70 protein-coding genes (2 of these 70 only partly in view) are annotated in these 53560 nt (G+C 59.9%); 24 read left to right on the top strand and 46 right to left on the bottom strand.

Going from position 1 to position 53560, the window contains the following annotated elements; translation table 11 throughout:
* From OZ428_RS16250 to OZ428_RS16240, 3 genes are all read left to right on the top strand, one after another.
* A protein-coding gene (locus tag OZ428_RS16250; protein WP_269134111.1) for a hypothetical protein crosses the window boundary here: on the top strand, positions 1–463 show its 3' portion. 356 nt of this gene lie to the left of the window's left edge; 463 of the gene's 819 nt are visible here — the last part of the coding sequence; its start codon lies off the left edge, out of view; it ends in the stop codon at positions 461–463.
* A 139-nt stretch (positions 464–602) separates the two neighbouring features.
* Positions 603–836: a hypothetical protein gene (locus OZ428_RS16245; RefSeq protein ID WP_269134109.1), complete on the top strand. Its 234-nt coding sequence runs from the start codon at positions 603–605 to the stop codon at positions 834–836.
* Positions 837–861: 25 nt separating this feature from the next.
* Positions 862–1542 (top strand): SOS response-associated peptidase family protein, encoded by a 681-nt coding sequence (locus tag OZ428_RS16240; RefSeq protein ID WP_269134108.1) that lies wholly within the window; start codon positions 862–864, stop codon positions 1540–1542.
* On the opposite strand, the gene OZ428_RS16235 is transcribed toward OZ428_RS16240, so the two are convergent.
* The 3 genes from OZ428_RS16235 to OZ428_RS16225 form a co-directional block, all read right to left on the bottom strand.
* A complete protein-coding gene (locus OZ428_RS16235; RefSeq protein ID WP_269134106.1) occupies positions 1539–2333 on the bottom strand; it encodes a DNA adenine methylase in 795 nt (264 codons plus the stop codon). The genes OZ428_RS16240 and OZ428_RS16235 overlap by 4 nt on opposite strands.
* A gap of 145 nt (positions 2334–2478) precedes the next feature.
* Complete coding sequence (locus OZ428_RS16230; RefSeq protein ID WP_269134186.1) at positions 2479–2952, bottom strand: lysis system i-spanin subunit Rz; 474 nt, start codon at positions 2950–2952, stop codon at positions 2479–2481.
* 38 nt (positions 2953–2990) lie between these two features.
* Positions 2991–3416: a structural protein gene (locus OZ428_RS16225; protein ID WP_269134105.1), complete on the bottom strand. Its 426-nt coding sequence runs from the start codon at positions 3414–3416 to the stop codon at positions 2991–2993.
* A gap of 128 nt (positions 3417–3544) precedes the next feature.
* On the opposite strand from OZ428_RS16225, the gene OZ428_RS16220 reads away from it, so the two are divergent.
* The gene (locus OZ428_RS16220; protein WP_269134104.1) at positions 3545–4228 is read left to right on the top strand and encodes a hypothetical protein; all 684 of its coding nucleotides are present in this window, start codon (positions 3545–3547) and stop codon (positions 4226–4228) included.
* A 6-nt stretch (positions 4229–4234) separates the two neighbouring features.
* Here the strand turns inward: OZ428_RS16220 and OZ428_RS16215 are convergent, their stop codons facing one another.
* Genes OZ428_RS16215 through OZ428_RS16090 form a run of 26 tightly spaced genes read right to left on the bottom strand, consistent with a single transcriptional unit; the run spans position 4235 to position 23383 of the window.
* Positions 4235–5302, bottom strand: a complete 1068-nt coding sequence (locus OZ428_RS16215) for a phage tail protein (protein ID WP_269134103.1) — start codon at positions 5300–5302, stop codon at positions 4235–4237.
* Between the two features lie 23 nt (positions 5303–5325).
* Entirely contained in the window at positions 5326–6033 is a 708-nt protein-coding gene (locus OZ428_RS16210) for a DUF2612 domain-containing protein (protein WP_269134102.1), read from the bottom strand.
* Positions 6030–7262 (bottom strand): baseplate J/gp47 family protein, encoded by a 1233-nt coding sequence (locus tag OZ428_RS16205; protein WP_269134101.1) that lies wholly within the window; start codon positions 7260–7262, stop codon positions 6030–6032. The genes OZ428_RS16210 and OZ428_RS16205 overlap by 4 nt, the downstream gene beginning before the upstream one ends.
* Positions 7255–7617, bottom strand: coding sequence for a hypothetical protein (locus OZ428_RS16200; RefSeq protein WP_269134099.1), 363 nt, complete (start codon positions 7615–7617; stop codon positions 7255–7257). Before OZ428_RS16200 ends, OZ428_RS16205 begins: the two co-directional genes overlap by 8 nt.
* Positions 7614–8315 carry a Gp138 family membrane-puncturing spike protein gene (locus OZ428_RS16195; RefSeq protein ID WP_269134098.1) on the bottom strand — a complete coding sequence of 234 codons (702 nt, stop codon included), beginning with the start codon at positions 8313–8315 and terminating at the stop codon, positions 7614–7616. Before OZ428_RS16195 ends, OZ428_RS16200 begins: the two co-directional genes overlap by 4 nt.
* Entirely contained in the window at positions 8312–9184 is an 873-nt protein-coding gene (locus OZ428_RS16190) for a hypothetical protein (RefSeq protein WP_269134097.1), read from the bottom strand. The genes OZ428_RS16195 and OZ428_RS16190 overlap by 4 nt, the downstream gene beginning before the upstream one ends.
* A gap of 7 nt (positions 9185–9191) precedes the next feature.
* Positions 9192–9578 carry a phage baseplate plug family protein gene (locus OZ428_RS16185; protein ID WP_269134096.1) on the bottom strand — a complete coding sequence of 129 codons (387 nt, stop codon included), beginning with the start codon at positions 9576–9578 and terminating at the stop codon, positions 9192–9194.
* On the bottom strand, positions 9575–10114 hold the full coding sequence (locus tag OZ428_RS16180) for a phage baseplate protein (protein WP_269134094.1): 540 nt from the start codon (positions 10112–10114) through the stop codon (positions 9575–9577). Before OZ428_RS16180 ends, OZ428_RS16185 begins: the two co-directional genes overlap by 4 nt.
* 4 nt (positions 10115–10118) lie before the next feature.
* Positions 10119–11789 (bottom strand): phage tail tape measure protein, encoded by a 1671-nt coding sequence (locus OZ428_RS16175; protein ID WP_269134093.1) that lies wholly within the window; start codon positions 11787–11789, stop codon positions 10119–10121.
* Positions 11776–11949 (bottom strand): DUF6889 family protein, encoded by a 174-nt coding sequence (locus tag OZ428_RS16170; RefSeq protein WP_269134092.1) that lies wholly within the window; start codon positions 11947–11949, stop codon positions 11776–11778. The genes OZ428_RS16175 and OZ428_RS16170 overlap by 14 nt, the downstream gene beginning before the upstream one ends.
* Complete coding sequence (locus OZ428_RS16165) at positions 11946–12428, bottom strand: phage tail assembly chaperone (RefSeq protein ID WP_269134091.1); 483 nt, start codon at positions 12426–12428, stop codon at positions 11946–11948. The genes OZ428_RS16170 and OZ428_RS16165 overlap by 4 nt, the downstream gene beginning before the upstream one ends.
* Before the next feature lie 8 nt (positions 12429–12436).
* Positions 12437–12853, bottom strand: coding sequence for a hypothetical protein (locus OZ428_RS16160; protein WP_269134090.1), 417 nt, complete (start codon positions 12851–12853; stop codon positions 12437–12439).
* Between the two features lie 7 nt (positions 12854–12860).
* Positions 12861–14369, bottom strand: coding sequence for a DUF3383 family protein (locus OZ428_RS16155; protein ID WP_269134089.1), 1509 nt, complete (start codon positions 14367–14369; stop codon positions 12861–12863).
* A 17-nt stretch (positions 14370–14386) separates the two neighbouring features.
* Positions 14387–14893 (bottom strand): phage neck terminator protein, encoded by a 507-nt coding sequence (locus OZ428_RS16150; RefSeq protein ID WP_269134088.1) that lies wholly within the window; start codon positions 14891–14893, stop codon positions 14387–14389.
* A complete protein-coding gene (locus OZ428_RS16145) occupies positions 14874–15257 on the bottom strand; it encodes a hypothetical protein (protein ID WP_269134087.1) in 384 nt (127 codons plus the stop codon). Before OZ428_RS16145 ends, OZ428_RS16150 begins: the two co-directional genes overlap by 20 nt.
* On the bottom strand, positions 15254–15733 hold the full coding sequence (locus OZ428_RS16140; protein ID WP_269134086.1) for a hypothetical protein: 480 nt from the start codon (positions 15731–15733) through the stop codon (positions 15254–15256). The genes OZ428_RS16145 and OZ428_RS16140 overlap by 4 nt, the downstream gene beginning before the upstream one ends.
* A gap of 4 nt (positions 15734–15737) precedes the next feature.
* Positions 15738–16133 (bottom strand): DUF4054 domain-containing protein, encoded by a 396-nt coding sequence (locus OZ428_RS16135; protein WP_269134085.1) that lies wholly within the window; start codon positions 16131–16133, stop codon positions 15738–15740.
* Positions 16134–16142: 9 nt separating this feature from the next.
* A complete protein-coding gene (locus OZ428_RS16130; protein WP_269134084.1) occupies positions 16143–16526 on the bottom strand; it encodes a hypothetical protein in 384 nt (127 codons plus the stop codon).
* Between the two features lie 12 nt (positions 16527–16538).
* Positions 16539–17507: a major capsid family protein gene (locus tag OZ428_RS16125; protein WP_269134083.1), complete on the bottom strand. Its 969-nt coding sequence runs from the start codon at positions 17505–17507 to the stop codon at positions 16539–16541.
* 23 nt (positions 17508–17530) lie between these two features.
* Complete coding sequence (locus OZ428_RS16120; protein ID WP_269134082.1) at positions 17531–18073, bottom strand: structural cement protein Gp24; 543 nt, start codon at positions 18071–18073, stop codon at positions 17531–17533.
* Complete coding sequence (locus OZ428_RS16115; protein ID WP_269134081.1) at positions 18070–19248, bottom strand: DUF2213 domain-containing protein; 1179 nt, start codon at positions 19246–19248, stop codon at positions 18070–18072. Before OZ428_RS16115 ends, OZ428_RS16120 begins: the two co-directional genes overlap by 4 nt.
* Positions 19232–20074, bottom strand: coding sequence for a hypothetical protein (locus OZ428_RS16110; RefSeq protein ID WP_269134080.1), 843 nt, complete (start codon positions 20072–20074; stop codon positions 19232–19234). Before OZ428_RS16110 ends, OZ428_RS16115 begins: the two co-directional genes overlap by 17 nt.
* On the bottom strand, positions 20052–21371 hold the full coding sequence (locus OZ428_RS16105) for a phage portal protein (RefSeq protein WP_269134078.1): 1320 nt from the start codon (positions 21369–21371) through the stop codon (positions 20052–20054). Before OZ428_RS16105 ends, OZ428_RS16110 begins: the two co-directional genes overlap by 23 nt.
* A gap of 8 nt (positions 21372–21379) precedes the next feature.
* Positions 21380–22639 carry a PBSX family phage terminase large subunit gene (locus OZ428_RS16100; RefSeq protein WP_269134077.1) on the bottom strand — a complete coding sequence of 420 codons (1260 nt, stop codon included), beginning with the start codon at positions 22637–22639 and terminating at the stop codon, positions 21380–21382.
* On the bottom strand, positions 22605–23051 hold the full coding sequence (locus tag OZ428_RS16095; protein ID WP_269134076.1) for a hypothetical protein: 447 nt from the start codon (positions 23049–23051) through the stop codon (positions 22605–22607). The genes OZ428_RS16100 and OZ428_RS16095 overlap by 35 nt, the downstream gene beginning before the upstream one ends.
* 2 nt (positions 23052–23053) lie before the next feature.
* Positions 23054–23383 (bottom strand): phage holin, lambda family, encoded by a 330-nt coding sequence (locus tag OZ428_RS16090; RefSeq protein WP_269134185.1) that lies wholly within the window; start codon positions 23381–23383, stop codon positions 23054–23056.
* Positions 23384–23526: 143 nt separating this feature from the next.
* On the opposite strand from OZ428_RS16090, the gene OZ428_RS16085 reads away from it, so the two are divergent.
* Entirely contained in the window at positions 23527–23781 is a 255-nt protein-coding gene (locus tag OZ428_RS16085; RefSeq protein WP_269134075.1) for a type II toxin-antitoxin system RelE family toxin, read from the top strand.
* Complete coding sequence (locus tag OZ428_RS16080) at positions 23765–24088, top strand: helix-turn-helix domain-containing protein (RefSeq protein ID WP_269134074.1); 324 nt, start codon at positions 23765–23767, stop codon at positions 24086–24088. Before OZ428_RS16085 ends, OZ428_RS16080 begins: the two co-directional genes overlap by 17 nt.
* 110 nt (positions 24089–24198) lie before the next feature.
* On the opposite strand, the gene OZ428_RS16075 is transcribed toward OZ428_RS16080, so the two are convergent.
* From OZ428_RS16075 to OZ428_RS16050, 6 genes are read right to left on the bottom strand one after another with little or no spacing between them, the layout of a single operon-like run.
* Complete coding sequence (locus OZ428_RS16075) at positions 24199–24582, bottom strand: antiterminator Q family protein (RefSeq protein ID WP_269134073.1); 384 nt, start codon at positions 24580–24582, stop codon at positions 24199–24201.
* Positions 24579–25034 (bottom strand): RusA family crossover junction endodeoxyribonuclease, encoded by a 456-nt coding sequence (locus OZ428_RS16070; protein WP_269134072.1) that lies wholly within the window; start codon positions 25032–25034, stop codon positions 24579–24581. The genes OZ428_RS16075 and OZ428_RS16070 overlap by 4 nt, the downstream gene beginning before the upstream one ends.
* The gene (locus OZ428_RS16065) at positions 25027–25746 is read right to left on the bottom strand and encodes a replication protein P (RefSeq protein WP_269134070.1); all 720 of its coding nucleotides are present in this window, start codon (positions 25744–25746) and stop codon (positions 25027–25029) included. The genes OZ428_RS16070 and OZ428_RS16065 overlap by 8 nt, the downstream gene beginning before the upstream one ends.
* Positions 25743–26468, bottom strand: a complete 726-nt coding sequence (locus OZ428_RS16060) for a hypothetical protein (protein ID WP_269134069.1) — start codon at positions 26466–26468, stop codon at positions 25743–25745. Before OZ428_RS16060 ends, OZ428_RS16065 begins: the two co-directional genes overlap by 4 nt.
* 36 nt (positions 26469–26504) lie before the next feature.
* Complete coding sequence (locus OZ428_RS16055; RefSeq protein WP_269134068.1) at positions 26505–26816, bottom strand: CII family transcriptional regulator; 312 nt, start codon at positions 26814–26816, stop codon at positions 26505–26507.
* Between the two features lie 2 nt (positions 26817–26818).
* Entirely contained in the window at positions 26819–27100 is a 282-nt protein-coding gene (locus OZ428_RS16050; protein ID WP_269134067.1) for a helix-turn-helix domain-containing protein, read from the bottom strand.
* A gap of 73 nt (positions 27101–27173) precedes the next feature.
* Here OZ428_RS16050 and OZ428_RS16045 point away from each other — a divergent pair, with 73 nt between their 5' ends.
* The 8 genes from OZ428_RS16045 (at position 27174) to recT (ending at position 31324) form a co-directional block, all read left to right on the top strand.
* A complete protein-coding gene (locus OZ428_RS16045) occupies positions 27174–27806 on the top strand; it encodes a helix-turn-helix domain-containing protein (RefSeq protein WP_269134066.1) in 633 nt (210 codons plus the stop codon).
* Between the two features lie 376 nt (positions 27807–28182).
* Positions 28183–28464 (top strand): hypothetical protein, encoded by a 282-nt coding sequence (locus tag OZ428_RS16040; RefSeq protein WP_269134065.1) that lies wholly within the window; start codon positions 28183–28185, stop codon positions 28462–28464.
* Positions 28465–28520: 56 nt separating this feature from the next.
* On the top strand, positions 28521–28742 hold the full coding sequence (gene csrA, locus OZ428_RS16035; protein WP_269134064.1) for a carbon storage regulator CsrA: 222 nt from the start codon (positions 28521–28523) through the stop codon (positions 28740–28742).
* The gene (locus tag OZ428_RS16030) at positions 28739–29053 is read left to right on the top strand and encodes a hypothetical protein (protein ID WP_269134063.1); all 315 of its coding nucleotides are present in this window, start codon (positions 28739–28741) and stop codon (positions 29051–29053) included. Before csrA ends, OZ428_RS16030 begins: the two co-directional genes overlap by 4 nt.
* 39 nt (positions 29054–29092) lie before the next feature.
* Positions 29093–29530, top strand: a complete 438-nt coding sequence (locus OZ428_RS16025) for a hypothetical protein (RefSeq protein ID WP_269134062.1) — start codon at positions 29093–29095, stop codon at positions 29528–29530.
* Positions 29527–29694 (top strand): hypothetical protein, encoded by a 168-nt coding sequence (locus tag OZ428_RS16020; protein ID WP_269134061.1) that lies wholly within the window; start codon positions 29527–29529, stop codon positions 29692–29694. The genes OZ428_RS16025 and OZ428_RS16020 overlap by 4 nt, the downstream gene beginning before the upstream one ends.
* A gap of 26 nt (positions 29695–29720) precedes the next feature.
* Positions 29721–30533, top strand: a complete 813-nt coding sequence (locus OZ428_RS16015) for a PD-(D/E)XK nuclease-like domain-containing protein (RefSeq protein ID WP_269134060.1) — start codon at positions 29721–29723, stop codon at positions 30531–30533.
* Positions 30530–31324 (top strand): recombination protein RecT, encoded by a 795-nt coding sequence (gene recT, locus OZ428_RS16010; protein ID WP_269134059.1) that lies wholly within the window; start codon positions 30530–30532, stop codon positions 31322–31324. Before OZ428_RS16015 ends, recT begins: the two co-directional genes overlap by 4 nt.
* Positions 31325–31590: 266 nt before the next feature.
* Here recT and OZ428_RS16005 read toward each other — a convergent pair whose 3' ends face one another.
* The 4 genes from OZ428_RS16005 to OZ428_RS15990 form a co-directional block, all read right to left on the bottom strand.
* The gene (locus OZ428_RS16005) at positions 31591–32397 is read right to left on the bottom strand and encodes a hypothetical protein (RefSeq protein ID WP_269134058.1); all 807 of its coding nucleotides are present in this window, start codon (positions 32395–32397) and stop codon (positions 31591–31593) included.
* A 107-nt stretch (positions 32398–32504) separates the two neighbouring features.
* Positions 32505–33062, bottom strand: coding sequence for a hypothetical protein (locus tag OZ428_RS16000; RefSeq protein WP_269134057.1), 558 nt, complete (start codon positions 33060–33062; stop codon positions 32505–32507).
* Between the two features lie 135 nt (positions 33063–33197).
* The gene (locus tag OZ428_RS15995; RefSeq protein ID WP_269134056.1) at positions 33198–33845 is read right to left on the bottom strand and encodes a hypothetical protein; all 648 of its coding nucleotides are present in this window, start codon (positions 33843–33845) and stop codon (positions 33198–33200) included.
* Between the two features lie 221 nt (positions 33846–34066).
* The gene (locus tag OZ428_RS15990) at positions 34067–34657 is read right to left on the bottom strand and encodes a hypothetical protein (RefSeq protein ID WP_269134055.1); all 591 of its coding nucleotides are present in this window, start codon (positions 34655–34657) and stop codon (positions 34067–34069) included.
* Between the two features lie 428 nt (positions 34658–35085).
* On the opposite strand from OZ428_RS15990, the gene OZ428_RS15985 reads away from it, so the two are divergent.
* The 3 genes from OZ428_RS15985 to OZ428_RS15975 all read left to right on the top strand — a co-directional run bounded on the left by OZ428_RS15985 (position 35086) and on the right by OZ428_RS15975 (position 39328).
* The gene (locus tag OZ428_RS15985) at positions 35086–36279 is read left to right on the top strand and encodes a tyrosine-type recombinase/integrase (RefSeq protein WP_026000031.1); all 1194 of its coding nucleotides are present in this window, start codon (positions 35086–35088) and stop codon (positions 36277–36279) included.
* A gap of 20 nt (positions 36280–36299) precedes the next feature.
* Complete coding sequence (locus OZ428_RS15980) at positions 36300–37886, top strand: ABC-F family ATPase (protein ID WP_269134053.1); 1587 nt, start codon at positions 36300–36302, stop codon at positions 37884–37886.
* 266 nt (positions 37887–38152) lie between these two features.
* Positions 38153–39328, top strand: coding sequence for an MFS transporter (locus OZ428_RS15975; protein WP_033901175.1), 1176 nt, complete (start codon positions 38153–38155; stop codon positions 39326–39328).
* On the opposite strand, the gene OZ428_RS15970 is transcribed toward OZ428_RS15975, so the two are convergent.
* From OZ428_RS15970 to OZ428_RS15960, 3 genes are all read right to left on the bottom strand, one after another.
* On the bottom strand, positions 39322–40359 hold the full coding sequence (locus OZ428_RS15970) for an alpha/beta hydrolase family protein (protein WP_028616041.1): 1038 nt from the start codon (positions 40357–40359) through the stop codon (positions 39322–39324). The genes OZ428_RS15975 and OZ428_RS15970 overlap by 7 nt on opposite strands.
* Positions 40360–40587: 228 nt before the next feature.
* Positions 40588–41199 (bottom strand): FMN-dependent NADH-azoreductase, encoded by a 612-nt coding sequence (locus OZ428_RS15965; RefSeq protein WP_269134052.1) that lies wholly within the window; start codon positions 41197–41199, stop codon positions 40588–40590.
* Between the two features lie 119 nt (positions 41200–41318).
* The gene (locus OZ428_RS15960) at positions 41319–42245 is read right to left on the bottom strand and encodes an AraC family transcriptional regulator (RefSeq protein ID WP_269134050.1); all 927 of its coding nucleotides are present in this window, start codon (positions 42243–42245) and stop codon (positions 41319–41321) included.
* A gap of 158 nt (positions 42246–42403) precedes the next feature.
* On the opposite strand from OZ428_RS15960, the gene OZ428_RS15955 reads away from it, so the two are divergent.
* Genes OZ428_RS15955 through OZ428_RS15945 form a run of 3 tightly spaced genes read left to right on the top strand, consistent with a single transcriptional unit; the run spans position 42404 to position 45104 of the window.
* Entirely contained in the window at positions 42404–43783 is a 1380-nt protein-coding gene (locus OZ428_RS15955; protein ID WP_269134049.1) for an NAD-dependent succinate-semialdehyde dehydrogenase, read from the top strand.
* A 59-nt stretch (positions 43784–43842) separates the two neighbouring features.
* Positions 43843–44751 (top strand): LysR substrate-binding domain-containing protein, encoded by a 909-nt coding sequence (locus tag OZ428_RS15950; protein ID WP_269134048.1) that lies wholly within the window; start codon positions 43843–43845, stop codon positions 44749–44751.
* A complete protein-coding gene (locus OZ428_RS15945; RefSeq protein ID WP_269134047.1) occupies positions 44748–45104 on the top strand; it encodes an MmcQ/YjbR family DNA-binding protein in 357 nt (118 codons plus the stop codon). Before OZ428_RS15950 ends, OZ428_RS15945 begins: the two co-directional genes overlap by 4 nt.
* A 64-nt stretch (positions 45105–45168) precedes the next feature.
* Here the strand turns inward: OZ428_RS15945 and OZ428_RS15940 are convergent, their stop codons facing one another.
* Positions 45169–45552, bottom strand: a complete 384-nt coding sequence (locus OZ428_RS15940; protein WP_038850426.1) for a DUF1294 domain-containing protein — start codon at positions 45550–45552, stop codon at positions 45169–45171.
* The gene (locus OZ428_RS15935; protein WP_269134046.1) at positions 45549–46379 is read right to left on the bottom strand and encodes an undecaprenyl-diphosphate phosphatase; all 831 of its coding nucleotides are present in this window, start codon (positions 46377–46379) and stop codon (positions 45549–45551) included. The genes OZ428_RS15940 and OZ428_RS15935 overlap by 4 nt, the downstream gene beginning before the upstream one ends.
* Before the next feature lie 219 nt (positions 46380–46598).
* On the opposite strand from OZ428_RS15935, the gene OZ428_RS15930 reads away from it, so the two are divergent.
* Genes OZ428_RS15930 through OZ428_RS15920 form a run of 3 tightly spaced genes read left to right on the top strand, consistent with a single transcriptional unit; the run spans position 46599 to position 49372 of the window.
* Positions 46599–48233 carry a methyl-accepting chemotaxis protein gene (locus tag OZ428_RS15930; protein WP_016977989.1) on the top strand — a complete coding sequence of 545 codons (1635 nt, stop codon included), beginning with the start codon at positions 46599–46601 and terminating at the stop codon, positions 48231–48233.
* Positions 48234–48293: 60 nt separating this feature from the next.
* Entirely contained in the window at positions 48294–48857 is a 564-nt protein-coding gene (gene pnuC / locus OZ428_RS15925; RefSeq protein WP_010210641.1) for a nicotinamide riboside transporter PnuC, read from the top strand.
* A complete protein-coding gene (locus OZ428_RS15920) occupies positions 48854–49372 on the top strand; it encodes an AAA family ATPase (RefSeq protein WP_269134184.1) in 519 nt (172 codons plus the stop codon). Before pnuC ends, OZ428_RS15920 begins: the two co-directional genes overlap by 4 nt.
* A 170-nt stretch (positions 49373–49542) precedes the next feature.
* Here the strand turns inward: OZ428_RS15920 and ggt are convergent, their stop codons facing one another.
* Positions 49543–51267, bottom strand: coding sequence for a gamma-glutamyltransferase (gene ggt / locus OZ428_RS15915; RefSeq protein ID WP_269134045.1), 1725 nt, complete (start codon positions 51265–51267; stop codon positions 49543–49545).
* 160 nt (positions 51268–51427) lie between these two features.
* On the opposite strand from ggt, the gene OZ428_RS15910 reads away from it, so the two are divergent.
* A complete protein-coding gene (locus OZ428_RS15910; RefSeq protein ID WP_269134044.1) occupies positions 51428–52066 on the top strand; it encodes a TetR/AcrR family transcriptional regulator in 639 nt (212 codons plus the stop codon).
* Here the strand turns inward: OZ428_RS15910 and OZ428_RS15905 are convergent.
* On the bottom strand, positions 52063–53560 hold the final stretch of the coding sequence (locus OZ428_RS15905) for a molybdopterin cofactor-binding domain-containing protein (RefSeq protein WP_269134043.1). The gene runs 2030 nt beyond the window's last position; only the last 1498 of its 3528 coding nucleotides appear in the window; its start codon lies beyond the right edge, outside the window; its stop codon occupies positions 52063–52065. The two genes, OZ428_RS15910 and OZ428_RS15905, sit on opposite strands and share 4 nt — an antisense overlap.

Genomic DNA, 53560 nt, shown 5'->3' with positions numbered 1-53560 from the left:
GCCGTCGTGCGCAAGCTGTAACAGCCAAAGAAACTCTTTAAACTCCCATGGAGCGGAAATAAAACTTTTGCACCCTTTTTTTGATAAGGTAATTCTCAAAAAACTAGATGCCTATACACACATTAGCTTTGCATCTGGAGTAATTGGTTTCAATCTAGTTTACGACCGAGCCCCTTTTGACGATGAACAACAGGAAAGAATCGACCATCACCTCAACACGTCTTTAGATGAAACATCCTACATAAACAGATCCTTATCATCACTTGAGACCTTAACGATCACAGCCGAACTATATAAAGACGTGCCCACTTTCATGAAGCACGTAATAGAAGAAGAAATTTATACATGCGTACGTAAAAAGGACTTTAATTCTTGGCATCATGCTTTATGTAAAGGAGTAACTCGACTTCCAGTTGCTCAGATCCTCGCAATTTTCTCTCCGCATTTTGGTCGTCGGTGTTGATGCAACGTTGCATCCTCACGGATCGCGTTAGGGCCACGCGAAAAATGAAGAACCGCTCGTCTGGCTTGGGCTCCCTACCCCATTGCAAATGTACTGGCAGCACTGCCGCCTCTTGGAGAACGAGATCCAAGACCTGAACGTGCAACTGCGCAAAGCGCGGCAAGATGATTTCGGAGTCAGTCAGATGCTGCTGGCTACCCAGGCGAAGAACACTGAGTTCGCCGGATACCTCCGTCAGAGAGGCGGCGAAGCGGCTGAGATGCGAAAGCAGATCGACACGCTGACGACGTCACTGGGTTCAAGTCAGCGTGAGGTCGAGGGCCTGAAGCGAATCGTCAACGAGATGAGACCTCGACCGACCACGATTGTCTAAGATCAAACGGAAGGAGGGTTTGGCTATGTGTGGAAGGCTGTCGCAGTACAGGGGAATCCATGACTTCGTTGCGGCGCTGAGCATGCCTAACGCCCTGGCAAACTCAGTGGGTGATCAACCGATCGAGCGGTACAACGTGGCTCCCACAACCCAGGTGGCATTGCTGCACCTGCAAGGCGAATTGCTGCACGCTGATCCGGTTCGTTGGGGGTGGCGACCGCACTGGGCGAAAGACCGCGCCGCACCGATCAACGCCCGCGTCGAGAAGGTCGCCCACGGCCCATTCTTCCGGGCGATCTGGCCGCACCGGGCGATCACGCCTATCGACAATTGGTTTGAGTGGGTGGATGAAGGTGGACCGAAGAAACAGCCCTACCTAATCCGTAGGCGGGACGGTGCGCCGATCTTGTGCGCGGCCATCGGTCAATTACCAGACGCCGATGAAGGCCCAGGCGAGCATGACGGGTTTGTGATCATCACCGCCGACAGTGCCGGCGGTATGGTGGACATTCACGACCGGAGGCCCGTAGTACTGACGCCGGACCTTGCCCGCGAATGGATGGACCCGGCAACGCCAAAAGAACGTGCCGAGCAGATGGTGTTGCACCAGGGCGAGCCAGCCGAGGCCTTTGAATGGTTCAAGGTCAGCACCGCCGTGGGCAACGTTAGAAACAAGGACGCCAGCTTGATCAAGCCAGTGGTCTAGAAAAGCCCACCCAGTGCTGCTGGCTCCCAATTCATGATCACCAGCTCACCGCTAACCTCGCTTTTCCCCTGCCGCTGGTTCGCCGTGCTGTAACGGGTGTCCACCGTTTCAAAGTGAAACCCATCAAACACACGCCGAATATCGGGGTGGTCGTTGATGCTGACCATCACCTTCCCCTTGCAGCGCCGCATGAACTCGGCCATCCGCTCATAGTTTTCAAAGGGAAAGTCCACGCCGTAACCGGCAGTCTGCAAGTAAGGCGGGTCCATGTAGTGGAAGGTATGTGGCCGGTCGTAGCGCTCGGCACATTCCAACCAACCCAGGTTCTCGACATAGGTCCCCGATAGCCGTTGCCAGGCAGCAGACAAGTTCTCCTCAATCCGCAGCAGGTTGATGGCCGGTACCGTGGTTGCCGTGCCAAATGTCTGCCCGCTGACTTTCCCCGCAAACGCATGGTGCTGCAGGTAGAAAAACCGCGCAGCGCGCTGAATATCCGTAAGGGTTTCCGGCCGCGTCATCTTCTGCCACTCAAACACCTGTCGCGAACTTAGCGCCCACTTGAACTGGCGCACAAACTCTTCCAAATGGTTCTGCACCACTCGATACAAACACACCAGGTCGCCATTGATGTCATTCAACACCTCCACCGGCGCAGGCTGCGGACGCATGAAAAACAACGCCGCACTGCCAGCGAAGACTTCGACGTAACACTCATGAGGGGGAAACAGCGCAATCAGACGCTTGGCCAAGCGGCGTTTGCCGCCCATCCAGGGGATGATGGGGTTGCTCATGCGCAAGCCTTCTCTGTGGCGAGAAACAGGATTAGGCTCACTGGGCTTTGCGCGCAAAGCGGGGAGCCTTTGGCTGGGCTTGCAGGCTGGTTCTGCGGGCTTGGCGGCCAGTCAGGATGTGGCTGCATCCGGCTGGTCGCTCTCCTTATTCGGTAGCGGTCAGTTGGGTGATGTACGCCTGACACGCGCCCAGGGCGATCAGTCCTTGGTCGCCGTCATCGGTGATGCTGATAATTCGTTGAGCATGCGCTGGGTCAAGTTGGGCTCTCTGGGTTCCATAATCCACGCTGCCGGCGACGGGCTCGGTAGGCATTGGGCCGCAACGGGCTGCACTCTTGGCATCGAGTAAGGCTGACAGCCGCACATCAGTAGTAGCCAGGCGATCACGCAAACGGGCTTGATTCTTTTGGGCATTGCTCAAGTCTCGGTAGTAACGTTGTTCTGAGCCGCTCTGGCGCTGCTCCAGTTCAACGCGTTGCGCTTGTTCGCTGCGCAGTTGGCTATTGGCGGCCAGGGTCAGGGTGTTCAGGTCGGCCTGATAGGTGCGCGCCGAGTCGGATAGGCGTTTCTCGTACCGCCAGGTTTGCGCCTGCCAGGCACCTGCCCCGCTCAGGAGCATCAGTCCCAGGACAAGTGCCAGTCTCCAGCCCAGGACGCTCACAGCAGCGCCCTCCTCACACCTTCGCTTAAGACTGCATCCGGGTACGCGTAGCCTGCGTTCTCATGACGGATGATCGCCCTGACAAACGCTTTCAAAACCTCGAACTCGGTCAGATCAACGTCTACACCCGGCGCAAAACCGGTACCCAACTCAACGGCGCGCACGTAGGCATCGGTGTCGTTCTCCACACCTGGCGCCCAACGGTTGACGATGGCTTTTACCGTCTTCAGCCCATGCTTGCGCTGGTACGTCAGCAGCGTTTTGCCCAGCGCCCGAATGCCATTCTCAGCGGTATCAAACCGGCAAAAACGCGCCTCTACAGCGGGGTTGTGCGGTAACTGGCCTTGCCATCTATTGGCCGCACGGTAGTCGAGGTTGCCAGGATTACGATTGCGTACGCCACGCGTCTCAATACGGGACATGACGGTTATGCAAAAACAAAAACCATCTGAAGACCATTCCCACAAAATTTTCAGAAAGTCGCACCGCGAATTACGCCAAGTCCGCTCGTATATTTTTCTGGTCTCACCGCGCCAGGAGAATAATAAAAATGAAGTGGACGAAAGACTTAAGCGGACTGTTGGTCGATGGCGTGCTCTGCATAAGCCTGATAAACCGGGTTGATCGCAGAGCGCTGATCAGCCACGAATTCAGAGACTCAGGCCTGCAGATTGAGTTCGTCATGGCAGAACTCGACCAGGAAAACCCCGAACGCGGCTGCTTTAACTCACATATCCGCTGCGCAACATTAGCCATCCAGCGCGGCTATAAGCACGTGTTGATCCTGGAGGACGACGCCACGCTCCTGGCGTTTTCACCCAGGCAAATCACCCGCATCAATACATTCCTAACGCAGCGCAACCCGCCACTGTTCCACCTGGGCGCAACCCTCGGAAAGATCTGGCTCACCTGGCACCTAGGCATTGCAAGGTTCAGGGTCAAGGGTGCGTTCGCCTACATCCTGTCGAACGAAGGCTGCACAAAAATCCTGGGGCTTTCCCCGTTCTCGGGGATTCCCATCGACAACCTGTTCTCCAAAACTTTCAAGGCTTACGGCTCGTTCCCGCTGATTTGCCAGCACCAACCGGAGAGCCTTGGCAAAAGCAACATTTCCCCTTATCGAATCCAAGACGGAACCGTCGCGGACGAAGCGTTTTGGCGCAGAAATCGACGCCGCCAGTTCCGCCAGGCCATAAAAAACATTGGCAAAACCTTGATTCGCAGAGACGTTTAGTTGCAATCAATACTTGATGACGTACAGCAGCGCCACATTTCTTGGCCGTGCCTCCGTCCCTCCAGAAGCCTCAGCCGTTGCCGTATGTCCATGCCCTCCCCCAGCCGCCGCTGTACCGGAAACAGCGTGCGCATGCGAACCCGCTGCCGCTGCCTGCCCGGTAATCGAATGTGCATGAGCCCCCGCTGTGTTCGAACCAGGATTGCCGTATGCCACACCAGCGCCACCCGTTGCATTTCCGCCGTTGTTCACCCAGCCAGACGCCGATGAATAGTGATAATGCTCACCGGTGGTGTTGGTACTGCCGCTCACCGAATGCACATGACTGCCTACGGTATCAGTGCTGCCCGTAACGGCATGCTGATGATCCCCCACAGCGCTGACAGTCACGCCGTGGCTATGTGAGGCGTTCTGCCCCCCTTGCGCACTGCCCAGTGCGCGGCCCGTATCCACGCCCCGTCCATCATCCCAACCGCGCACAAACTCACCGCGCAAGTCGGGCAACCCAAATGTGGTACTGCCATTGCCCGCGCCAAAGCGCGTGCCGATGACTTCAAACAACTTGGCGTATTGCGTCCGCGAAACCACGGCGCCGTTGCACTTGAGCCATCCGTGGGGTGGTTCCGGTGTGGCGACAACTTTGATATCGCCGACATCCGGCCCTACAGCCAGCCCGGAGAACTGCCGCCAATACGCCGCATGGCTACCGCCATGGGGATCGCGGGCACCGCCTTGGGTCGGGCCGCTGGCCTGCAATGCCACATACAGATGACCATCGGTCGATGCGACAAAACACGGGGCCTGGCCAGGACCGGGACCGTGGTAATCAATCGCGTCCGACCAGGCCAATCCTGCAGTTCTACCGAGCACATCAAGCAGCGCCGTGACGCGGTACATCACCTCATTGAATTCCGCCGAGTTAACCAGCCGCTGGAACGGCCAGCCCAGCTCGATGTTCTTTGTGCCGTTTGCCGCATCGCGGTAGGACACGCCCGGCACGGGGTTGGCGGGCACCGAGGTCTGTGCGTCGGCCGCAAACACGCCGGGCGACAATGGGCGCAGAACATTGGCCATATGCAAACCCTCCAGCACTCGATTCAAGCTAAACGGATCACTACCACCGGCACCGCATGGTCTGGCACGCCGCTGTCCAGGTCTGGCGCAAAGCCGTTGGGCGGACGGAAGATGATGCCCACCAACCGCCCGCCAGCCGGTAACGGCAACAGGTACTGGCACTCAGCGCGGCTGTCGCCCAACACACTCACCAACTCCTGGAACAGGTAACGCGGCAGGTTATCGCGCACGATCAACACCCCTTCGAGGGGCCCCGTGCGTTGCAGGCCGCAGTCGATGCCGAAGGCCTGACGCACGCACCACTGCACTTCGGGCAATGAGCTGTGCCGCGTGTGGTTCTTGGCGACCTTCCCGTAAATGCGCAGGCGGTATTCATCATCCCCCGCCAGGTGATTGCCAAAGGACGGCACACCCGCCAGCCACGCCGGGGCATTGTCCGGGGCGCCCAGACCATCGTCGACGCGCAGCCAGGCGGCTTCGCTTCGGCTCACCACTTCCCGGCTCTGCCCGACGATTCTGCCCAGCACGTCCAGTTGGTGCCCCTGCGCCCAACGTAGATCCCTGCCGATCAGCACATTCAGCAGCGTGTCGTACAGCGCCTGGATCTGCTGCATTTGCGCGTGCAGCACGCCGGCACGTACGGTCGAGTGTCTGAGGCTGTAGAGCTGGCGTTCACACGCCTGCGCCGAGAGGTCACGGCCATACTCGCGCAGGTAATCAGCGCGGCTCATATCAGCTTGATCTGGATGCGCTGGGCATCGAATGACGCCCACGCATCCCAACGGATGGGGATGTCAGCCGCCCCGACTGGGCGGGCCGCCGTACCGATGCGCAGAGCGCGCAAGGCATGCCCCGGCACGCTGTTGATCGGCGTGTACAGACGCGGCGCCACCACGTTTTCACCCGGAACAATGCCGTCCTGGTCGTAGCCGCCCGTCCCCGCAATCCCCAAACCCGATGCACCGAACCGGGCGTACAACACAATCGCCTCGGTGATTCGCGTGGCGTAATCGTCAGTGAGTTGGCCGTCGCCCAAGGATTGAATATCGACCTCAACATGGATCGGCACTTCGGTGGGCCGGACCCATTGCACGGCATAGGTGTCCCCCAGGTTGTCGCTTACCACGAACAACGCGTTGCCATGCCATTGGGTCAGCGCCGGGGAGCGTTCGAGCAAGACCCTGGCCACCTCCTTGTCCGCGCCGCCCACTACCACGGCGGCGATGGCTTTGGGCGGAATGCCGCGTTCATCCACCACCAGCGTGTTGTTGACCAGTACACGCACGAAGTCGACACCCGGCACGTTGCGCAGATTGGCGTAGATCGCCTCGACCGGTGAACTGGCCGGCGCCATGGTGGACTGCTCGCGACGCTGGCGTAACACCGCGTCGGGCTCTTCGATCACACCCGGTACCGCAGCGGTCGGATTGGTGACCGCATTCCACCCCACCACTGGGGTCAGGATCACGCGCAATTGGCCGGGCGCAGCGCTAAAGGCGCCCTTCTCCTCGGTGCACGCGGTGACATTGCCGATTCCTGACGCATTCAACGTGACGTCCGCCTGTGTCAGCCACACCACCTGGCGCTGTGAATCACTCACCCGCTGGCCTTGGCGGATAACGGTATGCGCCACACCGCTCAATTGCAGTTGCACTTCTGACGGCCTGCCGGCGCCACGCTCAATGCCATTTAAACGCACCACCCCCGACAGCGCTGCACCGGTTGCCGCGTCGGGGTCAAACTGGCTGTACACGTTGTGCAGCAGCGCCCAGAGATCACCGACGCCCTCCAGCGGGATCTTGACCACCTGCATTGCCGGATCTGCCGCCGAAAAATCAGGTTGTAACCGTTCGCCCGTGACAGGGTCTTCGACCTGTTTAAGCGCTTCGGCAGCATCGGCCAACACATCGGCCAGTCGCTTGATCTTCAGACCTTCGCGGGTCAAGCCATAGTCAGCCATCCACCACCTCGCTCAGCGACAGCGCATCGCCGTGGGTGGTGCGTACCGTCGCGCTGATGGAGAGCTGTCGGCCGCTCTGGGTCATCGCAAAATGCAGCACAGCCTCCACCTCGGGATCTTTCAGCAACTCGCGGCGAATCAATGGGCTGATCAAGCGGCTACTGGCGACGCCGAGCATGTCGCCTTCATACCAGGGCAGGCCAAAGGTGCGATCAAGAAACCATTCGTCCTGGTAGGCATGCAGGCGCACACGCAGACGGTCGGCCACCGCGTCGGCGCCCGTCGCCAGGCGTAAGCGGCCGCCTGCGATGCGAAAGTCGTAGTCGATGGCATCGATGTGAATGCTCAGGCTCATACCGGCGCCCCCGTCTGGCCTTGGCCCGGCGTTACGTTGCCATGGGCATGGGTGTCGCCGATGTGCTTGCCGTTGTGGGTCAGTGCCGGGCTCTGTAGCTCGATGGCCCCGCCGAGGGTGAGGGTTGAGCCGCCGGCACTCAGCGTTATGGTGTCTTCGGCGACGCTGAGCATCGCGCTGCCCACCTGCAACACCACTTCGCGCTCGCGCACGCTGACGCAGGTGGTGCCGTCGGCATTGCGGATCTGGATCGCATCAGCAGACACCGAGGAAATCGCCTTGGGTTCACTGATGGCCCCCGGCAAAAACAGCCCATCGGTCAGGTTATGGTGCCGAGGGGAAACCGGTTCTGCCGCAGCCTGCACGCCACCGGCGACCTGCCAGTTATCGATGCTGCGATCCGCCACAATCAACAGCCCCTCATCGCCGGCCTGAATCGGCAAGGTGATCGACAGGCCCAACGTCTGCGCGTAGTAGGCAAAAATCGTCGGTACACCACTCACCACCGACAGCGCTTCATCACTGCGTTTACCGTCGAGCGTCGTGACCTGCATGATCGCCGGCTGCACGTCGACCGTACCGTTGGCGTGCACGGCCACGACGATTCCCGGCGTTGCGGTGCGCAAATGCGCACTTTGCCGATCAAACGCAATGCGCTCGCGCTCTTCCGGGGCGGTAGTGGCGGTCGTCAGGGTCATCGGCGTGCCGTGCTGCGAATGGTCATGCTCCAGTCGTCGCCATGGGTATCGCCCGACGCGTTCACGCTTTGCGCGACATAGAAGCCGTTGAGGTTGGGTTGATCGACGGAGTCAACAAACACCACCGCGCCTGGGCGCACGGACGGGTCCAGTTGAGTAATGATCTCTACCCCGTCCTGCGCAGCATCCGGCCCGGAGGCTGAAGGCGCGATACTTTTCAGGTTGCGATTGCCTGAGCTGATCACCAGCGCTTCGCCGGGTAAGCCCTGGCCATCCTGAATGACTTGCAACACCCCGCCCTGAATCGACCAGGTAAACCCGTAACGATCCGCCAGCCAGTTAAGCGTTTCGGCGACACGGCCCGACGCATGGATGCCCTTGGGCGGCAGGTGGCCGCGCACATCGAGGGTGCCTACGCTCACGCCCGGAAAGCTTCTGGCCAGATCACGCAGTACGTCCTTGAGCGGCATGCCCCCACCATAGGTCCGATTGAGAATACCCCGAGCCTGTGGGCCGTAGCCGTCCAGCGCCTCGATCACCGTCACTCGCTCATCGCCCTCGCGGCGGGTCACACAGGAAGCGATCCCACCACGGGCCAGGAGCTTGCAGCCCGCCGCCTGATAGCCCACGGATAACTGCACCAGGGTGTTCTTGACCGCCATCCGTGCCCAGCGCTCTGGGGCCAGATTGCTGATCGCCAGGACGATTTTGTTGGGTTCACTGGTCGCGGATAGGTCGATGGAAAAGCGCATGCGGATGTCGGTGTCCAGGCCGCTACTGAGTAAACGGTAAGCCTCATTGCTCGGGCCACCGCCCTCGGCCTCCGTCAGCGGGCCGATCAGCAGTTCGGCTTGGCGCAGAAAACTCATGGTTGGCTCAGGCATTGAAGGTGGGAAACAGCAGGCGGGTCTGGGCAACGACGGGGGCAAGCGCCACCACCGGTTCTGGCATCAGTCGTTCAAACTCGCCGGGGTCGAATTGGATCAACAACGCGGATCGTCCAAGCGCATCCGGATCGGCACTGTCGGCAGTCATCCGCAGTTGACCGATGCTGTCACGGGTGCGTGGCGCCTTACTTAACAGGCGGACGCCGGCAACCAGCGATACGCCGATCAGCACCGCTAATCCAGTGCTGTCATGGAGGTCCATCAAGAAGCTGTTACCGATGTGTCGGTAATAGGTGCGCAGCGTGTAAGTGCCAATCCCCTGGATATCGACCGTGACACGCCGGGCGCCATCCGCCGAGGTCGGGATTTCCTTCATGGGCCTGCCCCGAAAATGCTGTGCAAGGTACTTTGTTTGGCCTCTTTCGCCGTCTCGCGCCCGGCGTCCTTTTCGGTCGAGGCGGTTTTGTCGGTGGCGTTCGGCACGGCGCCGCGCTTGGGCGTCAACAGGCTGGCCGGTACCTCGATGGTTTGCACGGTTGCGGTCTGCACCCGCTGAAAACTCAGGCGCACCGTCAGCGCGCCATCGAACGGCCCGGCGTTTTCCGCATTCGCTCCCAGAAACACCATGTCGCTGTACAGCTCGTGCGTGGTCAGCACCTCCAGGCGCTCGCGAGCCCGCAGCTTGCGCCGCAGCTCGCCGATGACCGTGCGCGCCCGCTCACCGCCATCGGCATTGCTGATACCACCGCGAATTTCCAGGCCATCCGGCAGCACCGTCACGTGATCGCTGACCAGCGCCCCGCCATCGACCGCGTATTGGCTCGCCGTGGCCTCCATGCTGTGCACCTCGGCGGTAATCGCGTCGAATTCGATATCGGCGATGATCTGGTTGCCGCTGAACAGTGTGGCCATGGGATCAGCTCGCCGGTTGCGCACTGGCGCCCATATACGCCGTGGGCGATCCGCCTTGGCGCCGGGCGATCTCGCCGGCGACGCCCATGGGGTTGCCCGCGCCGTTGACGTAGATGGTGGTGGTGTTGCTGGTGTTGAATGACTGCGCAGCCTGGCGCAGCGTGGTTGGCGGCACGTTGGCCATTATCGGCCCCGCATTGGGTGGGGGCACGCGGGCCATCATCAGCGGGCCGCGCTCGGCGATGTCCCTATCTTGAGCCTTGGTACGTTGGAAGGCCTGCTGGGTACCCCCAAAAACACCCTGAGACGCCGCGTTGAGCGCCTCCACTTTGCGGGTGGCATCCTCTATCCCGGCGACGAACGCTGAGGTGTCGATATCGATTCCGACCTTTTTCAACCAGTCCCCGCCAGCTCGCGCCAGTTTGCCCAGCCAGGTCCAGACCGTTTCGATAGCGCTCAATACCGTGTCGATTGCGCTTTTCAGGCGTTCGAACTGGCCAATCACCACGGTTTTGACCAGATTCGCCAACGCCCGCAGCACCTTCGAGGCGTTTGGGAATTTCGCCTCAAACCTATCGAACAGGCTGCCGACTACCGACTCCCCGCCCTGGAACGCCACCCACAGATCATCAATGATCAGCACCACCAACCCGATTGCGGCCACGACCGCCGCAGCCGTAGCGATCATCGGCAGAAACGGTGCGATAAAGCTCCAGGCGGCGACGGCGGCGATGCCCAGCGCAATGGTCAGCCCGGTGCCAATCGCACTGGACAAGTCAATCAAGCTGCCGTTGATGTTCGGCAGCCAATCTAACAGCCGCCCCAGCGGTGCAAGCAAACGCTTGAACATCTGCCAGGCACCGCCCACCAGCGTCGAGACGTTATCCAGCGCAATGCCCAGGCCGTCCCAGAGCTGCGTCAACAGGCGTACCACCTTGGGTCGTGCGGCATTCACCAGTTGCTGCATGCGCCGGTACGTCTCGGTCAGCCCCGGCATCACATACACCGCGAAGCTGCGCCCAATGGCTTTGATCGACATCCGCAGGTCGAGCAGGCTGTCGTTGTAGTCCGCCGCCCGCTGCTTGGCCTCTTCCGGCAACACCGCGCCGGTTTCCCGAGCGGCCTGCCGTAGCGCCTCAAGACCGGCCGCACCTTGCTGCAACAGCTTGACCATGTTCGGCCGGATGCCCAGCGACTTGGCGAAATTGACCTGCTCGGCCTTGCTGAGCTGTTCAAACTTGCCGGAAATTTCGCCCAGCATCTGGTCAGCGGGCTTGAGCCGCCCGGCTGCATCGGTCGCCGACAACCCGAGCCGGGCCAGGGCCTCGTTGGTCTTGCCGGTTTTGGCGTCCAGCAGCTCGGTGGACAGCCGGCCCAGCACCAGGCGCATGTCTTCAATCGAGTTGCCCGAGCGTTGCGCCGCATACTCCAGCTCTTGCAGCGCCTGGTAACTGACCCCAATCGAATCGGCAAACTTGCCTGCTGCATCCTCCGTCTCGGCCACCGAAGAGACAAACGCCACCATCCCTCCGGCCATGGCCGCCACTGCTGCCACCGCTGCGGCGGCGCCGACCTTCACCGCCTTGAGTGTGCTTTGCAGCGACTCGGCGGCCTGTTTGTTTCGCGGATCGGCGCGCAGCCCGAGGAGGGTCACCAGTTCGTCAACGACCGCCATGGGTTTTCGCCTCCGCCACCGCGATCACGTGCCCTTCCCACTCCACCCACTCGGTCAGGTCCAGGAGGTCGTGCAAGCGCCAGAAATCATCCCAGTCGTAGGTGCCGTCCTTGAGTTCGTGGAGTCGGCACAGCCCGGCATTGAGCAAGCGCGCAATCAACCATTCGCCTTGGCGGTCTGGCGGGATGTGGACAGCCCTAACTGGCCGGCCAGAGCGGACCAGGCCGGGCCGCCCTTGGCGAAAAAACGCCCGACATGCTCCTTGATCGCCCAGATCGCCACCGGCAACAGATCCCCGGGATGCTCGTCGAACCAGTGGTTGAAATGCAGGTCATCGGAGAGCTTGGTGTCGTTGGCGTAGACCTCGTAATTCAACGCTTCGCGCATCAATTCGTGGGTTTTGGTCGGGTCAAGGTTGGCGGCGGCGATGATCACCGCTGACAGGGCTTTCTCCAGGCTGGCGTCGTCGACCTCGTCAGGCTTCAAGCCACTCAGGGAGAAGCCCACCGCGTCCAGGCTGGCAATGCCGCTGCCCAGGCTGGCCGCGACCTTGAGCGCAAACGGCAAGCCGTTAAGGGGCTGCATGGGGATCAGTCGATAGGTGCGATCTTCGATGCTCAGGAGCTTCTGCTGGATCATGGCGCGCCTCAGAACGGTTGAATGATCTTGCTGGCCAGGAAGCGCACGGTGCGCATCTGCCCGGTCGGGCCGCCGGTGGTGATGTCACCGATATTCTCGATGGCGCACCCGGTCAGCTGCGAGGTTTCGCCCACACCGGTCGACACGGTGATATTGATCAGTGGCACCGCAAAGCCGCTTTTCTGCCCGCGCCATAGGCTGTAGAGCATGGTCAGCGCACGGGACACCGGCAGCAGGTCCAGCTCAAACGCGCCGGACTCATCGGAGGCAAATGAAATCATCGTGCTGTGGGTGCCGACGGTTTTCTGCGCGCCCACTGCATCGTTGATGATGCGAATGCTGTCGCCGTCCGCCAGGTTGTCCACCAGCAGGCCGTTGATCACCGTGGTGGCCTGGGCCTGGTTGTATGCGATGTTGCGCGCCATGGCGACCTCACTCGAACGCGTTGATGAAAATGGCGAGGGTGTGTTGCGCACCGGCCAGGTTAACGTCGATGCGAATGGGTGGGCCAATCCGCCCGGCCCGGTCGGCATCGCTCATGGTTTCGACGCCCACCACGCTGATGCTGTAGGCCAAGATCAGGCCGACACCCGAGGCACTGCTGGCATCCATCACCGGCCGCGCGGCGAGCAGGCCATTGCTGACATAACGCTCCAGGATCGGCGTCAGGCTATCGATAACCAAGGTGCTGCCATCCGGGGTGTAAGGCACCACGCCGTTGCGCAAGAACACATTGAAAGCGGCGACCTGCAACTCTTCCACCAGATTGTCCAGGCCAATGCGCGAGTCGAGAAACCAGGTACTCGACGCCATGGTGCCGCTGCGGTAGGTGCGGGCGTTGTTGCCCACCGCCACCAGCGCGTTGCCGCGTTTTTTCTCCAGCACGCCGAGGCGGGTTTCATCCAAGCCGACCGTGGGGATACCCGGCAGGTCTTTGAATTTGGCGCTGATCACGCTGTTGGGCAGCGCGTAGTTGACCCCCAGCATGCGCGCCAGGATCGACACATCGGGGTAGTAATCGGCTTTGTCGTGAAAGGTCACCGTGGCTCGGGACATGCCGGAGGCAGCAGTGGCCGCGACGATATCGGCGGTGCTGTCGGCCTCCAGTGCCAATGGGTCGTTGGACACCAACGCCAAAATGCCTTTGCGCGCCTCCATCCAGGCGCCGGCTTCAATCGCCTCCTGGGTGTCGCGATAGTGTTCATCCAGCGACCAGCCGTAGACGAAACGGCCGCTGCACCTCGCCGCCTCGGCGATCAGGTTCAATTCACTCACCAGGCCCGTGGGTGCATAACCGGGCATGATCACGCCTGCCTGGCCATTCAGCCAGCCGGGGCCGGAGAGATCGATACCACTGTCCGCCGCCCCCAAGGTCGAGACCGATGAACCCTCACCCAACGTGCCAGAGGTGATCTGTAGCTGGGCGCCGTCCAGTGTGACCTTGGCCTCGGCGAATCCGGCCCCAGCCTTGTTGCGCAACGCTGTCTGGACCAGGGTGGCGATGTCGCTTAGCTGGGTGATGGCGGAAAAGTCCAACCCGGTGATGGGCTCGCTGACACCGTTGATGGCAATCACAAAGCTGCCGTCCAAGAGGTTTTGCCAGCTGGCCAAATCACTGGCTATTGCCCCGGTGCGCAGATAACCCGGCTGCGGCGTACTGAATGCCTGGGCCACCGCCAAGGTTTTCGCCCGTGGGCTTTGCGCGAAAAAGTCGCGCCCTGCCAGATAGGCCTGAGAACCCGACGGCCAATCGCCAAACAGGGCGTCGGGGCTGCTGTAATAGCGAATACGCCCGGCTCCGGCGGGCAGAGCGCCTGAAGCGCTGACAAATACCAAGACACTGAGGTCGGTCGCCAGTTCGGTCTGGGCCTTGCTCAATTGAATGGTGACGTCGATATCACGCGGCAGGTTTTTCGCACCGCAGTCAATAATCTGAACCATGGGCGCTCTCCGTCAGGTCAGTCGGGGGCAATGTGCGCGATCAACCCCAGGTCGGTTTCATGGAGGTCGATGGGTTGGCGCACAAAAAACTCGGCGGTGGATTGCAGGTGCAGCACCGCGTGCAGCGTCAATTGGAACTCGACACGGGCGCGCCAGCGGCCAATGTCCAGGCCAGCGAGGTTGTGCAGGCGCCCCACTTCACCCAGCCCGGCGATGCGCCAGAGATCCCGCCAGCGCTGGGCACTCCAGAGGCTGGCGAGAAGACGAGTGGCGTCGGCCATGGCCGGTCCGCCGTACAATGAGAACCGCCATGTCACGCGGTGCAGGGCATTCACCGTTTCGGTATGCGGGTCGATGCGTACGTCGGCCCGCTGCATGGGCGAACAGCTACGCAGCGATATCGCCAGGTACGCCGACGCCGGTGGCGGGCCGCCCTCGCCTTCGATCAGCACTTCACGGCGGCTGACCCTCGCAGCCCAAGTCGAGAGGCCGTGTTCCAGGGCCTCAAGACTGGTCGGGGTCATTGTCGACGTACCGAATGGCGAGGTAACGCGTGATCGGCTGGCCGCGCCAGCGATAGGCCGGGCACACGCGCCACAGCGCGCCGCCGTGACGCACGATGGTCTGACGCTCGCAGGTGCCGCCCTGCTCGACGTCATACCCATACAAGCGCGCCCGCGTATGCACCCACACCGCGCCAAGGCTGCGGTCGCCTTCGGCCAGGAGCTGCAAGGCGCGCTCATCCGCCGGTTGCACCACCGCACTGATTCGGCGGTCTGGCTGCGCCACGGCGCGCCAATGTCCGTTGACCCGCTCGCCCACCAGGTCATACACGCTGACGCCACAGGCAAACAGTTGAACGGCGCAGTGCATCGGCAAAGTGATCATGGTTCGGCTCGCACACTGAAGGTCATGCTTTGGCGCAACAGGCTGGTGTCGATCAGAGGATTGTCCGACTGCTTGCGCGCCACGGTGGCTTCGGCATTCGGCGGCTCGCGCAGCTCGACAATCGCCGCCTGATGCTGCCCCACCGCCAACGGCCCGAGGATTTTCAGCGCATCGGGTTTGCTCAGCGTCTGGGCATTGATGCGCCGGATCAGGCCCGGCAACAGCGGCGCGGTGCGCTGATGGGTTTTCTCGGCACCCAGTTCCATAAAGGACCGCCGGGGTATGCGCCCGTCCACCGTGCCAAAGTTATTCGCAGCGGCCACCACCAGCAATGCACTGCCATCCGGATAACGGGCACTGGCGCCTTCGCTGCCCAGCGGAATGCCTATCGCCAATACCTGTTGGCCCTGATAGCGCTTGAGTAGGCGATTGAGCCAATGCGGGTCACGCTGCGTGATCCCGTTAGCCCTGGCCATCGCCCTAACCCACTAGCCGCCCACGGCCCAGGCACTCCCGCGCCAACGCCAAATAGCGTTGGCCGTAGGGCGTTTGCGCATAGTAGGCGCCCTCCTCGGTCTGCACCGCCGCTGGCGTGGCAAAGGTTACCGAGAGGCTGCCAACCGTGGCGCCCACCAGGGTGCCGCCGGCCTGGCTAAGCACGGCGCCGTCTTCACTGACTTCGGTGCTTGCCTGACGGGCTTGGGTCAACGCCACCTCATGCGCCGCCCAGGTCAGCACAGCATTGGGATAACAACGGCCCCCTCCGGGCCGAGAAAGGCGCGCCTGCGCCTGGCTCAACTGCACCTCAATCAACGCGTCAGTCACGGCGGCATGCTCAGGGAACAGCACCCGATACGTCGGCAAATCGGCGTGCATACTTGGCGCCTATCCGCCTCTACGCCGCCCGCCCGCCAGGGCGTCGGAGTCGCGCACCTTATTCAGCGGTACTTCAATCCGCGTGGGGGTACTGTCCACCGCCACCGCACGTTTACCGGTATCCACGGCGGTGTTGCTGACATCCAGCTCCTGCGGTTTTTCAGCCTGCGACACCTTTTCACCCGGCTCCTGCGGATCTATCTGCGGCGTATCCCTTGTTGCCACCAATAGCCGACGATCCAGCAGCACGGCAAACACCGAGGTGCGGCGCAGGCGTTGAAAACGCTCATCGTCGAGGCTGGTGGTTTCATTGCGGCCCAGCAGTATTTCCTGCTCACCGGGCTGGGTACGCGCCACCACAAAGGGGTTGCGCGAGCGGTTGGTCAGTTTCATGGAGCGGCCTCCTCAGATGCCGTCGACGTAGCGCCAGGACAGGGGGTGTTTAAGGTGGCTGGGGCCAAAGATGTACTCGGCGTACAGCTTGACGCCATAGCCTTGGGGTTGCGGGTCCAGCACCTGAAAGGTCAAGGGCATGGGCATCCACAGGGTTTTCTTGCTCAGGGTGGCGGCGACCATGCGCGCACTGTTGCCGGCACCCGCCGTGTCGAGGTAACGCACCGGCACGATCTTCAACGGCTGCTCTGTGCGAGTGGTGTAGAGGTTGGCCTTTTTCACATAGTCGAGCACCGACAGATCGCTGTGCTGGCTGACGCGCTCGGTGGCGATCTGGCCGTAGCGTTTGGCCGGGATCAACAAGGTGCCGGCCAGATGCACGGTGTTTGACTGCAACCACACTCCAGTCAACGCGCTGTTGACGTCGGCCAGGATCTCGTCGGGGTCTTTGTCCGGCCATTCGCTGGAGTCGCCCGCTGCGTTGGGCGCAGCCGTGGTCACCGGCACACCGGGCAGTTCGATCAGCCCGCCATAATCGACCTCATCCTCACCAAACCAGGTCACGCCTTCGATATGCCGCTCGCTGGCTTCGCGCATGGACTCGCCCAGCTCGGTGAACAAGCCCGGCCCTTCAACGCCAAAGGCAAAGGCGCGGGCGTCCTGGATATCGAAGTCGGCGCCCACCCCGGAGGCTTCCAGCGGGATCGTGACCTTATCCAGCGCCAGCCCCACGGTCGGCACATCGTTGGCCAGCCGCGCACGGAACTGCCCTCGCCCCGAGCGATCCCGCACCAGGTAGCTGGCAGCGCGGGCGCCGGGATTGATCGAGGTGTCCACGCACTCGGCCGGAATCACCTGATGCCAGAGAATGTCCGGCAGTTGCACCTGCTCAATCCCGGCGACGATCTGCTCAAAGTTGCTCTGCACGATCTGCATCGCGTTGACGCGGCCGTACTGGAAGTGATTGTTCTGAATGCGCATGGTCGGCTTCTCCATCGAGGGATTCACAGCTTGATCACGGCCAACTGCGGGCCGACCTGCTTGTGCCATGTGGCGCGGGGCCATTCGATCAAGCCCTCGCCGGCTTGGTTGGCAAACGCACCGATTGGAATCGCGGCGGCATTGTCGGGCTGAACGGCGACGTAAACCTTGTCGCGGGGAGCAATGACGCTGGCGGTTGGAATCAGCACATACACCAACACGTTCAGGCCCGATTCGATCACGCCGGCCAGGCTATTTTCGCCGACGCAGGCATGGCCTTCGGCATCCAGTTCAGCGGCGTAGGTATAGGCGACGATGCCCACCAGTTCCTTAGCCAACGACGTCGGCTCGGGGGCTTTGACCCCGTACTCGTGCAGGTCAAACGGGTCGACGCTGACGGCACCGCAAACCACCGCACGCCCCACATACACAGCGCTTTGCGTGGTGTAACTGCCGATGGGGTCGCGGCCGACGCTGCGCATATCGGCCAATTGACCGGGTTGCCCAGCGACGCGGGCATCCGGGTAGCTCTCCTGCACCGCAGGGCGTGGTGTGTGGGCACTCATTGGGCTTTACCTCCGTAGAGCTTGTCGAAGCGCTGCCGGTTGTCCGCGATGTTCATCGCATGCTGGTTTTGCACCGACGTGGGCTGCGTCAACCGACTGCCATTGATCACCGGATCGGACGGCGCCGCATGGCGCAACCCTTCGTAGAGCCCGGCGACAAAGTGCGGGTCGGCGAGTTGCTCGGCGGCGATGGCCGGCAGGCCGTTCTGGGCCCGCAGGCGTTGCACGACCTCGGAACGCAAGGCATGCCCGCTCAAGGTCTGCATATCGTCCGGCAAGCGCTGGGCGTTCATCACCTGCGCGGCGTCTTCGCGCTCGTGCACCAGCACCTGGGCCGCTTGTTCAATGGCATCGGGCGCGGTGGCGGCGACCAACTGTTCCTTGACGGCCTGCAACTCGCCGGTCAGGCGTGCGACTTCGCCCTCGGCCTGGGTCTGGCTGGCTTTGAGGGTGTCGAGTTGGCCGCTTAATGCCTGCACCGATGCCGCATCGACGGCACCCTGCGTGGCTAGGCGATCCAGGCTTTCGACGGTTTTGGCGTCGTCCTCGTTGTTGACGTGAAGGATTGCGCCGTTGTGCAGACGCACCCGAATCGGATCAGCCATGGCGGCCTCCTGCGGTTCGCGTAGGGACGGTTGAATATTCAAAATGCGCACATCCTGGCCAGCGCGCCCGCCGCCTGGCGGCAGCAGCACCACATGGTTGTAGCGAATCTGCGTCTGCCGACCGACATAACGCTGGCCGTCGTACTCACCCATCTCGGCGATGCCTTCGGCGTCGTAGGCCGAGGACACGTCGGTGACCTGACGGGTTTTGATCTTGTCGATGGCATTGGCGTCGGTGATCAGCAGATCCGCCAGCAAGTACGGCAACTCGACCAGGGGCGAGCCCACCACATAGCCCACCGCCGCGTCGCGCTGATCCCCGGACGGGCTCTGCCACAGGTGCTGATCAATCAACACCGGTGCGCCCTCCAGGCTGCGCAATGAACGCAACTCCCCCAGGCTATCGGGCGTCACCAGCATGCCGCCGACACCGCTGCCGTCGGCCAAGGGGCCCAGTTCGGCATCGGCGTATTGCATCACCCCCACCGCCAGCACGCGGGCACGGCAACGCAAGGCACCGGCGCTGGTGATTTCCCAGGCGCCGTCGACAAGATCAAACGTAGGTCGCATCGAGTTCTTCCAGGTCGATAATCGGTTCAGCGGCACAGCGACACAAGATTGCCTGGCCGGGATGGCCGTCTTCCGGCGGTTGGTCCCAGCGAAACACCTGGCCCTCACGCGCCCAGTGGTCGCCGTGGGCCTCGTTGCCCTGCGGGTATAAACCTGCGGGGTTGCCGACCACGCGTTGGTCCTGGGCGTTGCGCCAGCCATAGCGCTGAATACCGGCATCCTGTTGGCGGATGGCATTGAGTGACGTCGAGAACTTGCTGGTCTGATCTCGTGCAATCCGCCGCGCCTGTTGCTGGCTGAGGGAGCCGATCCGCGCCAGTCGGTTGATCAGGTTGCCTTCGGCGAAGGCTTTGCCTTGGTAGTTATCGGAAATGGCCTGGATCACTCGGCTCCAGTGTTTTTCGCCAATCGTGCGGATCAACGCGACATTCGCTGTGATCGCCGTATCGAGCGCTTCGCCAATGGCAGCAGAGGTCACGATGCTTGCCCAGTCCACACCCAGCGCACGCGCGATCATCGCTTCGGTCTGCGCCTTGTTGGCCGCATTGGCCGCGCTGGTCCAGGCCGCCGCCACTTGCGGTGCCAGAGCATCCAGACGTTGGCCGGTGGCCTCCATCTGGCGGGCAATCAACGCAAACAGGCGTGGCTGCATACTTCCAGTGCTAATGGCCTGCGACACCTCAGCCGTGGCCGCTTTGAGCAGGCCGACCAAATCGAACAACGCTTCGCGGTAGTGGACTTCCACCGCACGCTGCGGCCGCACCGACACCCCCAGGCGGATGCGTTTACGGGCCTTGAGCGCGTTACGGGGGAGCAGAATCGTCATCGTCGTGATCAGGCTGAGGTTCGGCCGTGGCGCTGATCAGCCCCCGCTGTTGCGCCTCGCTGAAGGCTTCGTGGCCGCCGATGATGCCGCCTGCGGCCAGGGTGACAATGACATTGGCATCGATCTGGCGAATATCGGCTGACTCTTTCTCGCTGAGGTTCCACAGCGGCGGAAATTCGATATCCACGCTATCCGGCAATGGCCTCCCGGTGACCGAGGGGTGCAGCACGCGCAGCAGTTTGAGCAATTGCGGCTTAATGCGCTGGGCCTGGTAGGCGTCGATGCTGTTGTAATAGTTCTCCAGGTCCGATGTTCCAGTAGCGTTCAGCCCGCCAGGGGCTTGACCCAGAAAACGCGTGGCGGGGATGTCGGAGGCGGCCGACAGCACCTGCAAAAAAGCCATCAGCAGCTCCGGCACCGAGCCAAACGAGGTGGGCAACGCCGCAACTTCGGTACCGCCCGCCGGGCCGTTATCCAGCAGCGCGGCACGGTACAGGCTGAGCTGGCGGGCGATTTCCTCCAGTTCGGCCAGGCGTTCATTGCCCGCATCCGTGGCCTGAAGTGCACCGATATCGGCACGAATTAACAGCAGCGAGGCCGAGTTGACCAAATGAAACGCCGCCTGGCGCGTGCCGGTAGCGCGCATCAGGTCATCCATCAACGGCTGCAACACCGAATCGCCAAACCCGGCGCCCCACTGGCGGCCAAAGCTCATCAGCGAGCCGTCATAGCTCAGCGGTTGGCCGTCGAACACCAGCAAGCGCGAGGCGTGTACGCGCTGGCCATTGATCAGGTAGATCGCCGGCTGGCCGTAGTTCGCGGCGAACGGGTCACTGACCACTTCGGCGAGTGCCAGGCGTGGCCGCGCAATCACGTTGAGGAAGCGCAGATGGTTTTGCCGCACCTGATCCAAGGCCAAGGCCTGCTGCGGATCGTCTTCGCTGTCCTGCACCCCCATCAGAATCGCAGCGCCGCCGAGCAGGCGCTCGATGATCAGCGCCCGTCGCAAGGCCTCCACCGCTCCCAGGTTATCCAGTGCGCGGGCTATCGCCTGCTCCTGCTCACCTAGGCCGGTATAGCGCCACTCTTCGCGCAACGCATCACTGACCGGAATGGTCACGATCTTGCGGGCGGCCCAGTCGAAGCGCCAGAGATCCAACAACTCTTGCTGGGTCAACGACACGCTGGGCAGTGGCCGGGTGTCCGCGCCACGGTCCTGTCGCCCACCGGCCCCGCTACGCCCCTGCGTATTGGCGTTTTGGCTGCGCAACCGGCGCTTGCGACGGAGTAACGGCATGGGTGTTCTCACGAGGATGGATCGCTAAGCCCCAAGTGCCGACCGCCGCCCATACGCCGCCACACCGACAGGGCAATGCCCATGCTGTCGACTTGGTCGTCGTGGAGGTGCGAGTCGTCGTCGCGAAAGTCCGCGCACTCATCGACAAACGTCTGGGTCCAGGGCTCACCGTCGGGTAGCCATACCGCTTCGCCGTAGGCCAGCCAGGCGCACTCGCGAGCCCGGCCAGCCTTGTCGGATGGGAAGCTATAGTGCTCGGGCTTCCACGGGGTCGCATGCACGCCTTGACGGCGCAGGGTCTGCACCAGGGATTGGCCGCTGGCTTTGTCTTCGATGAACAGGGTGCGCGGCCGGGGCAGTTGCTTGTCCTGCCGCCAAGCGGTCCACAGGCGTTTGGCGTTGAGCAACAGGTCGGGGAATTCGGCCCGTTCGCGCCATTGGTTCAGTAGGTACGCCCGGCGTGTGCCCTCGACGCCCCAGCGCTGGATCACCGAGTAATCGCAGCCGTCCTTGGCCTTGTAGGCGGTGTCGGCGCTGATCAAGGTCGCACTGATACGCGGCAATATCTGCGCACGGTCGAGGTACCAGCACCACCAGTCGGGGTTGAGGATCTGCCCTTCGCTCTCGCAGGGCTCGCCCAGCCAGATATGCCGATAGCGCTGCGGGTACATGGCCTTGCACAGCGTCGCCTCGGCCAGCAGCTTGTCTGGAAGGTGCGGATTGTCGGTGTAATTGACCTGGATCTTGAGGGTGTCAGGGCGCTCGGTCAGCACGTAGTCGGCGTAGACCGGATCGTCCTTTTTGCGCGGGTTCAGGGTGAACCAGATTTCCGAGCCGGACTTGCGAATAGTCGGCACCAGCGTGTCGAGAGAGTCGCGGCTGATGCTCTGTGCTTCCTCGACCCAGACCAGGTCGATGCCCTCCATGGACTTGATCGACTCGTGGTTGTAGCGCAGGCCGGTAAAAATGATCTCGGTGCCGTTCAGGCCGACAATCGCAGTGCGCGTGGAGTGGTAGAACCAGCCCAGTCCGAGTCGACTGATCTCGTCATCCAGCAGTTTTTTCACCGACTCGGCAATCGAGTCCTGGATCTCACGACAGCACAGAATTCGCAGGGGCCGCGCATACGCGAGACTCAGAATGACCCGCGCCACCACCCAGGACTTGCCGCCGCCACGCCCGCCGTACAACACCTTGTAGGGCTTGGGGTGCAGCAGCGGCTCAAAGCGTGGCTCAATCCTCGCCTGTATTTTCTCCGGGCGCTTCATGGGTCACGACAAACTCCAACGGCGGGAACGTCAACGCCACGCCGCCGGGACAGCTCAATTCGCTGGCACTGCGCTCCTTATACTTATCCGGGCGGTGAGCCTTGAGCAGCAGCGCCATCAGCGTGTCGGAATATTCCTGCACCGTGCCGCACTCAGAACCTTGGTAGAACACCGGTTTGGCCACGCCGTCCAGCGCCCGGCGGCGGGCTTCGGCCTCCAGGGCGTCGGTGGCTTCCTCCAGGGCTTCGTCCCAATCGGCGGCGAACTCGGGGTTCTCGTCGCGCCAGGTGTAGGCGGTGCGGCGGTTGATGTCGGCGGCACGGGCGGCGGCGGAGATATTCGCGGTGGCGCGCAAGGTGTCTAGAAAAAGGTTTCTCGCGTGATCTGTGGTGCGTTGTGACAGGCCGGCCATGCTCAGTCACCGGATTTGGGGAGCTTGAGGTCGGCGACACGGTCTGCCAGGGCGGCAATCTTTTTCACACCGAGAAAGCCGACACTGCCGCCGACGAAGGTGGCGAGGCTTTGCGGCAGGCCGAACAATTGGAGACCGCTGATCAGGGTCAGGGTCAGGCCACCGCATAGGGCGCCTTCGAACAGGGCCTGACGGCGGCTGCCTCCGGCGTAGATGATGCGCAGGATGGCCATCAGGCACGACAGACCCGCAGCGTAGAGCACTGGGGCATGCTGGTTGAGCCATGCCAGCAGAGTGGCCCATGTGTCAGGTTTATCCGGCATGTTGGTCATCTTGCGTGTCTCCCAGGCAAACGCATAAAACGCCTCCCTTCGTCCCAGGCGACGTCGAAACATTGAGAAAAAATCACAGCGTTGCGGGCCATCAAAATATAAGTGTAATTTGCGATTTCACTTATAAATGACCTATATTTACTATGAACACGATCAACTGGACTCGGAAAGCTGTGAAACAGCTCCTGAAGCTACACAGCCAGCATCAGGTTCAAATCCGTGACGCGGTGACCGGTTTGCAAGACATGCCCGATGTGACCAACATCAAAGCGTTGGTCGGCCATGAGTACGGTTACCGACTGCGGGTGGGCAACTATCGCGTCCTGTTTGACTGGGACGGCACGGTCAAAGTGATCAGCATTCAAGAGGTAAAAAAACGCGATGAACGCACCTACTAGCATCCAAATCATCAACGGCGCCGACGGTAAACCTGCATTCGTCGTGATTCCCTACGCACAATATGTGGCGCAACACACCGACAGTGACTTGATCCCACATGACGTGGTTAGCCGCATCGTTGACGGTGCTACGCCGGTACGCGCATGGCGTGAACATCTTGATCTGACTCAGGACGAGGTGGCCAAGCGTTTGGGTATCTCCCAACCTGCGTATGCGCAGCAGGAAAACGTGTCGAAGCCGCGCAAGGCCACCCGCGAGAAAATTGCGGCGGCCTTTGGCATCAAGGCCGATCAGTTAGAGTTGTGAGGGCTTGCCGGGATAGCGCGCTACTCAATGTAAAACGCAAACAGCGTGGTGAGGAGACTCAAGCCACGCTGCCATAAAACCAAACCTATTCCGCGTGGAAAAGTGTTTTTTCACACCATCTCTCTGATTTTTTCCAGCTCGCAATCCACCCAGGCCACACCCGCACTGACCAGCTCCCGCGCCTTGGTTTCACTGACGTGGTATGCATGCCCGATGCGCAGTGCCGGCCACTTGGCCGCGTAGTAGTACCACAGCACATCGCCCATCTGCTGATGACGCCGACACAGCCGCGCCACGGCGCCGTCCACCACCTCGGCCATCTCATCGGTGATGCAATAGGACTTCATCGGCACCGGTAACTTGCCACGCATCAACGCCTGGGTGGCGCTCACGCCACGGGGGATGCCACGCCCATCCAGGCGCCACCAGCCCCACTGCTCCAGCAGATACGCCGTGTCGCCCAAGGGTTGCTTGTGCGGTTTGCGCGTATTCACAAGCCCTCCTCGGCCAGCGGCGTGACGCTGACCACGACACCCGGCTCGGCACCAAAGCGTTTACAGGCGATCACACCGACGACTTGCACATCGTCGTGCCAGACCACGCCGTTCAAGGCGTCTTCGATGGCCTTGAGCACGTTCGACAAGTCCGGTTTCTTGGTCGGCAGCAACCGCCCCGCCATCGCCTTTGCCCGCTTCGCCTTGGGCCACGTTTTGGCAGGTGGCACTACGATACTCAACGCCAACAACACCGGTGCATCGATCAACGCACGACCGCGCATGGCCTGACGTGCAAACAGCGCTGTGCAACGCTGGTAATCCACAGTGGTTTTGGGCGTGTAGTGCCGGGTCAGGACCTCCCCATCGATCACCCGCGTAGCCGTACGGTGACGCGCCTTCGCCACCGGCATGCCTGGAACCACAAAACACACCGGCTGCAGGTCAATCATCGTCATGACTCCTGACACGCAACAGCCCCAGCAACTGGTGACGCGCCGCCAACGCGTTGCGCGCAATCCCTTGCAGCTCGACCAGACGCTCGGCCTCGCGATGGGAGTACTCAAGCTGGACCTGCTCCCGTGGCCGGGCGCTGTCGTGGCCGATGCCCTTGGCGATGCGCCCTTCGAGTGGCTGCCCGGTCTGCGCCCGGCGCATGACGATGGCGTAGTTGCGCTCAAAGCGTTGGCGCAGCGCCTTGTCACCCTGCTTCGCGGTGCGCAGGTCAAACGTGCTGGTGGCCTCAGCGGCGATCCGCACCGCCGCGTGGGCGTACTGCCCAAGCAGCGCCTGATGCCACGCATCGCTTTCGCACGGCAGGCCCATGTCCGCCGCTGAGGGTTTGCACCACTCGACGAACACCCCCACGCTCGGCACGAAATCCTTGCGCGAACGCCGCGCCCCCTGGAAACCCCAGGCCAGCTGTGTGTCGGAATTGATCCCGGCCTGCACAAACCCGGCGATCCACTCGCGCTTGGCCGAGCGCAACGCGTGATCATCCGGCCATGCCTGGCGCCAGGCCGGAAAAATCCCTTGCAGCTTGGCGAACACCTGGTTGACCAGGTGCGCCGTGGCCGGATCGATCCGTACCGGTTGCACAACCGGAATCTTGGCCAGCGCCGCTGGCGGGTCGAGGTGTTCGGTGATATCGCGGACTGGTTTCACAGGATGTCCTCCGCAGCCCAGGTGGTGTCGTCGAAGTCAGGCAGTGGCGCAGGCGGCCCTCGCGGTGGCCCGGTGGCGTGGCGATTGGCGTCGCCCTGCGCCTTGAGCACCCAGTTGCGCCAGGTCGCCGGCCAGTCCGCCATGGTCTTGCCGTGGCCCCGGTAGTAATTCACAAATCGCTCGGTTTCCAGGCTCAGGTCCACGGCAGGCACGCGCTCAGCCGCCCACTGGCGCATCTGGCCGGTGAGGTGAAACGGGTCGGGCAAGCGGGTCTTGCGCTTGGGGGGACTAAGGGGGGTTAGCTTTTGATCTTCTTCTGTATCTGAATCTTGTTGTGACGCATCGTGACGTTGCGTGACCGGCTGTGACTCGGCCTGTGGTAGTACTTTTTTAGCCCGCAAGCGCTGCGCCCTTTTACGCTCCGTAGCCGATTGGGCGCCGGTTTCAGGGTTACCCAGATCCTCACGAAGCGGTTGGCGCTGGCTCCAGCCAGTCAGGCATTTTTGGTCGAGTACGCGCCCCTGCATCGCCGAGAAAACATTGTCGATTTGTTCCTCGGTCACATCCAGCGCACTGGCTAAATCTTCGGTCGTGACTGTCACGTGACCCCGCGTGACATTGCGTGACGCGTCTACCAGCAAATGCAAAAACACCGCTTGCACCAGCGAAACGGGTTGGCCGGATACCCGTGCGATGGTCCGCCATTTTGGGTCGTTAGGCATGTCATGCCAAAGGCGCAGCCAACTTGCGACCATGATTCAGTCCCAACCAATAGGACCTGGTCGTTTCCCTTCGGCCTGAAGGCCCAGCTCTGCAAGTGTCTTGAGCGCCTGGATATATCCGGGCGGATGGCACTCCGCATTCGACGGCACAAGCTTGAGTTCAAGCAGTGCAATCACCTTGCACCAGCGCTCGATGTCGCCGTCTTTCCAACGACTGATGGTGGATTCACTAAGCCCAAGAGCGTCAGCCAGGTTCTTCTGCCCGACCGATAGAAGTCGCTTGAGGACCAAGGCTTCGATCTCTCGTGCTCTTGCGCTTTGTTCTGCGTTTAATTTTTCGGAGGTCATGTTTATGCCACCGCTTCGTCGGTACTCTGAAAGCGTTCCGGATACAGAACGTGGATTTCGGTGATTTCGTGGTCGAAGACAAGGCAGAGGCTTTCAGCCAATGCCGCCGAGGCACGCTGGGCGCCGCGTTCGATACGCGACAGGTTTCCAGGATCGACTTGATCCCCCAGCGCCGCTAAACGTGCCGAAACATCAACTAATCTCCAACCGCGTGCGATACGAGCTTGTTTTAACGGAGTCATGAAAAAGACCCTGAATTGATCTCTGAACAATTTTTGCTCCATGCGCAAATACGATGCAAGCAAATTTTGTTCTTAAAACTTTGCGCCTATCGCAACAAAACGAGAGAATCACCGTATGGATATAGGACAGATCATTAGGAAAGCGCGTAAGGCCAAGGGCTGGACGCTTGACGACCTCTCGCACCAGATCGGCTCAGACTCAGGCAACCTGTCTCGTCTGGAGCGCGGTATGCAGGGCGTCAATCACGAAGCCCTCAACAAGATCCTCGACCTGCTGGAAATACAGTTGTTCGTGCCGAGCGATGCCGATTCATTTCACAAGCATCCTCCACAGCAATCAGCCTTTGTTAAGAAGTATCCACTGATCGATTGGAGCACCATTTCCGAATGGTCCCGTGCGCCCGGAGACGTTGCGCTAAGCCACCTAAGACAGTGGCTAGCGTCCACCGAGAATGCCGGTGAGCAGGGTTTTTGGCTCGATGTTGTAGGCGATTCGATGGTCAACGCCTCCAGCCCTACGTTCCCGGAACACTCCAGAATCCTTATCCGTCCAGACACCGAACTGATCAGCGGAAAGTATTATGTGGTCAAGTTACTGGAGAGCGGTCACGAGACGTTCAAGCAGTACATCGAGGATGCCGGTCACCGCTATTTGAAGCCGCTGAATCCGGCTTATCGTGTCATTGAAGTCAACGGTGACTGCCAGGTTATTGGACGCGTCATCGATATCAAAATGACCGGGCTTTAGCTCCCCCACCTCCCCAAAACCCGCTGCCAGCGGGTTTTCTTTTGCACGTATTTTTTTACAATTTTGCGTTTGACGCATTTATTTTTTTACCCAAAATGCAAATACATATTGTGATATGCGCAAATTCACAGATCAAAAGGTGCCGAGAGGCATGTGACAGGCAGCGATGAACCGGCCTGTTCCAACGGTTCAGAGGGTTGGCAACTGACCCAGGCGCGCAGCGTAAAACGCCCAACAAGTTATCCGGCGGACACTCGTCGCGGCCGGAGGAACAATCTGATAGATCGGTACCGCGCCAGTTGCGCCGAACGATCACCCATCCGTGGCCCGGCAATGGGCCTCCCCTGAATAGCCCTCATTGTATGGAGGCATTCCCATGAGCAGACAACGACTAATAGCACTCGCCGCCTCCCTGGTGGAGCCACACGCGCCGTTTAAAATCGGTGATGTGGTGACCTTCAAAGAAGGCCTGCGCAACCGACATACCAGCGACGTCATGGTTGTGACAGAGGTACTGGCAACGCCCGTCCTCGATCCCACAACACATGCTGGAAGCCCTTACTTCCGTGAGCCGCTGGATCTCAAAGTGTCCTACCTCGATGACGATGGCGACCTGATCGAAGGCCACGCCGATTCGCGTCGTTTCCGTTTGGCCTGATCACGACTGCACCCGGCCCGCCGGGTGCATCGGGCCACCCGACAGGGAGAATCATCATGTTGGTACTTAATCGCCGTGTTGGTGAGGTCATCCGCATCAACGACGACATCAGCGTTACCGTACTTGGGCTTTGCGGTCAGCAAATCAAGCTAGGAGTGACCGCGCCACGTGGGGTTGAGGTGCATCGGCAAGAAGTTTATGAGCGCATTCAGGCCGAACGGCGATCTGCCGGACCTCAATACAGAGAGAGAAAAACCTACCTGGGGGATATGTCATGAGCACCTATACAGAAACCCTCGTTCATCAAATCTTTGATCTTGTCCGCCAGGTTAATCAACAGGGTCAGTACGCCGTCTCGTTCCACCTGAACGGTTGCGTCGACCTTTTATATCTGGGGATTGAACCTGCTGACGCAGATTTCTGTGATCGCTTCCGTCCACCACCAGAAATACTTTCTGGCTACATCACCTTCAACAGGGCCTACCTCGCCAAAAGTGAAGCCGAAACCGAACAACGCTGCATCAACGAACTGACCGACATGCACCGACACTTGACCAGCATGCTGACTTTCGGCGCTTGCCAGGCTTAACTCACCCCGCCCCCAGGAGACACCCCACAGGAGGTCATCATGGGATCTGCCCTGCACCACTACGACATCTGGAAAACCACCCCACCCGAGCTGTTCGACGACAGCGAGGAACAAACCGCGTGGCTGGAATCCGCCGCTGAACAGTTGGTCATGGGTTGCGATATTCACTGGAAACGTCGCAACCAATCGCCACACACCATCACGGCGGACAGCTATGTGACCGCGCTACAGGACCATCTGAACCAACGGCAAATCGACGGCATGGACGAACGTGATGCGTTTGCCCGCTTGGTACTGGCGGCACGCAATGGCTGCCTGGGCGATATGCGCGACCACGCCGACTACCTGCTCGGCCCCTGCCTCAACCCAAATGGCACGCTGCATGAAATCGCCTTAACGCTGCTGCGCCCTTTGGCCGCTGACGCGGTCGCCGCAGAGCGTGAAGCCCACGAGGACGACCGGGATGCAGATCTATGAACCCCTTGATAGAACGTGCACCTCACATCGAGTTTGCCGGCAAGACGTTTGAAGACGCGCTGGGCATCGCCCGGCGCTTCGGCTTCACCGACCCGCCCATCCTCATCAGTTGGGAACAACCTGGGTTGTGGTTGCTGCGCTATCGCAATCACTCACCCAACTAGCCCCGTCACCTGCATTGGAGGCTCCCATGCAGCCAGGTTATTACACCACCCTGACCAATCATGACTACCACCACGGCGAAGGCGTCTCGAAATCCCAGCTCGACCTGATCGACAAGTCGCCGGCGCTTTTCCAATGGAACCAACACGCCCCCGAGGATCAGGAGAAAAAGTCGGCATTGAACCTCGGCGATGCCACCCACGCCCTACTGCTGGAGCCCGAACGCTTCACCACGGAATACGCCATCGGCCCCGCCAATGCGCCACGCAACACCAAAGCCGGCAAAGCCGCCTGGGAGGCATTCGAAGCCGAACTGCATGGCCAGACTGTCCTCAGCGCCGACGAAGGCCGACGCTTGCACCTGATCCGCGACAGCGTGATGGCCCACCCCCACGCGAAATGGTTGTTGGAAGCGGCTGGCGACGCCGAAGCCAGCCTCTACTGGATCGACCCCAAGGAAAACGTGCTCTGCCGCTGCCGCCCAGACAAAACCATTCCCACCTTGGGCTGGCTGGTGGACGTGAAAACCACCGCCGACATCAGCAAGTTCGAACGCTCGATGTACGACTACCGCTACCACGTGCAGGACGCCTTCTACAGCGACGGCTACGCCGCCCACTTTGGCGAACCGCTGAATGGCTTCGTGTTCCTGGTCGTCAGCACCAGCATCGAATGCGGCAAATACCCCGTGCGCCTGTTCGTCCTCGACGCCGAAGCCAAGGCCGCCGGGCGCACCGCCTACCGCGTAAACCTCGCGACCTACGCCGACTGCCTGCGCACCGGCGAATGGTCCGGCCTGGAAACCCTCTCACTGCCCTACTGGGCGAAGGAACGGCTATGAACAGCACAGCAGAAACCGCTATCCCTTTTTCCAGCCAAGACCTGGAAAAGACCCAACCGACCAAAGCACAGAGCAAAACCGGCTCGCTGGCCTCGCTGCTCGCCAGCCCGAAAATGAAATCGCAATTTGCCGCCGCGCTGCCGAAACACATGACCCCGGAGCGGATGGCGCGGATTGTCACCACCGAGATCCGCAAGAACCCCGAACTGGTCAAGTGTGAGCAGCAGAGCTTTCTTGGCGCGGTGATTCAATGTGCGCAACTGGGGTTGGAGCCTGGCAATACCCTTGGGCATGCCTACATCCTGCCGTATGGCAAACAGGCACAGTTGATCATCGGGTATCGCGGCATGATCGACCTGGCGCGGCGTTCGGGGCAGATCATCAGCATCTCGGCCCGGACTGTGCGTGAGGGGGATTACTTTGAATATGAGTTTGGGCTGGATGAAAACCTGGTCCATCGCCCTATCGAAACCACGCAACCTGGTGCGGTTACCCATGTTTATGCGGTAGCGCGACTTAAGGATGGCGGGCGCCAATTCGAGGTGATGAGCCATGCACAGATTGAAGATGTTCGCGCACAGAGCAAGGCAGCCAAGTCAGGGCCGTGGGTGACGCATTGGGAGGAGATGGCCAAGAAGACTGTGATTCGACGGCTGTTCAAGTACCTGCCAGTGTCGGTGGAGATTCAGCGGGCGGTGATGCTGGATGAGAAGGCTGAGGCGGGTATCTGTCAGGAAAATGAGTGTGTGTTTGACGGGGATTTTCAAGTGGTTGTCGAGCCAAAGGAATAAATAACTCAGACTACACGTCCACGAAAAATGAACACGGGCAACTTAAATTAAAAGGGCTGAGATCAGCCCTTGAAGCGGAGAGATCTCACGAAGTTTTACCCGTCAGCGGCAACACCCGCATCGAGAAATCGTAATCATGCATACATTTAACAGAGACCTTACACTCACAAGCAAGGAGCGCTGCATCGACTAAAAATCGAATACACATAAATACAAAGCAGCCTCTAAAACAAACACGCAATTATTATCCAGCAACTAATTGATATTTATAGGTCGCTCTCGAGAATATCACCACCCGGGAAGTGATCTCTTTTACTCTTAGACACCTCTTCAATAATTTTCTTTGCCTCACTATTTCTAACACCATTAGCCACCAGAACATCAAACACCTGAGCTTTTGATACACCATCACGAAGCATACTTACTGCTTCTGAAGTAGCTTTCGCGGCCATGGCCAAATCGCCTGGACTGTACCGAATTGGACCAGAGTGATTTTCAAGCGCACCTATCCGCCGGCTCAGCAACCTAGTTGTATCAAGGATTTCCATCATTACATCATTTTGAGGCCTACGCTTTACCTCTACTGCGGGGTTAGCCGCTACAGCTATCGAAAAATCTTGTTCAAAACTAGGCCAGTAAACATCAAAAGCTCTCTGCAAAACAACATCATCAAGAACCCGGTCATTCATGCAGGAATTTAAAGTTTTAACCAGTTCCCACATCCCAGCCTTATCAGGTTTCGTATGGTTGAATTGAGCCAACGGATCTGTAAGATCACCAGGCTCCAAATCAATCAAAAAAGTACAAATTCTATTACCTGAAAGCCCCTTTGCTAGCGCCCCTGTCTCGAACAAAATCCAAGGTTTATCTTTGTTTTCCAAGGTAAGACATACGATGCCTACAGACACATCACGGAGCTTTTCATTTATCTCCGAAAACCACAACGCACCTCGGTCAATGTGTTTGGTAGATATCCAAGGCTCTGAGGCTTGAAGAACACATTTAATCCAAACACTCATCAAATCGGCTACAGCTCGACTCCGATGACCTGACCAACTTATGAAAACCTTCACGCGACCTCCTTGACCCGACTCCATGCCGGTACGCTATGAAACACCAACCGAAATCAAATTGCCATCACTCTGTTAGCAGAGCACGTCAATGAGGAGCGATAGCGCCTCTATGGCTGGTGTATTTCTTCTGGCGAGGGCCTTGGCGCACCTGTCGAGGCTGCTTCCGCACACACCGAAACAGCAACGGTAAGATGGTCCCTAATCTCAGATAGCATTTTGGCCCACCTTTTATATTGGTGCGTCCTCACCCTCAACGCCCCCCAAGAAGGATGTACGAGTGCCGCGCCAGCGTCGGTGGCAAAGGTCTGAATCAAACCGAGCGCCCGCGCTGATCTTTTGGCTGCGTGGCTTTTCAATTGAAGTAGTGGATACAAATCGTCAATTGATATGGACCTTGCCATGATTTCGAACTCCTGAATATGTAGGAGGAGCTGCATGTGCTGACTTGCGGATTCTTCATCATCCAAACAAAACCATCCCAACAGATAAAATGCTTTGCTTTCTAGCGCAGTGATTGGACTGAGCATCTTTGCAGCCGCCAATTCCGAACGATCCTTTTCGGCTCGCCTAATGGTCCAGGCGGCATGACCGGAAACCCCCAAGGCCACTAAGACTGCTGCTACCGTTGCTAAAGCTGACAACATTTCCCATGGCGAATATGACATTTTTTGCCCTTCCAACCGGTCAAAGCCCGGCGTCCGTAATTCCCACACCCACTAAGCGCACAAACCAGTGATGTTGTGCTGCTATCAAATGTCATCTTTGAATACTTTCAGCGAGTACCACTCTAAAAACCAAGCCTAAACTGCCTGCGTATCGAACCCAGCGAGAAAAGCCTTGGCCTCATCTAGAGAATTAAAATCCTTTATAGCAAATAAAAGTGAAAACTTAAGGAGCTTCTCAAGTTCAACCTTGTACAGCGTACCTCTATCTGCAATCAATTCAATCGCATCCATACTTCCAGAGAACTCACCAAAAGACTTAATTACCCCAATTCGACTCAGTGCATCAGCTTGTGAATGTTGGTAGTAAGAAATCCTCTGGTCAAACACTCTTATTACCGACGACTTAAAATCTGTAATCCGAGCGCTTAGCAACTCAGCCTCTGCCATCGAAAGCTGTTCAGCTTGGGCCTTATAAGCTTGGTTTTGGAGCTCTATTACTCGCTCAGAATCACTTTTTTGTGACAACATTGTTTGTTGCTGAAGCCTAATCGTTTTTAGCAAAGCAACGAGTGTCACCACAGATACAAGAGGACTGAAAACCCCACCAAAAAATGATCCAAAAGCGGCCCATTTGTTTGGATCATTTGAAACTCCACCGTCAAATGTAGCTAAATAAAAACCAACACTGACGACAAGGCCTAGGAGAAGTAGAGATACTCCCAGCACCAAAGCCCTATCAATCAAGCGATTTGACTTATCAAGAACAACCCTGAAACTTTCCAAGCACACCTCCCAGCAAATTAAAACTGATTCACAATCCGTCAAAAAACAACTGCCTATATAGCGAAACGCAACCTCATACTCGCCACCTTACAAGACAGGATAGACAAAACCAATCAAATTAAGAGAAATTTAAATAGCATACATACCCACCTTCAATTTTACCAAAAGAGCAAAACATTAACTCCAAATATCCAACCAATAAAAAAGCAAAAATTCAATTATTAACCAGATTGCTTCTCAAGGAGCCATGGATGATGTTTTTCCATCCTCAAAAACAAATGAGCTTGCGTTTTACGAAGCTCTCGATAATAGTCCAAACAACGGACAGGATGCTTCCCATCCAAGCGAGAACTCAACCCATCAACAAGTGTGAGTCCAGGCCCAAAATATACCGCTTTACCTGCATTAACGACAAAATCTTGTTGATCAGCGTATGACTGAAGGACACATGCCTTAAAAGCTTTAGCAACTAATTGTCGATTATCTCCATCAAGGCGCGAGAACTCAAACTGTTCATGTACGAGGACCTCAACGAAATCACGCTGCGCATCTATCTCTCTTTGATTTAAAGCATAACTTGAGGAAAACACATCAAGCACTGAGAAAATAGTTACAGCCAAAGAAAACATAGATAAAAGCAAACTAACAGAACCGCCCATAGCCTCCCACAACACAACTGTGGCCGCACACGCTATACCACCAGCGACGAAACCTGCAGCAGCCCAATAACGTTCCTCAGCCCCAGCGTAAAAAGCTAAGATGAGACCTACAAAAAATACAATGTAGCCCACAGCACGACGAAGCCTCCACATACGAGCATCCTAACTTAAATTTTACACATAAAAAGCTTTATGATCTTTTATATCGGCCGCGGCACTAAGACCTTGAGATAGTATCGCTACTAACAGCGATTTCAGATAACGATCAGTATGTAGTGAAATCCGATATCAGCCTTTGCGTCAAATCAGCCTGAACCCGAATAGTTAGACATGCGTTTGCACTACGCCCCCACCACGACGAGGTACGCTCCCATGGAGACCACACCCCAATCGGAAAACACCCCCACCGACCAACCAACCGACGGCATCACCGGCGACAAAGTCCCCGAAGCCCAAATGGCCCTGATCCTCGGCACCACCGTCCCTGCCCTGCGCTCCAAGCGCGCCCGCAACCAAATCCCCCACGGCGTCTGGAACAAGCACGGTGGCCGGATCATTTACAGCATCAGGAGGTACTACGAATGGCTAGAAAGCCAATGGGTATGCCCGCTGGAGTGGACCTCCACAATGGGTCGATCCGCGTCCGATTTATGTGGAACGGCCGCCGGCGAAATGAAACGCTCCCCTATGCCCCGACACCGAAAGGCATCAAATCAGCCGCCCAGGTTGTTGATCAGGTAAAGGGGCTGATCAAGTTGGGGCTGCTCGACGACGACAAGTACGCCGAGCTGTTCCCCAATTCCAGCAACGTTGCGGGCGGCAAGCTGAACTTCGGCGAGTACGCCCAGCTCTGGCTGGATAGCCGGGCGGTGGTCAAAGGCACGAAGAAGAACTACACGACGGCGATCAATCGCTACTGGATGCCCGCGTTGGCCCTGGTGCGGATTGATCTGATCACCACCACCCTGCTCCGCCGAATACTGGCCGTCACTGACTGGAAGTCGCCGGCCGTGAAGCGCAACGCCATCACCAAACTGTCGACCATCCTGAATTCGGCGCTGAACGAGGAAATCATCCCGAAAAACCCGGCGGCGATCCTGGAGCTGCCGAAACGCAGCAAACGGGAGATCGACCCCTTCACCCAGGAAGAAGCGGACCTGATCATCGCCAAGATGTACGAGCACAGCCACTGGCCCAGCACGATCTACGCGGCGTTTTTTGAGTTCGTGTTTTATACCGGGATGCGCCTATCCGAAGCGCTGGCCATGCGCTGGGACGAGATCGACGAGAAAAAGAAGACCGCCCACGTGTGTCGTGGTGTCGCACTGGGGGAAGTGGTTGAGCGCACCAAAACCGGCGGCGACCGCTTCGTTTTGCTCAACCCCCGCGCCCTGCACGCCCTGGCCTTCGCCAAAAAGTACGCAGAACGCCGGAAAAAGGGCAAAGGCAAGGTGCTGGAAACCCCGTACATCTTCCCGCCTTCAAAGAACGCAGCCTACGTCCGGCAAACGTCCGACTTGCACAAGCAATGGGTTCCTACCCTAAAAGCACTAAACATCCGTCGTCGCCCGCCATACAACTGTCGTCACACCTATGCGACAATATGCATTATGTCTGGCATGAACCCCGCCTTCATCTCCCAGCAGCTCGGCCATAGTGTGCAGATGCTGCTCTCGACTTATGCGCGTTGGATCAACTCAAGCTCGGACTGGAGCGAAATGCAAAAGCTCCAGATTGGTCCCAAATTGGTCCCAGTTCAAATAAGCGCACCCTAAGCTATTGATAGGTAAAGTAATTGATCTCCACAGCTAACATCACCATGCAGTTCGGCGCCAAGCCGCTCTTCGAGAACGTCTCGGTCAAGTTCGGCGCCGGCAACCGTTATGGTTTGATCGGTGCCAACGGTTGCGGCAAGTCGACCTTCATGAAAATCCTCGGCGGCGACCTCGACCCGTCCGGCGGCCAGGTCATGCTGGAGCCGAACGTACGCCTGGGTAAACTGCGCCAGGACCAGTTCGCCTACGAAGAATTCACCGTGCTCGACACCGTGATCATGGGCCACGAAGAGCTGTGGAAGGTCAAGGCCGAGCGCGACCGCATCTACTCGCTGCCGGAAATGAGCGAAGAAGACGGCATGGCCGTGGCCGAGTTGGAAACCGAATTCGCCGAAATGGACGGCTACACCGCCGAATCCCGTGCCGGTGAACTGCTGTTGGGCCTGGGCATTCCCCTGGAACAGCACTTCGGCCCGATGAGCGAAGTGTCCCCTGGCTGGAAACTGCGTGTGTTGCTGGCCCAGGCGCTGTTTTCCGATCCTGAAGTGCTGTTGCTCGACGAACCGACCAACCACCTGGACATCAACACCATTCGCTGGCTGGAAAACATCCTGACCCAGCGCTCCAGCCTGATGATCATCATCTCTCACGACCGTCACTTCCTGAACAGCGTGTGCACCCACATGGCTGACCTGGACTACGGCGAGTTGCGCCTGTTCCCGGGCAACTACGACGAGTACATGACCGTGGCGACCCAGTCCCGCGAGCAACTGCTGTCGGACAACGCCAAGAAGAAGGCGCAGATCTCCGAGCTGCAATCCTTCGTCAGCCGCTTCTCGGCCAACGCCTCGAAAGCCAAGCAGGCCACTTCCCGTGCCAAGGCGATCGACAAGATCCAACTGGCCGAAGTCAAGCCGTCGAGCCGCGTAAGCCCGTTCATCCGTTTCGAGCAGAACAAAAAGCTGCACCGTCAGGCAGTCATGGTCGAAAAAATGGCCAAAGGCTTCGACGGCAAGCCGCTGTTCAAAGACTTCAGTTTCCAGGTTGAAGCTGGCGAGCGCGTAGCGATCATCGGCCCGAACGGTATCGGCAAGACCACCCTGCTGCGCACCCTGGTCAACGAACTGACCCCGGACGCCGGCAGCGTCAAGTGGACCGACGCCGCAGAACTGGGCTACTACGCCCAGGACCACGCTCACGACTTCGAAGACGACGTGACCCTGTTCGACTGGATGGGCCAGTGGACCCAAGGCGAGCAAATGATCCGTGGCACCCTGGGTCGCATGCTGTTCTCCAACGACGAGATCCAGAAGTCGGTGAAGGTGATTTCCGGTGGTGAGCAAGGCCGTATGCTGTTCGGCAAGCTGATCCTGCAAAAGCCGAACGTGCTGCTCATGGACGAACCGACCAACCACTTGGACATGGAATCCATCGAAGCGCTGAACCTGGCGCTGGAGAACTACCCGGGCACGCTGATCTTCGTCAGCCACGACCGTGAGTTCGTATCGTCCCTGGCCACCCGCATCATCGAGTTGAGCGCCACCGGCGTCATCGACTTCAGCGGCACCTATGATGATTACCTGCGTAGCCAAGGTGTGGTGTTCTAAAGCACTCCGCCAGTAACTGTGGTGAGCGGGCTTGCCCCGCGCTGGGGCGCGAAGCGGCCCTAAAAAGAACACCGCGTTCTGTCCGACAGAACGCGGTGTTTTCTATTGGGGCCGCTTCGCAGCCCAGCGCGGGGCAAGCCCGCTCACCACAACAGCACCATTTACCCCATAAAAAGCCTGTTCATCAGACAAAGTAGTTAGCCTGCTTCCTTTTCCCCCAAGCCCTTGCCATGATGCCCTCACCGCCCGCCCGCGAACGAGTGCCCATGTCTGCCGCCGCCCCCAGCTCCCTGTCGATCACCCTGCAGATCGTCTCCATCGTCTTCTACACCTTCATCGCGTTCATCTGCATCGGCCTGCCGATTGCGGTGATTCCTGGCTATGTGCATGAGCAACTGGGCTTCAGCGCCGTGGTCGCCGGAGTCACCATCGGTTCGCAATACCTGGCGACCCTGCTCAGTCGGCCCATGGCCGGGCGCATGTCGGACAACGTCGGCACCAAGCGCGCCATTGTGTTGGGGTTGGCGGGGATTCTGGTCAGCGGTGTGCTGACGTTCTTTGCAACGTTGCTACAGAGCATGCCCACCTTGAGCCTGGGCATTTTGATTGTCGGCCGACTGTTGTTGGGCGTGGCCCAAGGGCTGATCGGCGTGGGCACCATCAGTTGGTGCATGGGCGCCGTCGGCGCCGAACACACGGCGCGCTCGATTTCCTGGAACGGCATCGCGTCCTACGGCGCCATCGCCATTGGTGCGCCGCTGGGCGTGGTGATGGTGGCCGAATACGGCTACAACAGCCTCGGCATTGCACTGGCCGTATTGTCCGCGCTGGGCCTGGTGCTGATCCGCAATAAACCCTCGGTGCCAGTGGTGCGTGGCGAACGTTTGCCGTTCTGGGCAGTGTTCGGGCGTATCGCACCCTTTGGCGCCAGCCTGTGCCTGGCCTCCATCGGCTACGGCACCCTCACCACCTTTATTACGCTGTACTACCTCAATCGTGGCTGGGCCGGTGCGGCGTACTGCCTGACAGTGTTTGGCGTGTGTTTTATCTTGTCGCGGTTGGTGTTTATCTCTGCCATCAGCCGGTTTGGCGGCTTTCGTGCCGCCATTGCCTGCATGACCATCGAGACCCTCGGCCTGACGTTGCTCTGGCTGGCGCCGTCGACGGGCGTGGCATTAATTGGCGCGGGGCTGACCGGTTTTGGCTTGTCGCTGGTGTACCCGGCACTCGGCGTGGAAGCCATCAAGCAGGTGCCCAATAGCAGCCGTGGCGCGGGACTGAGTGCGTATGCGGTGTTCTTTGACTTGGCCCTGGCGATTGCCGGGCCGTTGATGGGCGCCGTGGCACTGAACCTTGGCTATGGCTGGATCTTCTTCTGCGCCGCGCTGTTGTCGGTGACCGCCTTGGGCGTGACCGTTCTGCTCAAGCGTCGCGCTTACTGATCAGCCGTCTGCATCCCGGCGCGGGTGGATTGGCCGAGGGTGTGGCTGAAAAAGCGTCCTGCCTCGGAAATCAGGTCACGGTGAATCCCTTCGCGGTCGACGCCGTCGGCATCGGTGCAGATCGCCGGCATCGCCGCCAACTGATCACTGTCGCACGGCGCCATGAACACAAAGTGCCCTGCCCCGGCCAACAGCTTGAAGTCCGGCGGTTCCGGCAACTTGCGCGCCAGCGCCGCAGCGTTCTTGTCCACGGCCACCAGCTTGTCACCGTCACCGCTGTAGAGCAGCACTGGCACATGCACGTCGGCCAGGGTGTGACGGCCGAACATCAGACTCAACGGCGCCATCAACATCAACGCATGAATACGCGGGTCGGATTGCGGCTGCAGGTCGTCGCGGTCCACCACCAACTCGCCTTTGGTGGTGCAGGCGTCGCGGTCTTCCGGACGTTCCTGGCAGTAGCGACGTAGGCGGTCGAAGTCCGGCTTGGCACCGGCCAGGATCAACGCGGTTTCACCGCCCGCTGAATAACCGATCACGCCGACCTGATCGACGTTGACGAAGGGGGACAGCATCGGGTCGCCCAAGGTGGCGGTGATTGCTTCGGAAATCTGGATCGGCCGGCCATACAGGTTACTCACCGTGCCCAGGCGGCTGTGGTCCTTGTAGTTGTCGCCAGGGTGCAACACCGCCACCACCACGAAGCCTTTACGCGCCAGCGAAGTGGCCAGGTCATGCAAGGCCAGCGGCGTGCCGGTGTTGCCGTGGGACAGCATCAGCATCGGGAAGCGGCCGATGGCAATCTTGGAATCTTCCGTGGCGGCAACGCGATAGGCGCCCAGCGGCGTACTGTGCTCGAGCCCCGTGGAGGGATAAAAAGCGATGGCCTTCATCGGCTGCAAATCCAGCGGATCCAGGAAGGTCATGCGATGGAAGCCCACACTCCAATGCGGGTGCGGCGCCGGCGCGGCGTGCACTGAAACCAGGCCACCGAGCAGGGAAAGAACCATAACAGCACAAAGACGCATCATGAGGATGTCCACCTTTGCTGCATAAAGACCGGCATGTCGGGTTGAAAAGTCCATGGTTCAAGGCGCTCGACCGGGTGATAAACCCATGCGTGCATAACCTGGGCCAAAGTAATGAAAGCGGGTAAACGAAAAAACTCCGTAGTCCGGTCGTTTTGAGGCGATCAGAATACAGAGTTTAGACGTCCCGTTTCAGAATGAAACGGGGAAAGGCACGGTTTTACCTAAGCTTTACGCAGCCGCGAACAATTGTTCGTTGATGAGTACGTTGGCGTCGCTCAAGGACTTGCTGCGGAACTCATCACCGTACGCCAGGCCATGGGCGCGGACGAATTCGACGTCGGTGATGCCGAGGAAGCCCAGCAGCACTTTCAGATAATCTTCATGGGCCACACCGGTCGCCTGGCCGACATGCAGGCCGCCCGAGGTCGACACAACGATGACTTTCTTATTGCCGCACAGGCCTTCCGGACCGGCTTCGGTGTAGCGGAACGTCTGACCGGCAACGGCAATGCGGTCGATCCAGGCTTTCAGTTGAGTTGGGATGGTGAAGTTGTACATCGGCGCAGCGATCACCACCGCGTCGGCGGCGAGGAATTCAGCCAGGGTCTTGGCGCTGAGTTCTGCTTCGTGCTGTTGCGCGGCATTGCGCTGATCCGCCGGAGTGCCCAGGGCGCCCAGGGTCGCGCCGGAGAAGTGGTTGAAGCCTTCGGCGGCCACGTCACGGTAGGTCACTTCCACGCCCGGCTCAGCCGCTTGCCAAGCCTTGACCACACCAGCGCTGAGCTGACGGGAAGCCGAGTTGTCGCCGAGGATGCTGGAATCGATATGCAACAGTTTCATGCGGGATCTCCAAGTGAGGATCGCGACGGGGCGATCAAGTGGGGTTGATCCTACAGATGATTCGAATAAACGATTAGACCGCTGAAATGCGACTGTTTGTCCTGCTGGCAGGACAATGCTCAGTGCGACGACACATAGATCGACGCTGACGTCGGTGCGGGCAACGCATAGGTGCGCTTCATCCACTGGATTTCTGCCTGGGGCGTGCGCCCAAAAAAGCGTTTGAACTCGCGGCTGAACTGCGAGGCGCTTTCATAACCGACTTGTGCACTGGCCGTGGCGGCAGTGATATCGCTGCGCAGCATCAACAGGCGTGCCTGATGCAAACGCGTTGACTTGAGGTACTGCATCGGCGAGGTGTCGGTGACAGTGCGAAAATGCGCGTGAAAGCTTGGCACACTCATCATCGCTTCCCGCGCCAGCGCTTCCACGTCCAGATGCTGGTGATAACAGCCATGGATCTTGCGAATCGCCCTCGCCACCTTGCCGAACTGCCCCTGGCGATTCAGGGCTGCGCGCATCGAGCCACCTTGCTCGCCCGTCAGGATTCGATAGTAGATCTCGCGCATCAGCGCCGGCCCCAGAATCTGCGCATCCATCGGCACGCTCATCACTTGCAGAAAGCGCAGCAATGATTCACTGAGCTGATCATCCATGGCTGACGAATACATGCCCCGTGGCTTGGCCTCGATCAATGCGGGGAAGTCTTCCAGCGCCACCATCAGTTGCGCCGCGAGGGTGAAATCCAGGCGCAGGTACACCGCCAGCATCGGCTCGGCTTCACTGGCGTCGGTCTCCATGGTGAAAGGCACCGGCACCGACACCACCAGGTAGTGCTGGGCGTCATACAAATAAACCTCATCCCCCAGGTAACCACGTTTCTGTCCCTGGCAGACGATCACGATGCCGGGGTCGTACAGCACCGGGACCCGATGCAATGGGCGATTGGAGCGCAGGAAACGCACGTCATCCAGTGCGCTCAGGTTATAGCCTTCCACAGGCACCAAGGTGCCCATCAGCTCGATGATTCTGCCTGTTCGGTCCATGTTTGCCGGCCTTTGCGTAAAACGCCACGTTAACGCGCAATCCACGACGAGGCTACGGACTTATAGGAATAGGCAATCAGCACATTGGAATGGATATTCGCTCAAATCCCGCATTTGCGTAGCCTGAAACAGCACTTTCAGCCCTCGGAGACTCCCCCATGCTTATCGTCTACAACCCTGCCACCGGTGAAGAAATCGGCCGTGTCGCCAAGCACACCGCAAACGAGGTCAAGGCTGCCGTCGACCGCACCTGCGCCGCCTTCCCTGACTGGTCTTCCAAGCTTGCCAAGGAACGCAGCGACATCCTGCGCCGCTGGCACGACGCGGTAAAAGCCGACAAGGAAGCCTTCGCCGAACTGCTCTGCCGCGAAAACGGCAAGTGCCTGAGCGAGGCCCGCGGTGAAATCGACTACGGCCTGGGCTTTATCGAGTGGTACGCCGAAGAGGCCAAGCGCGTGTACGGCGACACCATTCCCACTCACGACCGCAATGCCAACGTGATGGTCACCAAGGAAGCCATCGGCCCGGTCGCCGCCATCACCCCGTGGAACTTCCCGTTCATGATGATCACCCGCAAGGTCGCCACAGCGCTGGCGGCTGGCTGCACCATGGTGATCAAGCCCGCAGAAGACACCCCGCTCACCGCCCTCAAGTTGTTGGAATACGCGCGCAAGGCCGGGATCGAGGCAGGCGTCCTGGAAGTGGTGGTGGGCGACCCGAAAGAAATTGGCCAGATCCTGACCGGCGACCCACGCATCCGCAAAATCTCGTTCACCGGCTCCACCGGCGTCGGTAAATTGCTTGCCGCACAGTGCGCAGCGAGCATCAAGAAAATGACCCTGGAACTGGGCGGCAACGCGCCGTTTATCGTGTTCCAGGACGCCAACCTCGACGAAGCGGTGAAAGGACTGGTCAGTGCAAAACTGCGCAACTCGGGCCAGGTGTGCATCTCGCCGAATCGCATCTTCGTGCAACACAGCATCCTCGAGGACTTCATCAAGCGTTTGAAGCACGCCGTGGCCGAGATCGAAGTGGACCAGGGCTTGCGTGAAGGCTTTGTGGTCGGCCCCATGGTCAATCAACTGGGCTTCGACAAGGTGGCGCGACTGGTGGAAAACGCCAAGGCCGCCGGGGCCAAGGTATTGATGGGCGGCCAGCCCCACGCCAAAGGCGGCCTGTTCTACGAACCGACGGTGTTGACCGGCTTGCAGGACGATTCTCCCCTGGCGACCGAGGAAATCTTCGGGCCGGTGTTCGCTCTCTATTCGTTCAAGGATGAAGCCGAAGTGATTGCCCGCGCCAACCAGACCGAATTCGGCCTGGTGGCCTACGCCTACACCAGCGCTCTGGGACGGTCGTTGCGCCTGTCGCGCCAGTTGGAGGCCGGCATGGTGATCCTCAACTCCGGATCAGTGGGCACTGCTTCGGTGCCGTTTGGCGGCATCAAGCAGTCCGGTTATGGCCGTGAAGGCAGCTATTACGGGATCGAGGAGTATGTGCACGTGAAGTACGTGTTGATGGCTGGCGCACATTTGTAGTGGATTTGCCCTCGTCAGACGCGGATAGTTCGTTCCACTGACAGGACAATAGGTTGCCCATGCAAGACCTCAACGACCTCTACTATTTCGCCAAAGTCGTGGAAGCCGGTGGCTTCGCTGCCGCCGGCCGGCTGCTGGGGATTCCCAAGTCGCGGCTGTCGCGGCGTATCGCCGAGCTGGAAGAACGCCTCGGCGCACGCTTGCTGCAACGCACTACGCGCCAACTCACCCTCACTGCCGTCGGCGAGCGCTACCTGCGGCACTGCCAGGCGATGCTGCTGGAGGCGGAAATGGCCGATGAGGCGGTGGCCAGCATGTCCAGCGAGCCCCGTGGACGGCTGCGCGTCAGTTGCCCGGTGGGCATGGCCCAGCACATCCTGCCGGAACTGGTGGCTGGATTTCTGGCGGCGCATCCCCAGGTGCAATTGGAGATGACCCTGGTCAACCGCCGTGTCGACCTGGTCGCCGAGGGTATCGATGTCGCTCTGCGCGTACGCGAGCTGGGCGATGAGGATCCGCTGTTGGTGACCAAGCGCCTGCGTCAGGCCCAGACCGTGCTGGTGGCCAGCCCCGCGCTGATGCACGGCCGCCAGGTCGCGACGCTTGAGGATCTCAAGCAGCTACCGATCCTCGGTGCGCTGGAGGCAGATCGCCTGGTGCATCAACGCATTCTCGACCCCCAGGGCAACACTCACGACCTTGCGATGGAAGCCCGGCTGGGGATCGACGACTTCATCGTGCGCAAGGCCAGCGCCATCATGGGGCTGGGCTTTACCGTGCTGCCGATGATGTATTGCGAAGAGGAATTGGCCAACGGCCGGTTGGTGCAACTGCTGCCGGAGTGGTCCTTGCCTGGTGGCTGGTTGCAAGCGGTGTACCCGCATCGTCGTGGCGTGTTGCCGGCCATTCGTGCCTGGATCGATTACCTGGAAGACGGTTTCAAAGGTTGCGGAGACCGTCTGTTATGAAGATGACCGAAGAACAAGTTGCCGCCTTCTGCCTCAGCCTGCCGGGCGCGCGGGAGGATTACAAATGGGGCGGCGTGCGTGTGTTTTCGATTGCGGGCAACAAGATGTTCGCGCTGCAGAACCTAAGGGGTGAGTCGCTGGCGTTCAAGGTCGACAAGGAATTGTTCCTCAGCCATGTGGACCGCCCAGGCATTCACCCGGCGCCGTATCTGGCGCGGGCGCAGTGGGTGATCATGAATACGCCGTATCCGTTGGGTGATGAGGAGTTGCGTGGGTTGTTGCGGCGTTCGCACCAGCTTGTCGTCAGCAAGTTGCCCAAGCGCACGCAGGTCGGGCTGTTGCTGGATGATTGACGCAAAGCACTAGGTATCTAATTTAGGTAGAGATGGCGATAAGTACCCTGTGGCGAGAGCAAGCCTATAACACTGAGAGCAAGGTGCCACCGAGGAACAACTGATCCAGCCAGAACACCTCATGCAACAACACAATCACCCAAAACAACACCTGGTAAGACACCTTGCGCGTCTTGTGCCGGAACACCTGCTGGGCAATCAACGCCCCCGGCCAGCCGCCCGCCAGTTCCACGGCGTGCAGGATGTTTTCCGGGGTGCGCCAGCTGTCCGTACGCGCCTTGCGCTTGTCACTCCAGTACAGGAAGAACGCGATCACGCTGACCACGCCATAGGCTGCCAGCGGGATCACCGTCTCGCCGCGCTGCCATACCAGCACCGAACCCAGCAGCGGCGCTGCGCATAACAGCACGAAGATCGCCGCTTTCAGACGGGGATGCTGGATCATCATGCCTTGGCGGCCGCCCAGTCGATCCAGCCGAACTGCCAGGTCGCCAGGATCAGCAAACCGAACGCTATGCGATACCAGGCAAACACCGCGTAGCTGTGGCTGGCGATGAACCTGAGCAGGCCCTTCACGGCGATCATCGCGAAGATAAACGAGGTCACAAAGCCGATGGCAAACACCGGCAAGTCCGCCGGCTGGAACAGGTCACGGTACTTGTAGCCCGAATACACCGCCGCACCGACCATGGTCGGCATCGCCAGGAAGAACGAGAACTCGGTAGCGGTCTTGCGCGACAGCCCGAACAGCAAGCCACCAATAATGGTCGAGCCGGAACGCGAGGTCCCTGGGATCATCGCCAGGCACTGGGCCAGGCCGACCTTGAGCGCGTCTTTCCAGGTGATGTCATCCACGGTTTCAGCGTGCACTTCATGCTCGCGGCGCTCGGCCCACAACATGATGATGCCGCCGATCACCAGCGCCGTGGCCACGGTGATCGGGTTGAACAAGTAGTGGTGAATCAGGTCGGCAAAAATCACCCCCAGCACCACCGCCGGCAGGAAGGCGATCAGCAGGTTGACGGTAAATCGCTGGGCCTTGCGCTGGGTCGGCAGGCCGCTGACCACTTCGAAAATCTTGCCGCGAAACTCCCACACCACCGCCAGGATCGCGCCCAGCTGGATGATGATGTTGAACGCGTTGAAGCGGTCGCCGGTAAAGTCGAGCAAGTCGGCGACGATGATCTGGTGGCCGGTGCTGGAAATCGGCAGGAACTCGGTCAGCCCCTCCACAACGCCAAGAATCAATGCCTGTATGGCGGTCCAAAAATCCATGCTTCCCCCAAAGGTCTTGCTCTATGGCAAGCCTCGTTAATCTTTTTAATGGTTCACTGACGACAAGACGCGGTGTTGAGTTTCAACCCCGACCTGCAAAAATCTTGTGAAAAATCAGACAGTACTCAGGTTTTCCGAATACAGGCCGAAAGCCTATCAGACAAGTCGGAAAAGTCGATGCGGCACCCACAATTATAAAAAGCACGGAGTGACAGGACGATGAACAGTTTGCGCAATATGTCGATCAGCCGGCGCCTGTGGCTGATCCTGATAGTCGCCGTGCTGATGCTGTTGGCCCTGGGTTTGCTGATGCTCAAGCAGATTCATGACGACCTGTACCAGGCCAAGCGCCAGCAAACCCAACACGTGGTGCAGACCGCCAGCGGGATCCTGACGTTTTATCACGGCCTCGAAACCACCGGCGTGATGACTCGCGAAGCCGCCCAGAAGCAAGCCTTGAGCGCGGTGCGTGGCTTGCGCTACGACCATGACGACTACTTCTGGATCAATGACCTCACGCCCGTGATGATCATGCACCCGGCCAACCCCAAGCTCGACGGCCAGAACCTTTCGGCCATCCGCGACCCCGACGGTTTTGCCGTGTTCAACGAATTCGTGATCCTGGCCAAGGCCAAGGGCGCCGGCATCGTCAACTATCGCTGGCCGAAACCAGGCGCCGAAGCGCCGGTGGCCAAGACGTCGTATATCCAACTGTTCCAACCCTGGGGCTGGATCATCGGTTCCGGCGTGTACGTGGACGATGTGCAGGCTGAGTTCAGCGGCCAGGTCTGGAAAGCCTCGTTCATCGGCCTGGGTATCGCCGTGGTGATGGCGCTGCTGGTTTCACTGATCGCACGCAGCATCGTGCGGCCGTTGCAGGACGCAGTGAATGCCATGGGCAACATCGCCAGCGGCGAAAGCGACCTGACCCGTAGCCTCGACACCCACGGCCAGGACGAAGTCACCCAGCTGTCCCGGCACTTCAACAGCTTCACCGCCAAGCTGCGCCAAGTAGTGGGCCAATTGCAGGTGTGCGCCAATGCCCTGGGCCAGTCCTCACAGGAATTGGGCAGCAACGCGACCCAGGCCCATGACCGCAGCCAGCAACAATCCCAGCAGATGGAATTGGTGGCCACCGCCATCAACGAAGTCACCTACGGCGTGCAGGACGTGGCCAAGAACGCCGAACACGCCGCCAGCGAAATGCGCGACGCCCAAGCCCAGGCCCAACAAGGCCAGGTGAATATCGACGGCAGCCTGCAGCAGATTGACCAGCTCTCCGGCACCATCAGCCAGGCAGTGGAAGTGATCCGCACCCTGTCTGCGGAAAGTACCCAGATCGGCAGCGTACTTGAAGTGATCCGTTCGATTGCCGACCAGACCAACCTGTTGGCGCTTAACGCGGCGATTGAAGCAGCCCGCGCCGGCGAACAAGGGCGTGGCTTCGCCGTGGTGGCCGATGAAGTGCGGCTGCTGGCCCAGCGCACGCAAAAATCCACCGCCGAAATCCAGGGCATGATCGAACGCCTGCAAGGCCACTCGGAAGCGGCGGTCAAGGTGATCAGCGACAGCCACAGCGCCTCGCAACTGACTATTGAACAAGCCGGCCAAGCCGGTGCCAGCCTGACTGCCATCGGCCAGGCGCTGCGCAACCTCAATGGCCTCAACGCCTCGATTGCCAGCGCCACCCTGCAACAGGCCCACGTGGTGGAAGACATCAACCAGAATGTCACCCAGGCCGCCGGCTTGTCCCACAGCACCGCACTGGCGGCGGAACAGTCGAGTGTGGCGAGTGCGCACTTGCGCGGCCTGAGCGAACAGCTCGACGGCCTGCTGCGCCAATTCAAGGTCTGAGCGAAACGGCGGTGATTTGTTTACAATCACCGCCCTCTCCCACTCTCCCAAGGAACCTCCATGTCCGGGCTTGAACTGTTCGCCGCCGCCCTCGGGGTGATTGCCGTGTGGCTGACCGTCAAGCAAAACCCCTGGTGCTGGCCCATCGGCCTGGTGATGGTGTTGCTCTACACCTGGGTGTTTTTCGACGTGAAACTCTATTCCGACATGCTGCTGCAGGTGGTCTACGCCGCACTGCAAGTCTACGGTTGGTGGCAGTGGACCCGTGCCGGCGAGGTCAAGCAAGGGCGTCAAGTCACCAGCCTCGGCGTGCCGGCGATCATGGCCAGCCTGGCGGTGGGCGCCGTCGGCAGCCTGTTGCTCGGTGCCGCCATGGCGCACTGGACGGATGCTGCTCAGCCTTGGCTCGATGCCGCCCTCACCGGCTTCAGCCTGGTAGCGCAGATGTGGATGGCGCAGAAACGCGTGCAGTGCTGGCCGTTGTGGATTGCCGTGGATGTGATCTTCGTCGGGCTGTTCCTCTACAAAGGCCTCTACCTCACCGCCGCGCTCTACGCGCTATTCACCGTGATTGCCGTGCAAGGCTGGCGCGAATGGCGCGCCGACCCGGCGTTGCACGCATGAAGGTGGTGGTACTGGCCGGCCCGGAATCCAGCGGCAAAAGCTGGCTGGCGGCGCAATTGCAGGCGCATTTCGGCGGGTTGATGGTGGGTGAATACGTGCGTTATTTCATCGATCACCATCAACGCGACACCACCCTCGCCGACATCCCGGCCATTGCCCGCGGCCAACTGGCCTGGGAAGACGCCGCCCGCGCCCAACAGCCTGATCTGTTGATCCTCGATACCCACCTGCTGACCAACAAGCTCTGGAGCCAGACCCTGTTCGGCGACTACCCGGCCTGGCTCGACAGCGAGTTGCTGGCCCGCCATTACGACCTGCACCTGTTGTTGTCGCCGGAGGATGTGGAATGGACCGCCGACGGCCAACGCTGCCAGCCGCAACTGGCGGATCGCCGGGCATTTTTCCAGGGCAGCCTGGAGTGGATGCAGCAGCATCAACAGCCGGTACTGGTGATTCGAGGGGATTGGGAAGCGCGCCGTCTCGCAGCTTTCACGGAAGTAGAACGACTGTTGTAGTGAGCGGGCTTGTCGAATCGTCGAACCGCCCGCGCTGGGTGGCGAAGCCGCCCTAAAACCAGACACCGCGCTCTGCCTGGCAGAACGCGGTGTTTTTATTGGGGCGGCTTCGCCGCCCAGCGCGGGACAAGCCCGCTCACCACAGAAGCCCCCCACAGAGGAAGCAGGCTTTAGTAGCCCAGCGACAAGCCCGTGTTGCGACGCGGGTCATTCGCACCATAGAAACGGTTCTTACCGACAGGCTTGCCACCCAGCGACGGCGCACCGACCAGGATCGCCGCCAAATGGTTGGCATCCTGCGGCCCGGCAAACTTGTGGCCCCAGCTTTCAAGGATCTTCTGGGTATCCGGGCTCACCGCGAAGGTCTCCAGGTTGGTGGTTTCCGGCATCCATTGCTGGTGGAAACGCGGCGCGTCCAGCGCTTCCTGGATGTTCATCTTGTAGTCGATGACATTCAGGATCGTCAGCAAGGTCGCGGTAATGATGCGACTGCCACCCGGCGTACCCACCACCATCACGGCCTTGCCGTCCTTGGTCACGATGGTCGGGCTCATCGACGACAGCGGTGCCTTGCCCGGCGCGATGGCGTTGGCTTCACCCTGGACCAGGCCGTACATGTTCGGCACGCCTACCTTGACCGTGAAGTCGTCCATTTCATCGTTGAGGATCACCCCGGTCTTGCTCGCCATCACGCCCGCACCGAACCAGTCGTTGAGGGTGTAGGTGACCGACACCGCGTTGCCCCACTTGTCGACGATAGAATAGTGGGTGGTGTTATTGCCTTCATGGGGCGATACGCCCGGCTTGATCGCCTGGGAGTCACCGGCTTTTTGCGGCTCGATGGCGTCGCGCAGTTTCGCCGCGTAGTTTTTGTCCAGCAGGTGCTCAATCGGATTCTTCACGAAGTCCGGGTCGCCCAGATAGCTGTTGCGGTCCACGTAGGCGTGGCGCATGGCTTCGATCTGGTAGTGCAGACCCTGGGCCGAGTGATAGCCGAGGTCGGCCATCGGGTAGCCTTCGAGGATGTTCATGATCTGGCAGATCACCACGCCGCCCGAGCTGGGAGGCGGTGCCGAGACTACGTGGTAGCCACGGTAGTCGCACTCGATGGGCGCCAGTTCGCGGGTCTTGTACTTGTCGAGGTCAGCCTGGGTGATGATGCCCTTGCCGGCCTGACTGGAGTCCACCAGGGCCTTGGCCACCCAGCCTTTATAGAAACCGTCGCTGCCCTTGGCCGAGATTTCCTTGAGGGTCTTGGCCAGGTCTTTCTGCACCAGCTTCTGGCCGACCTGCATCGGCTGGCCGTTGTGCAGGAAGATCCCGCGCATGTCCTTGTCTTTTTCAAACTCGCCGGTGGCGGTGTGCAACAGGTCGATATCGCCCTGCTCCAGCTCGAAGCCGTTTTCCGCCAGCTTGATCGCCGGGGCGATGACTTGGGCGCGCTTGAGGGTGCCGTATTTGCTCAGGGCCAGTTCCATGCCCGAGACGGTGCCAGGCACGCCAACGGCCAAGTGACCCTTGGCGCTGAGGCCTTCGATGACATTGCCGTCTTTGTCCAGGTACATGTTGGCGGTGGCCGCCAGCGGGGCTTTTTCGCGGAAGTCGAGGAAGGTCTTGCGCCCGTCGGCCAGTTGCACGGTCATGAAACCGCCGCCACCCAGGTTACCCGCCGCCGGGTACACCACCGCCAGTGCGTAGCCCACGGCCACGGCCGCGTCGACCGCATTGCCGCCGGCCTTGAGCACATCCACGCCCACGTGAGTTGCCAAATGCTGGGCCGTCACCACCATGCCATTTTCACCGGCCACCGGGGCCTGAGACGCGGCGTGCACACCACTGACTGTCAAGACCAGGGCGGTGGCTATCAAGGTACGGCTGAAGGGTTGGTATTTCATCCATGGCTACTCTAGTTATTGAGGCGCACCAAAATAGCCCGCCGCGAATTTAATCCCCAGCGCAATGGCGTTTTTATTACAGAACTTGTCGGTCATAGAACGGACGCGAAAAACCCCATGCTATATTTCGCGCCCAGACTGTCTGACCAGGCACTTTCACATGGCGATCAAGAAGACCGGCATCCGCGCCCAACAGGCCGACCAGACCCGTGCGCGCATCCTGCAGGCGGCGGTCAAGGTGTTCACCCGCGACGGTTACTCCGGCGGGCGTGTCGACAGTATCTCCAAGGAGGCGGACTCCAACGACCGCATGCTCTATTACTACTTCGGCAGCAAGGAACACCTGTTCGTCTGTGTGCTGGAACACACCTACGAGCAGTTCAACAAAGCCGAAAGCAAGCTCAAGCTGAACCTCGATGCACCGGAGCAGGCGCTGCGTGACCTGGTGGCGTTCATCTGGCATTACTACGTCAAGCACCCGGAGTTCGTGGCGATCCTGAGCATCGAGAACCTGCACCAGGGCAAGCATGCGCAACAGTCTGGCGAGATGCGCAGGTTGTCCGGGGAAGCGGTCGGCGTGCTGCGCCCGATCATCGAGGCGGGCCAGGCCCAAGGCGTGTTTCGCCGGGATGTGGACCTCAAGCACGTGTACTTGATGATCGCCTCGCTGTGCTACTTCTATAACTCCAACCGCCACACCCTCAGCTCGTTCCTCGGTGAAGACCTGGCAAACAAAGGCCAGCAACAGGATTGGCTGGGGTTCATCAGTGACCTGGTGCTGCGCGGCGTGACGCCTTAGTGGGTGCCTGGATTGGCGCGCAAATGCGCCACCTTCTGTTCCAGGCCCTTCCACTGCGGCGCGTTCGGTGCGAATTTGCCGCGTAGGTAGGCTGCCAGATCCGCCACCTGGCTATTGGACAAACTGTCCTTGAACCCCGGCATATACCCCAGATCCTTGGTCGCCGGGTTGCTGATGCCCTGCAAAATCACCTTGATCAAATTGTCCGGCTGATCGCTGTGTACATTGGTATTGGTCGCCAACGACGGGCTCACTCCAAACAGTTTGGGTCCCAGGCCATCCGCATGGCAGGCCTTGCAGGAACCTTCGAACACCCGTCGTCCGTTGGGATTCGGCACGTCGGCCGCCGCAACCACCTGGGCCTCGGCAGCCGCGTCACCGTTGAGCGAGGCCAGGTACACCGCCATCGCGCGGATATCCGCCTTGGGCAGTTTCGACAATTCACTGACCACCGGCCCCATCGGGCCAGCCGCCACGCCGTGGGCGTCGGAATAGCCGGTGCTCAGGTAGCTAAACAGTTGGTCCTCGGTCCACGGCGTCGGGGCCTTGGACAAACCATTGAGGGCCGGCGCCTCCCAACCATCGACCCTGCCACCGGCCAGAAAGGACTTGCCGCCCTTCTCCGCGCCCATCAGGTTGCGCGGCGAATGGCAGGCGGCGCAGTGGCCCAGGCCGTTGACCAGGTAATTACCGCGATTCCATTGCTCGCTGCGCTCAGGCTGCACCGAAATTTCACCGCGCCGCAGGTTCAGGGCATTCCAGCCCGCCATCAACGGCCGCAGATTGAACGGAAAGCTCATCGCATTCGGCGTCGGCGCCTGGCTCACCGGGGCCTGAGACATCAAATAGGCGTACAACGCCTGCATGTCCGCATCGTTGATATTGCGAAACGCCGTATAAGGAAACGCCGGATACAGATTGCGCCCGTCACGACCAATGCCATCACGCATCGCCCGCTCGAAGGCCGGGTAGGACCAGGCGCCAATGCCGGTCTGCACATCCGGGGTGATATTGCTGCTGTACAGCGTGCCGAACGGCGTCTGCATCGCCAGCCCACCGGCATTGGTCGCGCCGCCAGGCGCCGTGTGGCACACCGCGCAATCGCCCACCGCCGCCAGCAACCGCCCGCGCTCCAAAGTGGCCTTGGACCAAGTGCCGGCGCTAGGCGGTGCAATCGGCGCGATTTCACTGTGGAACGGCCAGGCCGTCGCCAGCACCGCCCCCAACGTGGCGAACAGCGCACCAAACCACCATTTGCGGCGTTTCTCCGGCGACTTGGCCGGCTCGCCCAAGGTGCCCGCATTCAACGCTGCCAACACCCGCTCCGGGGTGATCGGCAACTCACGAAAACGAATGCCGGTGGCGTCATAGATCGCATTGGCAATCGCCGCCGCACTGGGCACCGACGCCGACTCTCCGGCGCCCATGGGTGGCTGGTCCTGGCGCGGCATCATCATCACGTCGATCTGTGGCACTTCGGGGAAGGTCAGGATC

Source organism: Pseudomonas sp. GXZC, assembly GCF_026967615.1.
Taxonomy (GTDB): Bacteria; Pseudomonadota; Gammaproteobacteria; order Pseudomonadales; family Pseudomonadaceae; genus Aquipseudomonas; species Aquipseudomonas azotoformans_A.
This window is presented reverse-complemented; position numbering and strand designations above follow the sequence as displayed.

Excerpts from the sequence above, each read along its gene's own strand:
- OZ428_RS16185 (WP_269134096.1), bottom strand. The coding sequence starts at position 9,578 with ATGAAGGAAATCCCGACCTCGGCGGATGGCGCCCGGCGTGTCACGGTC.
- OZ428_RS15965 (WP_269134052.1), bottom strand. The coding sequence starts at position 41,199 with ATGAAACTGTTGCATATCGATTCCAGCATCCTCGGCGACAACTCGGCT.
- OZ428_RS15920 (WP_269134184.1), top strand. The coding sequence starts at position 48,854 with ATGAAGGTGGTGGTACTGGCCGGCCCGGAATCCAGCGGCAAAAGCTGG.
- OZ428_RS16050 (WP_269134067.1), bottom strand. The coding sequence starts at position 27,100 with ATGGAGCAAAAATTGTTCAGAGATCAATTCAGGGTCTTTTTCATGACT.
- OZ428_RS16070 (WP_269134072.1), bottom strand. The coding sequence starts at position 25,034 with ATGATTGACCTGCAGCCGGTGTGTTTTGTGGTTCCAGGCATGCCGGTG.
- OZ428_RS16180 (WP_269134094.1), bottom strand. The coding sequence starts at position 10,114 with ATGGCCACACTGTTCAGCGGCAACCAGATCATCGCCGATATCGAATTC.
- OZ428_RS16145 (WP_269134087.1), bottom strand. The coding sequence starts at position 15,257 with ATGATCACTTTGCCGATGCACTGCGCCGTTCAACTGTTTGCCTGTGGC.
- OZ428_RS15940 (WP_038850426.1), bottom strand. The coding sequence starts at position 45,552 with ATGATGATCCAGCATCCCCGTCTGAAAGCGGCGATCTTCGTGCTGTTA.
- OZ428_RS15950 (WP_269134048.1), top strand. The coding sequence starts at position 43,843 with ATGCAAGACCTCAACGACCTCTACTATTTCGCCAAAGTCGTGGAAGCC.
- OZ428_RS16085 (WP_269134075.1), top strand. The coding sequence starts at position 23,527 with ATGAACACGATCAACTGGACTCGGAAAGCTGTGAAACAGCTCCTGAAG.
- OZ428_RS16060 (WP_269134069.1), bottom strand. The coding sequence starts at position 26,468 with ATGCCTAACGACCCAAAATGGCGGACCATCGCACGGGTATCCGGCCAA.
- OZ428_RS16205 (WP_269134101.1), bottom strand. The coding sequence starts at position 7,262 with ATGGCTGACTATGGCTTGACCCGCGAAGGTCTGAAGATCAAGCGACTG.
- OZ428_RS16160 (WP_269134090.1), bottom strand. The coding sequence starts at position 12,853 with ATGGCGCGCAACATCGCATACAACCAGGCCCAGGCCACCACGGTGATC.
- OZ428_RS16055 (WP_269134068.1), bottom strand. The coding sequence starts at position 26,816 with ATGACCTCCGAAAAATTAAACGCAGAACAAAGCGCAAGAGCACGAGAG.
- OZ428_RS16230 (WP_269134186.1), bottom strand. The coding sequence starts at position 2,952 with ATGCTCCTGAGCGGGGCAGGTGCCTGGCAGGCGCAAACCTGGCGGTAC.
- OZ428_RS16195 (WP_269134098.1), bottom strand. The coding sequence starts at position 8,315 with ATGACCCTGACGACCGCCACTACCGCCCCGGAAGAGCGCGAGCGCATT.
- OZ428_RS16240 (WP_269134108.1), top strand. The coding sequence starts at position 862 with ATGTGTGGAAGGCTGTCGCAGTACAGGGGAATCCATGACTTCGTTGCG.
- OZ428_RS15990 (WP_269134055.1), bottom strand. The coding sequence starts at position 34,657 with ATGTGGAGGCTTCGTCGTGCTGTGGGCTACATTGTATTTTTTGTAGGT.
- OZ428_RS16030 (WP_269134063.1), top strand. The coding sequence starts at position 28,739 with ATGAGCACCTATACAGAAACCCTCGTTCATCAAATCTTTGATCTTGTC.
- OZ428_RS16015 (WP_269134060.1), top strand. The coding sequence starts at position 29,721 with ATGCAGCCAGGTTATTACACCACCCTGACCAATCATGACTACCACCAC.
- recT (WP_269134059.1), top strand. The coding sequence starts at position 30,530 with ATGAACAGCACAGCAGAAACCGCTATCCCTTTTTCCAGCCAAGACCTG.
- OZ428_RS16105 (WP_269134078.1), bottom strand. The coding sequence starts at position 21,371 with ATGCCGTTACTCCGTCGCAAGCGCCGGTTGCGCAGCCAAAACGCCAAT.
- OZ428_RS15975 (WP_033901175.1), top strand. The coding sequence starts at position 38,153 with ATGTCTGCCGCCGCCCCCAGCTCCCTGTCGATCACCCTGCAGATCGTC.
- OZ428_RS16200 (WP_269134099.1), bottom strand. The coding sequence starts at position 7,617 with ATGAGCCTGAGCATTCACATCGATGCCATCGACTACGACTTTCGCATC.
- OZ428_RS16165 (WP_269134091.1), bottom strand. The coding sequence starts at position 12,428 with ATGATCCAGCAGAAGCTCCTGAGCATCGAAGATCGCACCTATCGACTG.
- OZ428_RS15945 (WP_269134047.1), top strand. The coding sequence starts at position 44,748 with ATGAAGATGACCGAAGAACAAGTTGCCGCCTTCTGCCTCAGCCTGCCG.
- OZ428_RS16225 (WP_269134105.1), bottom strand. The coding sequence starts at position 3,416 with ATGTCCCGTATTGAGACGCGTGGCGTACGCAATCGTAATCCTGGCAAC.
- OZ428_RS16110 (WP_269134080.1), bottom strand. The coding sequence starts at position 20,074 with ATGACGATTCTGCTCCCCCGTAACGCGCTCAAGGCCCGTAAACGCATC.
- OZ428_RS16045 (WP_269134066.1), top strand. The coding sequence starts at position 27,174 with ATGGATATAGGACAGATCATTAGGAAAGCGCGTAAGGCCAAGGGCTGG.
- OZ428_RS16215 (WP_269134103.1), bottom strand. The coding sequence starts at position 5,302 with ATGGCCAATGTTCTGCGCCCATTGTCGCCCGGCGTGTTTGCGGCCGAC.
- OZ428_RS16150 (WP_269134088.1), bottom strand. The coding sequence starts at position 14,893 with ATGACCCCGACCAGTCTTGAGGCCCTGGAACACGGCCTCTCGACTTGG.
- OZ428_RS16155 (WP_269134089.1), bottom strand. The coding sequence starts at position 14,369 with ATGGTTCAGATTATTGACTGCGGTGCGAAAAACCTGCCGCGTGATATC.
- csrA (WP_269134064.1), top strand. The coding sequence starts at position 28,521 with ATGTTGGTACTTAATCGCCGTGTTGGTGAGGTCATCCGCATCAACGAC.
- OZ428_RS16120 (WP_269134082.1), bottom strand. The coding sequence starts at position 18,073 with ATGAGTGCCCACACACCACGCCCTGCGGTGCAGGAGAGCTACCCGGAT.
- OZ428_RS16125 (WP_269134083.1), bottom strand. The coding sequence starts at position 17,507 with ATGCGCATTCAGAACAATCACTTCCAGTACGGCCGCGTCAACGCGATG.
- ggt (WP_269134045.1), bottom strand. The coding sequence starts at position 51,267 with ATGAAATACCAACCCTTCAGCCGTACCTTGATAGCCACCGCCCTGGTC.
- OZ428_RS15970 (WP_028616041.1), bottom strand. The coding sequence starts at position 40,359 with ATGATGCGTCTTTGTGCTGTTATGGTTCTTTCCCTGCTCGGTGGCCTG.
- OZ428_RS16220 (WP_269134104.1), top strand. The coding sequence starts at position 3,545 with ATGAAGTGGACGAAAGACTTAAGCGGACTGTTGGTCGATGGCGTGCTC.
- OZ428_RS15985 (WP_026000031.1), top strand. The coding sequence starts at position 35,086 with ATGGCTAGAAAGCCAATGGGTATGCCCGCTGGAGTGGACCTCCACAAT.
- OZ428_RS16140 (WP_269134086.1), bottom strand. The coding sequence starts at position 15,733 with ATGGCCAGGGCTAACGGGATCACGCAGCGTGACCCGCATTGGCTCAAT.
- OZ428_RS15955 (WP_269134049.1), top strand. The coding sequence starts at position 42,404 with ATGCTTATCGTCTACAACCCTGCCACCGGTGAAGAAATCGGCCGTGTC.
- OZ428_RS15910 (WP_269134044.1), top strand. The coding sequence starts at position 51,428 with ATGGCGATCAAGAAGACCGGCATCCGCGCCCAACAGGCCGACCAGACC.
- OZ428_RS15960 (WP_269134050.1), bottom strand. The coding sequence starts at position 42,245 with ATGGACCGAACAGGCAGAATCATCGAGCTGATGGGCACCTTGGTGCCT.
- pnuC (WP_010210641.1), top strand. The coding sequence starts at position 48,294 with ATGTCCGGGCTTGAACTGTTCGCCGCCGCCCTCGGGGTGATTGCCGTG.
- OZ428_RS16020 (WP_269134061.1), top strand. The coding sequence starts at position 29,527 with ATGAACCCCTTGATAGAACGTGCACCTCACATCGAGTTTGCCGGCAAG.
- OZ428_RS16090 (WP_269134185.1), bottom strand. The coding sequence starts at position 23,383 with ATGACCAACATGCCGGATAAACCTGACACATGGGCCACTCTGCTGGCA.
- OZ428_RS16000 (WP_269134057.1), bottom strand. The coding sequence starts at position 33,062 with ATGTCATATTCGCCATGGGAAATGTTGTCAGCTTTAGCAACGGTAGCA.
- OZ428_RS16115 (WP_269134081.1), bottom strand. The coding sequence starts at position 19,248 with ATGCGACCTACGTTTGATCTTGTCGACGGCGCCTGGGAAATCACCAGC.
- OZ428_RS16025 (WP_269134062.1), top strand. The coding sequence starts at position 29,093 with ATGGGATCTGCCCTGCACCACTACGACATCTGGAAAACCACCCCACCC.
- OZ428_RS15935 (WP_269134046.1), bottom strand. The coding sequence starts at position 46,379 with ATGGATTTTTGGACCGCCATACAGGCATTGATTCTTGGCGTTGTGGAG.
- OZ428_RS16190 (WP_269134097.1), bottom strand. The coding sequence starts at position 9,184 with ATGAGTTTTCTGCGCCAAGCCGAACTGCTGATCGGCCCGCTGACGGAG.
- OZ428_RS16210 (WP_269134102.1), bottom strand. The coding sequence starts at position 6,033 with ATGAGCCGCGCTGATTACCTGCGCGAGTATGGCCGTGACCTCTCGGCG.
- OZ428_RS15930 (WP_016977989.1), top strand. The coding sequence starts at position 46,599 with ATGAACAGTTTGCGCAATATGTCGATCAGCCGGCGCCTGTGGCTGATC.
- OZ428_RS16130 (WP_269134084.1), bottom strand. The coding sequence starts at position 16,526 with ATGAAACTGACCAACCGCTCGCGCAACCCCTTTGTGGTGGCGCGTACC.
- OZ428_RS16095 (WP_269134076.1), bottom strand. The coding sequence starts at position 23,051 with ATGGCCGGCCTGTCACAACGCACCACAGATCACGCGAGAAACCTTTTT.
- OZ428_RS16080 (WP_269134074.1), top strand. The coding sequence starts at position 23,765 with ATGAACGCACCTACTAGCATCCAAATCATCAACGGCGCCGACGGTAAA.
- OZ428_RS16235 (WP_269134106.1), bottom strand. The coding sequence starts at position 2,333 with ATGAGCAACCCCATCATCCCCTGGATGGGCGGCAAACGCCGCTTGGCC.
- OZ428_RS16175 (WP_269134093.1), bottom strand. The coding sequence starts at position 11,789 with ATGGCGGTCGTTGACGAACTGGTGACCCTCCTCGGGCTGCGCGCCGAT.
- OZ428_RS16040 (WP_269134065.1), top strand. The coding sequence starts at position 28,183 with ATGAGCAGACAACGACTAATAGCACTCGCCGCCTCCCTGGTGGAGCCA.
- OZ428_RS16135 (WP_269134085.1), bottom strand. The coding sequence starts at position 16,133 with ATGCACGCCGATTTGCCGACGTATCGGGTGCTGTTCCCTGAGCATGCC.
- OZ428_RS16100 (WP_269134077.1), bottom strand. The coding sequence starts at position 22,639 with ATGAAGCGCCCGGAGAAAATACAGGCGAGGATTGAGCCACGCTTTGAG.